The sequence below is a fragment of the Amycolatopsis sp. NPDC006125 genome, from assembly GCF_040614195.1.
GTDB classification, from domain to species: Bacteria; Actinomycetota; Actinomycetes; order Mycobacteriales; family Pseudonocardiaceae; genus Amycolatopsis_E; species Amycolatopsis_E tucumanensis.
The window spans coordinates 1-54,342 of the sequence record NZ_JBEXTZ010000040.1 but is presented as its reverse complement, the minus strand read 5'-3'; the positions used below and the strand labels follow the sequence as shown (position 1 = coordinate 54,342).

Genomic DNA, 54,342 nt, shown 5'->3' with positions numbered 1-54,342 from the left:
CGATGGTCGCCCACACGGTCTTCCCGCCGTCCGGGGAGAGCCGGCTGCCCCAGTCCTGGGCGACCGCATCCACGATGCGCAGGCCGCGCCCGCGCCGGTCCGCCGGGCTGCTGCCGGTCAGCACCGGCATCAGCGTGGAGTCGTCGTCGACTTCGAGGTGGATCCGGCAGGGGGCCTCGTCCCGGCGCAGCCGCAGCCGCCGGGGGCCGCCGCCGTGGTCGTAGGCGTTGGTGACGAGCTCGGTGGCGGCCAGCAGCACCGCCGTCAGGTGGTCTTCGCCCAGGTCCGCCAGTGCCGACGCCGCCCAGCGCCGCACCGCGACCAGCGGGGGCACGTCGCCGGGCGCGAAGTCGAGCACCAGCGCGGCGCGGTCCGGATCGGTCATCTCCACGTGCCGCCAGTCCCCTCTGCGCCCTGTCTGCTCAAGGCGGCTGGTGCTGTCTACCCTGCGGCGGCACGCCGAAAACCCGCAGCGGCGCTACGCCGTCGGGTTCCGGCGTGGCTTGATGCGCGCGTGGGGCAACTCGGGCGCGGGCAGCCAGGACACCGCGCCCTGGTAGCCCTCGACGCGCCCGAACTGGTCGGACCCGGCCTGCCAGGCCTCGCGGTAGGCGGCGATCTCGTCGTGGGTGCGGCCCACGAAGTTCCACCACATCACGATTTCCTCGGTGAAGGGCGTGCCGCCGAGCAGGAGGACCCGCGCCGGGCCGGTGCCGTCGTTGACCAGCTCCAGGGTGGGCGAACCGGGCGCCAGGTAGGCGAGTTCGCCGCCGGCCAGCGTCGTGCCCGCGACGGTCACGCCGCCGATGTCCTGCAGCACGCCGTGCTCGAACGCGGGGTCGACGTCCAGCTCCAGTCGCGCCCCGGGCGCCAGGGTGAGCTCGGCGCCGAGCAGGGGCGTGAAGGCCGGCACCGGCGAGGTGCTGCCGGCCAGGCTGCCCAGGAAGACGCGGATGGTCGCGCCCGGCGCCTCGACCAGCGGAGGCGCGTAGTGCCGGAAGTCGCGCGCGGTGTGCCGGTGCTCGTCCGGCAGCGCGATCCACAGCTGCACGCCGTGCAACGTGGTGGTGTCCGGTGTGGACACCTCGGAGTGCGCGATGCCGTGCCCGCCGGTCATCAGGTTCAGCTCGCCAGGGCGGACGAAGGCGTGCGTGCCGAGGCTGTCCCGGTGCTCGACCTCGCCGGTGAACAGCCAGCTCGCGGTCTGCAGGCCCGTGTGCGGGTGCGGGGCGACGTCCATGCCGCCGGTGGCCGCGACGTCCTCCGGGCCGTAGTGGTCGGCGAAGCACCACGCGCCGATGAGGGATCGCTGCCGCTGCGGCAGGGTGCGGCGCACCCGCATCGCGCGCGGTCCGCCCAGCGGGACGTCCCGGGGCGACAGCACGGTCACGGTGCGCGCGGGCGCGGGCGCGGGCGGGTCGCCGCACACCAGCTCGGCGGGGTCCGCCTCCACGTTGCTCATGGGTTCATCCTGCCACCCGCCCGCGGCGGCGGGCCGGGGCTCAGCGGGTGTCGGCGCGGGGGCGGCCCGCCGACAACGGGAACAGCCCGAGCACGATCATCCCGATTCCCAGTCCGAGGTGCAGCCAGTTGTCGGCGTCGTTGACCGGCACGAAGTTGGCGCCCGAGCCGTGGTCGACGAGCAGGCCGTACAGCCACAGGACCAGGTACACGACGCCGCCGCCGATGAGGAAGGCGCGGGCGCCGCGCGCGCTGCGGGCCAGCGCCAGGCCCGCGATGCCGAACGCGAGGTGCACCAGGTTGTGCAGCACCGACACGGCGAACACGCCGAGCAGCATCGCGCCGGAGTGGTGGCCGGCGAAGGTGAGCTGGTCGTAGTGGGTGGTCAGGCCCGGGATGAACCCGGCGATCCCGACGAGCAGGAACACGACGGCGACGACCGCGGCGAGGGTCTGCGTGACGGTGCGGGCGGTGCCCGCGGCGGTGGGTGTGTGCGACATGGTGCTGCCTCCCGGAGTGGCTTTCCCGCGGGCTTCCCGGCTGAGCGGGGTTCAACCGGGCTCAGCCCGGTCCGACGCGGTGGATCGCCAGGCTGTCCAGGCGGGAGACGCTCGTGTCGGAGGGCGCGGTCACCAGCGGCCCGACGCGCGGAGGCGGGCTCGCCGGGACCGTCTCCCCGCGCAGCGCGGCTTCGGTGAACGCCCGCAGCCGTTCGCCGCAGCGGCGGTAGAAGCGCAACTGGGTGCGGCGGCCGAACAGCCGCCAGCCGAGGAAGGTGATCCGGCCCAGCGACGGCGCGCCCTGCGAGTAGCTCTCGGCGACGAACTCGACCTGGCCGCTGCCGGGGTGCTTGACGACCTGGTAGGTCACCTTGCCCCGCTCGAGGTGGCCGTCCAGGGTCTCGTACGCCCAGCCCCAGACCCGGCGGCCGTCGTCCCGGGTCTCGTCGACGACCTCGGTGACGCGGACCCCGCAGTAGAAGTGGATCGCGTGCCACCGGGCTTCGAGCAGCATGTCGCGGCCGGCCAGCGGCGCGTCCGGGTCGTAGAGCGCGCGCACGATCTCCGGCGGGGAGAACTCGTAGTCGCGCACCAGCCGGCACGCCTGCTCCCACGAACCGTCCGGCTCCGGGGGCCCCGGCCGTTCGGCGGGCAGGGCGTGGCGGTGCGTGTCGATGTTCCAGGCGGGCCCGCGCACCTCGGACACGTCGTAGTTGATCCCCTTGCCCGCCAGGTCCCGCCACGCCTGTCCGGCGTCGAGCCTGCCGAAGACCCACCGGCCGGCGCGGGTCACTCGTGCTCCGCCAGCGAGTCCCCGATGACCCACAGGGTGGGCGGCCACAGACCGACGAACAACGCGCGCCGTTCGGCGTTGCCCCGCTCGTCCTGGTCGACCGTCTTGGCGCGGATCCAGAGGCCGAGGCACAGGCCGATGGTCGCCAGCGAGGCGAGGTGCAGGTGGGCGCCGCGCACGTGTGCCCGGTGCAGCAGCCGAACGACCATGGACGTCTCCGTGTCGGGCGTGGATGTGCGGGTAACTGCTGTGCTGTACCCGGAAATCGCTGTTTCACCCACGGGAGTCCACCGATGCCCTCACCACGCCGGGTTTTCGCCGTGGCCGGGCGCCTGTTCGCGGGCACCGTGCTGGTCACGTGGCGCTACGTCTGGTCGACCACGCCGCTGCACCGCCACGAGGGCCCGGGCGGCGAGGAGGACCGGCCACCGCCGCTGCCGCCCGGCGTGCTCGACGACCGGGTGCAGCTGGACGGCCGGGGACCGCTGTTCCACCGCCGCTTCCGCGTGCGGGTGGCCGGAGCGGAGATGGACCCGGCGCGGCTCGTCGGCCTCGTCGTCGGCGACTTCAAGCACTTCGTGCCCGGCGAGGTGGTCGACGTCCACAACGGACGGAGTGGGGACGAGCTGGTGGTGGAGATGCCCGGCCCGTGGAACGGCCCGGTGCGGATCGCCTACCGGGACCCGGCCACCGTGCGGCTCGTGACGCTGCGCGGGCACCTGGAGGCGGGGCAGGTGCAGTTCCGCGCTCACGCCGACGGGGACCTGCTGGTGTTCGAGATCGAGCTGTGGGCCAGGGCCGCGAGCGCTCTGGTGCACCTGCTCTACGCCCGCCTGCGCTTCGCGAAGGAGGTGCAGCTCAACATGTGGGTGCGGTTCTGCCTCGCCGCGGCCGCAACCACCGGGGGCCGCCTCGTCGACGGCGTGCACATCACCACCCGGCGGCTCGGCTGAGGCGACGGCTCAGTGCGCGCCGAGCTCGGCGGCGACCTCCGCGTTGATCCGCTCGAACTGCTCGCCCATCCGCGCGGCCAGCGCGGTGGCCGCCGACAACGGCCGCACCATCACCATGAAGTCGTCGATCCGGCCGTGCTCGTCGAGGTGCAGGAAGTCGCAGCCGGTGAGCTCCTTGCCGTCGACCGTCGCCTCGAAGACGAGCGCGTGGTCGCGCCCGCCGGCGTCGGCGATCTCCCGCACGTAGCGGAAGTTCTCGAACACCCGCATCACGGCGCGCAGGATCGCGGCGGTCACGGTCTTGCCGTGGTACGGCTTGAAGGCCACCGGACTGGTGAACACGACGTCGTCGGCGAGCAGGGCGGCCATGCGGGTCTCGTCGCGTGCTTCCACGGCTTCCCGGAACGGATGCATGGTCGCCGAGGGTAGCGGTGCCTCCCCGGCGGGACAATCCCGGTGTCGTCAGTCCTCTGTGGACCCGGCCCGCCTGCCGCCACTGATGATGTATAACGACCTATACGGCGCGGCCTTCAGCAGTCGGACTCGTCGGCCAGCTCAAGGGCCTCGGCCAGCCGCGCGGCCAGGAACGCCCGGTCGGCCGGGTTCGCCGCCAGCTCGTGCGCCCGCCGGTACGCCGCGGCGGCCTCCGCGGGGCGGCCGAGCCGCCGCAGCAGGTCGGCCCGCGCGGCGTGGTGCAGGTGGTAGCGGTCGAGCCCGTCGATCCGGTCGAGCAGCGCCAGCCCGGCGGCAGGCCCGTCGGTCATCGCGACGGCCACCGCGTGATTGAGCGCCACCACGGGCGACGGCGTGATCCGCAGCAGCTCCGCGTACAGCGCGGCGATCCGCGGCCAGTCGGTGTCCTCGGCGGACGGCGCCTGCGCGTGCAGCGCCGCGATCGCCGCCTGCAGCTGGTACGGGCCGGGCGCCCCGAGCCGCAGCGCGCGGTCGAGCACGCCGACCCCCTCGGCGATCGCGGCCCGGTCCCAGCGCCCGCGGTCCTGGTCGGCCAGCAGCACCACCTCGCCGGCGGGGGAGTGGCGCGCGGCGGCCCGCGAGTCGTGCAGCAGGAGCAGCGCCACCAGCCCCAGCGCTTCCGGCTCGTCCGGCATCAGGGCCGCGACCAGTTTGGCGAGCCGGATCGCCTCGGCCCGCAACGTGCCGGCCGGTCCCGCCGTGTAGCCCTGCGTGAAGATCAGGTACACCACCGACAGCACCCCGGACAGACGCTCGGGCAGCAGGTGGTCGGCGGGCACCGCGAAGCGGATCCCGGCATCCCGGATCTTCCGCTTCGCCCGCACCAGCCGCTGCGCCATCGTCGCCTCCGGCACCAGGAACATCCGCGCGATCTCCGCCGCCGTCAGCCCGGCCACGGCCTGCAACGTGAGCGCCACCCTGGCCTCCGGCGCGAGCGCCGGGTGGCAGCACGTGAAGATCAGGCTCAGCCGCTCGTCGCCGACCGCGAGCAGGCGGTCTTCGCCCAGCTCGCTCACGGCGGGCCGCCGGTCGTTTGCCCGCTCCTCCTTCTCCCGGCCCGCCCGGTCGCGCCGCAGCCGGTCGACGGCGCGGTTGCGGGCGGCGGTGAGCAGCCACGCGACCGGATCGTCGGGCACCTCGTCCCGCCAGGCACGCAACGCGAGCGCGCACGCGTCCTGCAGCGCGTCCTCGGCCAGCTCGAAGTCGCCGAGCACCCGGACGAGCGCCGCGAGCATCCGCGCGCGGTGCTCCCGGTAGACGTGCCCGACGACGTCAGACGGCACCGGCGGGGCTGTGGTCGACGCCGGGCACGTGCGCGAGCGGCCGGACCTCGATGGTGCCGGTCTCGGCCAGCGGGCACAACGCGGCCAGTTCCAGCGCCTCGTCCAGGTCGCGGCAGTCCAGCACGTAGTACCCGCCCAGGTGCTCGTGGGTCTCCACGAACGGCCCGTCGGTGATCAGCGTCCGCCCGTCCCGCACGGCCACCGTCGTGGCGGTGTGCACGTCCTGCACCGGATCGCCCGCGACCAGCACCTGTCGCCGGCGCAACTCGTCGGCGAAGGCGTTCACCCTGGCCAGAGCCTCCGCGAACCCCGGATCCGACGGTTCCGGCCGTTCGCAGTTGTAGATCATCAGCAGGTAGCGCATCGGTCCTCCCGGTCGTCCTCATTCCCGGATGACGAACGGGATGCCCGCGACTCGACAGCCCGCCGGAAGATTTTCGCCCCGGCGCGCCGGAAATGCACGAGGGCACGGCCGCGTGGTGCGGCCGTGCCCTCGTCGCCCTGGGCGGTCAGCGCGGGGTGTAGGTGAGGCAGTTCGCGGCGTGACCGCCGGAACCGGGCCCCACCCGGACGCCCGAGGCCGTGCACTCGAGCGAGGAGTTGTAGGTGCAGTCCGCGCGCGAGCACGCGCCGACCTGCGCGACGACCCGGTCCAGGCCGCCCTTGGTGTTCAGCGGCACGAAGGTGCCGCAGTCCGCCGAGCCGTTCTCGCCGCTGACGGTGATCGCGTAGGCGTGGCATCCGTCGTGGTTGTACGAGCACCCGGTGACGGTGCACTCGGCCACGGCGGGCATCTCGGTGCTGGTGGTCATTACCGCTCCTCACGACAGGTGGTGGGATATCGTTCGGTGCCTCGAACAATGCCACCGCCCGCAGTGCGCGGCAATTCGGCGGAATTAGGTGAGCCTATCCTCGACGGCCCGCTTTCCGCAGGTGGAGGCGGGTGCCGGAATTGCGGGGCCGGGAGCCCGGAAATGATTCCCGCCCCTTCGGGTGATTGTTCATACCACTCACCCGCGGCCGTTGAGCCCGTCCAGGAACACCTGCTCGAACCGGCCGCCGTCCGCGCCCAGCGCGACCGTCACCGGGTCGCCACGCGGGTCCGGCGCCGTGCGCCCGGACGAAGGCCCGTCCTGGATCACCACCAGGCGGACGCGCGCCACGTCGGTGACCACGCCGTCGTCGCCGAAGGCGAACACCGCGGCGAGCGCGTCCCACCAGAAGAACCACCCGAGCGCGATGCCGTCGCGCATGATCGGGTGCGTCATGATCGCGTGCACGACGCGCGCGCTGACCGTGGTGCCTTCGGCGCCGATCCGGTCCACGTAGGCCTGCGTGATCGGCACGGAGTCGGTGGCGTCCAACGGGGTCAGGGTCACCGGCAGCGCGCGGAACACCTCCCGCGCGGCCGGCGGGTCGAGCCAGATGTTGAGCTCCTGGCTGTTGTCGAAGCCCGGCAGCGCCTCGCCGAACAGGTTCCCGCCGGCGTGCACCGCGCCGCCCATCACGTGCACGTCCCGCACCTGCCGGATCAGCGGGCTGCCCGCGGGCAGGGCCGACGCGAGGTTGGACAGCGGGCCGGTCGCCAGCACGGTCACCTTGGTGGTCGTGGTCGCCAGGGTCTTGCGGATCAGGTGCGCCGCGGTGAGTTTCGCGGGTGGCGGGGTCTGCCCGGCGTCGCCGAGCGCGTCGGTGAGGACGGTTTCCATGTCCCGCACCGTCGCCGCGGGCGCGGGGTGCACGCCAGTGCCGGAGCCGTCGGCCACCGGCACGTCCGGCAGCCCGCACTGCCGCAGAACGCTGTGCGCGTGCTGCCGCGCCCGGCCCGGCGTGCCGAACCCGTTGTTGGTGATCGTGACGGCGCGGAGGTCGATGCGGCGCTCCTGGTGCTGCACGCACAGGTAGGCCAGTGTCGAGGCGTCGTCGACGTCGAGGTCGCTGTCGTAGATCACCGGCACCGGACGCGGGGCCGCGGACGGCGCGGCCGGGGCCGCGAGCCCGGCGATCACGAGGACGAAGGTCAGCAGGACCGTGCGCATGAAAGCCTCCCCAGGCAGGCTGCACCCCGGTCAGGATAGGGGAGCCGCGAGCGGGGCGCCGGGGGCCAGTTTGGGTGTCTACTGTGGACTGAAGGCGGCGGGAATTTCCCAACCACCCGCACCGGAATCCGGTGTGAAAGATTCTCCGATCTTGGTGTCCCGGTGATCCGTTTCGTCACGTAGGCTCCTCCCGTTTGTGTTGGGTGCCTTCACCAAGGAGTTCGCGTGCGCCCTCGTCACTGGGGATCTCTGTTGTGCGTGCTGACGGCTGCCGTCGCCGTGCTGTCCGTGCCCGCCGCGGCGCAGCCCGCTGCCAGGCCGGTCGAGCCGAAGGCGAGCACGGTCGCGCTCGCGACCGTGCCCGAGGTGGCGCCGGGCGCCCGGGAAGTGCCTGCGCGGGAGGAGTTTTCGCTGGCCGGGCTCACCTGGCGGGGCGCGGCGCCGGACACGGTGTCGGTGCGGTGGCGGTCCGCGGCGGGCGGGTGGAGCGACTGGCGCGCGGTCGACCGCCAGGACTCCGGACGGGACGGCGCGCCCGCGCCGTCCACCACCGAGCCGATCTGGACCGGCCCGGCCGACCGGCTGCAGGTGCGCGCCGAACGCGGCGGCGCCCCGGTGACCGCCGAGCTGTCCGCCGTGCTGGTCGACCCCGGAACGTCCCCGGCCGACGCGATGGTCGCGCAGGCGACGGGCGTGCCGTCGATGCCCGCCGTCGTGACCAGGGCGCAGTGGGGCGCCGACGAATCGCTGATGACCTGGACGCCGGAGTACGCGCCCACCGTCAAGGCGGTGACGCTGCACCACACCGACAACAGCAACGATTACACCTGCGACCAGTCGGCCGAGCTCGTGCGCGGGATCTACTACTACCACGCGGTCACCAACGGCTGGGGCGACATCGGCTACAACGCCCTGGTGGACAAGTGCGGCACCGTGTTCGAGGGCCGCGCGGGCGGGCTGAACCTGCCCACGATCGGCGCGCACGCGGGCGGGTTCAACACCTCCACGTTCGGCATCTCGATGCTCGGCACTTACGGCACGGTCGCGCCGACCGAGGCGACGCTGGACGCGGTGGCGCGCATGACCGCGTGGAAGCTGGGCAACGGCTACACCGACCCGTCCGGGTCCACCACGCTGGTCAGCCGGGGCGGCGGCACGTCCAAGTACCCGGCGGGCACCGAGGTGACGCTGCCGACCGTGTTCGGCCACCGGGACGTCGGCGCGACGGAGTGCCCCGGCGACGCGGGGTACGCCCAGCTGCCCGCGCTGCGCACCCGCGCCACGGAACTGGCCGGGGACTGGCGGTCCAGCCCGGTGCACCAGAAGTGGGTCGCGGTCGGCACGGCCGCGGCGGGCCCGGTGTACGCGGTGGAGGCGGACTGGCCGGGCGGCGGCCGGGCGACGACGTTCGGCGCCGGCGGGTCGACGATCGCGTGGCGCTCGGACCTGGGCGCCTACTGGGTGCGCGGCGCCATCCACGGCACGTTCACCGCGCTGGGCGGGCCGTCGCTGTTCGGCTACCCGACGACCGACGAGCGCGGCACGCCTGACGGCGTGGGCCGCTACAACCACTTCAGCGAGAACGCCTCGATCTACTTCACCCCGGACACCGGCGCCCGCGGCATCCACGGGCCGATCCGCGACAAGTGGGCCGCGCGCGGCTGGGAGACCGGGCTCGGATATCCGCGGACGGACCAGAAGGCGACCCCCGACGGGGTGGGCCGCTACAACCACTTCACCGGGAACTCGTCCATCTACTGGACTTCGGGCACCGGCGCGCAGGCGATCCAGGGCGCGATCCGCGACACCTGGTCGGCGCTGGGGTGGGAAACCAGCCCGCTGGCCTACCCGACGACCGACGAGCGCGCCACGCCCGACGGGGTCGGCCGGTACAACCACTTCAACGGCAGCGGCGGCGGCTCGATCTACTGGACGCCGGGCACCGGCGCCCGCGCGATCTACGGCGCCATCCGGGCGCGGTGGAGCGCGCTCGGCTGGGAAGCGGGCCCGCTCGGCTACCCGACGACGAACGAACTGGTCACGCCCGACGGCGTGGGGCGGTACAACCACTTCAACGGCAGCGGCGGCGGTTCCGTTTACTGGTCGCCGGCCACCGGCGCGCACGCGATCTACGGTGTGATCCGCTCGCACTGGGCCTCCCTGGGCTGGGAGACGTCCTGGCTGGGCTACCCGACGAGCGACGAGTACGGCGTCGCGGGCGGCCGCCGCAGCGACTTCCAGGGCGGCTACATCGTGTTCTCGTTCGCCACCGGCAAGGCGACCGCGTACCGCTACTGAACGGCGACCGCCGGGGCCGGTTCCGCGTCGGTGGTGCAGCGGGCCGGTCCGGCGTAGGTCGCCGCGCGCGGCGGGGGGCCGGGCATGTGCAGGCCGTCGGCCGGCTTCCGCGAGATGGTTTCGCGCGGTGGCCACCGGTGACGCGGGTGCTGGTGCGGACCGGGCCGTCAGGACGGAACAGCGGGCTCTCGCAACTCTACGGACGCCCACCGACAGTTTCCGGCTTGAACGGCACCACCTGCCCGAACCGGACGAGTTCGCCGTAGTGCTCGGGCTTCACCGGCTCCAGCACGAGGTCCAGCAGTGCCGTCGCGGCCTGGGCGGGTGAAGGGGCGTCGCGGACGTCCCACCACAGCGCGGATGTCGGGGTGTTGATCATCCCCGGGCACACCGCGGCCAGCAGGATCCCGCGGGCGAGATCGGTGTCCCGGCGTTGTGCGGCGAGGGCACGCACGGCCGCGACCTGCGCGATCTTCGACGGGATGTTCACGAAACCCGGCCACGCGCCGGCGCGGGCGCTGCCGTCCTCGACCGCGTCCCGCCACGCGGCGACTTGCTCGTCCACCTCGTCGAGCGTGGTCAGGCCGTCGAAGCGGCGGTGCAGCACCGGGGCGAGGTGGTGCAGCGTGCCCAGCGAACTGGCGACCACCACCAGGCTGCCGTGGTCGCGCACCAGCGGCGCGAACGCCCGCAGCAACCGGGTGGTGCCGAAGTTGTTCACCTCCGTGTAGGGGCGGATGATCGCGCGCGGGTCGTCGTCGGGGCCCACGCGCATCACGGCGTTGCCGAACACGATGTCGACCCCGCCGTGGCGCTCCCGCACCAGGTCCGCGAAACGAGCGGCGGCGTCCGGTTCACCCACGTCGAAGATCTCGCCGCGGACGCGCGCCCCGCCGGCCGGCACGGCGTCCACGGCCTGCCGGACCCGGTCGGCGTCCCGTCCGGTCAGGTACACGGTGTCCGCTGTGGACAGACGATGGGCGAGGCCTTCGACCAGGGCGAGGCCGAGCCCCTGGGTGGCTCCGGTGACTACCGCGACTCTGCTCATGACCTCGACGTTATGGCCGCCGGGGGCCATCCGGGTAGCGAAAGAAACTCACCAGGGGTATTCCTGTTCGTCATGGACTTCACCGATGCGTCGCTCACCGCGCTGCGGGTCTTCCGCGAGGTGGCCGAGCGGGGGACGCTCACCGCCGCGGCGGCCGCGCTCGGCTACACCCAGTCCGCGGTCTCCCGGCAGATCGCGGCACTCGAACGCGCCGCCGGGGCGCCGCTGCTGGAACGGCGGCACGACGGCGTGCGGCTCACCCCGGCCGGGCGGGTGGTGGTGCGCCGCGCGGCGAGCGTCATCGACCAGATCGACGCCACCGCACGCGAGCTGGCCGGGTTGCCGGACGAGCACGCCGTGGTGCGGCTGGGGTGGTTCGCCAGCGCCGGGGCCGGGCTGGTGCCGCGGGCGCTGGCCGCGTTGCGGGAGACGCACCCGGCGATCAGTGTGGTGTCCCGGGAGGGCAGCACACCGGCGCTGGTGCGGGCGCTGCGCGCCGGGACGCTGGACCTTGCGGTGATCGCGGCCGCGCCGCCGTTCCGCCCGCCGGACAGCGAAACCCCCGCGCTGGTGGTGCGGACGCTCGTCGAGCGCGGCCTGTGCGTCGCCGTGCCCGCGGCGCACCCGCTGGCGCGCGGGGAGTTCGTGGACATCACGGACCTGCACGGGCAGCGGTGGATCGCCGGCACGGGCGACGACCGGGTGATGGGGGTGTGGCCGGGGCTGGACGAGCGCCCCGAAATCGCCCACACAGCGCGGGATTGGCTGGCGAAGCTGCAGCTGGTCTCGGCGGGATGCGGCATCACGACGGCGCCTGCCTCACTCGCCCCGGTGGCCCCCGCGGGCGTGCGCGTGCTGCCCGTGCACGGCGGCCCGGCCGAACAGCGCCGCCTGCAGGTGGCCCGCCTGCCGGGACCGCAGCCGGAGGCTGCCCGGCGGGTGGTGGAGGCGCTGCGCGTGGCGGCGGTGGAGGCGGGGTCTTGAATGTGCGGCTGTCCGTTCCGCAGCGGCTGCCGGGCGCTGCCGGGGGCGGCCGGTGGTTGAGTCGCCGCGGGTGATGGTTGCGCTGGCCGAGCAGGCGGAGCGGTCGTTCCTCCGCTTGGGCCGGTGGCCCCGACGGGCACGGGCGAGATCCGTCCGGTGGCCGATGCCAGCGCCTAAGCTTCCCCCATGAGCGTGCCACCGACCGGTCTCGCCGCGACGCGGGCTTTTTTCGGGCCCCGTGCGGCTACCTGGGAGTTGAAGTTCCCCGACGACGGGCCCCGCTACCGTCGGGCCGTCGCGGATCTGGCTCCGCCGGCCGGTGGGGTGGTCGCCGACATCGCGTGTGGCACCGGGCGCGCCCTGCCGGAGTTGCGGGACGCCGTCGGCCCCGGGGGCACGGTTCTAGGGGTCGATGTGACGCCCGAGATGCTCGCCGAGGCGGCCGCCCGCGGTCGTCACCGCGTGGCGGCGCTGCTCCTCGGCGACGCTCTGCACCTGCCGTTCAGGACCGGCGCTCTGGACGCCGTCTTCGCCGCCGGGCTGGTCTCGCACCTGCCCGACCCGGTCGCCGGCCTGCGCGAACTCGCCCGCGTCTGCGGGCCGGGCGGGCGCCTCGCGTTGTTCCACCCCGTCGGGCGAGCCGCGCTGGCACGGCGGCAGGGCCGGGAGCTGACCCCGGACGACCTCCGCGCCGAGCCGAACATCCGTGCCGCTCTCACCGCGGCGGGCTGGCGCCTGGACGACATCGACGACGGCGAGGACCGCTACCTCGTCCTCGCCACCGTCCACTGACAACGGTCAGCGGGTGACCTCCCGGCCTCGCTCCTCGCGCGCACCACGGCCGCGGAAAGCGCATTCAGTGGCGGGTTTCAGCGGTGCGCTCGCGCGGGCGGCACGCCGTACCGGCGGCGGTAGGCGGCCGCGAACCGGCTGGCGCTGGAGAAGCCCCAGCGTGCCGCGACCTCGCTGACCGTGCATCCCGACGAGGCCAGGTCCGCGTCGGCGCGTTGCAGGCGGATTCCGAGCAGGTACTCGGTCGGGCTGCAGCCCACCCACTGCCGGAAGCCCTCCTGCAGGCGGCGGACGCTGGTGCCCGCGACCTCGGCCATGTCGCCCGCCGTCCAAGGACGGCCCGGGTCGTCGTGCAGCTGATCCAGGACCCGGTTGATCGCCCGCGGGCGCGGGGCCGGGCCGGCACCGGCCTCCGGGCACCCGGCCAGCAGGAAACTCGCCGCCAGCGCGCCGGCCAGCTGGTCGCGCACGACGTCGCCCAGGAGGCCGGGCTCGTGCAGGTTCGCCGCCAGGCTGCCGACCAGCTGACGCCACGCGCGCCCCTGCCCGGCGGCCAGGTCGAGCTGGTCCGGCAGCTCGCCGCGCAGCGTGACGCGGTCGCCGCCGAGCACCCGCTCGGCCTCGCGGTCCAGCCACGCGCTGTCGAACTTCACGCCCAGCACCGTGCAGGTGGCGTCCCAGTGACTGATCAGCGAGGGCGTGTCGGCCCGGAACACCGTCGCCTGCCCGGACACCGACACCACCGGCCCGTGCCTGCCGCGGCTCTCCAGGTGCCCGGTCAGCGGCATGTTGATCTCGTAGGCGCCGGGGTAGTCGCACGCGACCCGCACGTCGGCGCCCCACCCGACGTGCCCAACCAGCACCGGCCCGAGGTCGAGCGTGCGCAGCGTCAGGCGCGGATCGCGGCCGCCGCCGAGCGGCTGCAGCTCGTGCGGGAAATACGCCTCCGCCACCTTCCGGGACGCCTGGTGCCAGTCCCGGGGCGGCGCACTACGCCGTGCGGGCATGCGCAGGAGGTTACCAGAGACACCCGCCGCGAACTGGCCGCGCGATCCGTGCCGGGACCGCGCGAAGCGTGTCGCGCCGCAGGTCAGCGCTGCCTAGCCTCCCGTGTCATCCCGGACAACGACGTGGGAGGACACCGCGATGACGACGACCGAACGGCCCGATCTCGCCTGGCTCGACGAGGTCACCATGACGCAGCTCGAGCGCAACCCGTACGAGGTGTACGAGCGGCTGCGCGCGGAGGCGCCGCTGGCCTTCGTGCCGGTGCTGGGGTCCTACGTCGCCTCGACCGCCGAGGTCTGCCGCGAAGTCGCGACCAGCCCGGACTTCGAGGCCGTCATCACCCCGGCCGGCGGCCGCACCTTCGGGCACCCGGCGATCATCGGCGTCAACGGCGACATCCACGCCGACCTGCGCTCCATGGTCGAGCCCGCCCTCCAGCCCGCCGAGGTGGACCGCTGGATCGACGACCTGGTGCGGCCCATCGCGCGCCGCTACCTGGAGCGGTTCGAAAACGACGGGCACGCCGAACTGGTGGCGCAGTACTGCGAGCCGGTCAGCGTCCGCTCGCTCGGCGACCTGCTCGGCCTGCAGGAGGTCGACTCGGACAAGCTTCGCGAGTGGTTCGCCAAGCTGAACCGCTCCTTCACCAACGCCGCCGTCGACGAGAACGGCGAGTTCGCCAACCCCGAGGGCTTCGCCGAGGGCGACCAGGCCAAGGCCGAGATCCGCGCCGTCGTCGACCCGCTGATCGACAAGTGGATCGAGCACCCCGACGACAGCGCCATTTCGCACTGGCTGCACGACGGCATGCCGCCCGGCCAGACCCGCGACCGCGAGTACATCTACCCGACGATCTACGTGTACCTGCTCGGCGCGATGCAGGAACCCGGCCACGGCATGGCCTCCACCCTGGTCGGCCTGTTCAGCAGGCCCGAGCAGCTGGAAGAGGTCGTCGACGACCCCACGCTGATCCCGCGGGCGATCGCCGAGGGCCTGCGGTGGACCTCGCCGATCTGGTCGGCCACCGCGCGCATCTCCACCAAACCGGTGACCATCGCCGGGGTCGACCTGCCCGCCGGCACGCCGGTGATGCTCTCCTACGGCTCGGCCAACCACGACACCGGCAAGTACGAGGCGCCCTCGCAGTACGACCTGCACCGCCCGCCGCTGCCGCACCTCGCCTTCGGCGCGGGCAACCACGCGTGCGCGGGCATCTACTTCGCCAACCACGTCATGCGGATCGCGCTGGAGGAGCTGTTCGAGGCCATCCCGAACCTGGAGCGCGACACCCGCGAGGGCGTCGAGTTCTGGGGCTGGGGCTTCCGCGGCCCCACCTCGCTGCACGTCACCTGGGAGGTGTGAGGTGACGTTCGCGGTCAGCGTCGGGGGCAGGCGGGTCGACTGCGAGCCCGGCCAGACCCTGCTCGAGGCGTTCCTGCGCGGCGGGGTGTGGATGCCCAACTCGTGCAACCAGGGCACCTGCGGCACCTGCAAGCTCCAAGTGCTCTCCGGCGAGGTCGACCACGGCGCCGCCCCGGAGGACACCCTCAGCGCCGAGGAACGCGCGTCCGGACTGGCGCTCGCCTGCCAGGCCCGTCCGCTCGCCGACACGGAGGTGCGCAGCACCGCCGACGCCGGGCGCGTCACGCACCCGCTGCGCGACCTGACGGCCACCGTGCTGGAGGTCGCCGACATCGCGCGCGACACCCGGCGGGTGCTGCTGGGCCTGGCCGAACCGCTGGCGTTCGAGGCCGGGCAGTACGTCGAGCTGGTCGTGCCCGGCTCCGGCGCGCGGCGGCAGTACTCGCTGGCCAACACCGCCGACGAGGACAAGGTGCTGGAGCTGCACGTCCGGCGCGTGCCCGGTGGGGTCGCCACCGACGGCTGGCTCTTCGACGGGCTCGCCGCCGGCGACCGGGTCGAGGCGACCGGGCCGCTCGGCGACTTCCACCTGCCGCCGCCGGACGAAGACGACGGCGGCCCGATGGTGCTCATCGGCGGCGGCACCGGGCTGGCGCCGCTGGTGGGCATCGCCCGCACCGCGCTGGCCCGGCACCCGTCGCGCGAGGTGCTGCTGTACCACGGGGTGCGCGGCGCGGCGGACCTGTACGACCTCGGCCGGTTCGCCGAGATCGCGGAGGAGCACCCGGGTTTCCGGTTCGTGCCGGTGCTGTCGGACGAGCCGGATCCGGCGTACCGGGGCGGTTTCCCGACCGACGCGTTCGTCGAGGACGTCCCCAGTGGACGCGGCTGGTCCGGCTGGCTGTGCGGCCCGCCGGCGATGGTCGAGGCCGGGGTGAAGGCGTTCAAACGGCGGCGCATGTCGCCGCGGCGGATCCACCGGGAGAAGTTCACGCCGGCCTCGTGAGTACTTCGAGGGTGACGGCCGTGGTGTCGCCCGGGTGCAGGTCCTCGGCTTCCCGGACGGCGCGTTTGACCGGCAGCACGTAGCAGCCGCGCGCCTTGTCCGGGAAGACCGAGGTCGTCCACGTGGTCGCGCCGACCCGGGCGCGCACCCGCACGGACCCGAAGCCCGGGCGGCTGCCCTCGGTGAGGTCGCTGATCTCGTCCGAGGCGTCGGCGGGCAGGCTCACGAACGTCCAGGTGTCGGCGCGCCGCGCGTCCCACACCCAGAGCTCCGCGTCGAAGACGATGTCCACCCGCGGAGCGTCTCACGCGGCACCGACAGTTTCGGAGCGTGCGGGCCGCGGTACCCGTTCCCGGTGATCACGCACCAGTTCACCGGGGCGGCAGGCACCCGGATGCACGCCGAGGTGACCGGGCCGGCGGGCGCGCCGGAGGTGGTGTGCGTGCACGGGCTGGGCTGCTCGCACCGGTACTTCCGTCCGCTGGCGCGCACGCTGGGGGAGCGGCTGCGGGTGAGCGCGCCGGACCTGCCAGGTTTCGGCCGCACGCCGGGGCCGCGCCGGGCGCTGGACGTGCGCGGGTTGTCGACGGCGCTGGCGGAGTGGCTGCGGGAGACCGGGCGGGGCGGCTCGGTGCTGGTCGCGAACTCGGCGGGCTGCCAGATCGTCGTGGACCTGGCCGTGCACGCGCCGGAGCTGCTCGGCCCGGTGGTGCTGATAGGCCCAAGCACCGACCGGACGGCGCCGTCGCTGGTGCGCCAGCTCGGCCGGCTCGTGGCCGACGCTCCGCGGGAACGGCCGTCGCTGCTGGTGGTGCTCGCGTGGGACTACCTGGTGTGCGGACCCCGGCGGCTGCTCGCCACCGCCCGGCACCTGCGGGACGACCCCGTCGAGGTGAAGCTGCCGCACCTGACCACCCCCGCGGTGGTCGTGCGCGGCAGCCGGGACCCGATCGCGTCCCGGGCGTGGGCACAGGAGATGGCGGCGCGGCTGCCCGCCGGCCGGTACGCGGAGGTTCCGGGGCATGCGCACGCGCTGAACCACTCGGCGCCGGCGGAGGTGGCGGGGCTGGTCGAGTCGTTGGTGGGGAGTGCGCCGGGGTGATTCAGTCCTTGGCGGGAAGCGCACCGGCGTAGGACACGCCCCGCGTCACCCACTCGCGGAGCCGCGCCGCGGTCCGGACGACCGCGGCGTCCACCCGGAGCCATCCGCGCATGTCGCGGCCGCGCATCACCATCGGCTGGACGCCCTCGCCGAGGAGGCGCTCACCTTCGTCCGGGTCGACGCGCACCAGCAGGCCGCCTTCCGAACTGGCCGCGACGGCCATGTTGCCGTGGACGAGGAACGCCAGCCCGCCGAACATCCGCTTCTCCCGCACACCGTCCACACCGGACAGCTGTTCCCGGACGCGGTCGGCGAGTTCGTGGTCGTAGGCCATGTGCCAGTATCACCGCCGTTTGGGCTTGCCGCGCTTGGTGGGGCGCCGGGGCTGGTTCCGGCGCGGCGCCGGCTTGCGTTCCTCCGCGGGGCGCTTCGCCTTCGACTGCTTCGGCGCGGGCGGCCGTCCGCGGGTGCTGTTGACCGTGCGGCCGCGGACGATGCCGATGAACAGCTCCATCTCCTCGGTCGTCTCGTCCTCCAGCCAGGACAGCGCGACCCGAGACTGGGGGACGCCGGTGACCGGCCGGTACGTGAGGTCCCGCCGGTGGTGCAACCGGGCGAGCGACTGCGGCACCACCAGCACCCCGACACCGGCCGCGACGAGTTCGATCGCGTCGCCGGTGGTGGCGGGGCGTTCGAGCGCCGGCTTGCCGGGCGGGTGCGCCCAGTCCAGGGTGTCGTCGAGCGGGTGCAGCACCAGCTCGTCGGTGAGGTCGTCGGCGGTGATCTCGTCCGCCGCGGCGATCAGGTGGTCCTTCGGCACGACCACGACCGTCTTCTCGGTGTAGAGGGGGATGGCGTGCAGGCCGTCGCGGTCGGTCGGCAGGCGCAGCAGCACCGCGTCGAGCTCGCGGTCGCGGACCCGTCCGGCCGCCTCCGCGGCGGTGACCTGCACCAGCTCCAGCGGGACGGCGGGGCTGCGCTCCGCCCAGATCCGCACCCACTTGCCGGGTGTCACCCCGGGCACGTACCCGAGCGTGAAGGACTCTGCCACCCGGCCAGGCTACCGGGCGTGACCGGCGCCGTTACCCGGGACAGCCGAACCGGGGGATCCGGCGGAGCGGTTGACGCAACTATCCGGTTGCCATAGTGTGGCAACCAAGAAGTTGCGACACAGGAGGCGTCATGGCGTTCCCGGACCGCATCGAACGCGTCGTCGAGCTCGGTCACCCGCCCGCGAAGGTGTGGGCCGCGCTCACCACCGCCGAGGGGCTTGGCACCTGGTTCGGACAGGAGGCGTCGATCGACTTGCGGCCCGGCGGCGCGGGGGAGCTGAAGTGGGACAACGGTTTCCGTCAGGACCTGCGCGTCGAGCGGGTCGAGGAGCCACGGGTCTTCGGCTTCACCTGGCGGATCTACGGCCTGCCCGACGACGACCCGCGCCGGACCTACGTGGAGTTCACCCTCGAACCGGACGGCGAGGGTACCCGGCTCACCGTCGTGGAGACCGGGTTCGCCCAGCTGCCGGACGACACGCACCGCGAGGCGTTCGACGGCAACACCGGGGGCTGGGCGCGGGAACTGGACGAACTGGCCGGCTACCTCGATGCAGCGTGATGCCGAGGCCGTCGCCGAGCAGGTCTTCGCCGCGCTGGCCGATCCGACGCGGCGGGCGATCCTGGCCGAGCTGGCCGCGCGGGGCCCGGCCACGGCCACCGACCTCGCCGGCCGCCTGCCGATCACCCGGCAGGGCGTCGCCAAGCACCTCGCCCTGCTCGCCGAGGCCGGGCTCGTCACGGCCGAGCCGGGGGAGCGGCGGCGGGTCCGCTACCGCCTCCGGACGGCCCCGATGCAGGTGGCGCAACAGTTCCTGGCCGCGCTGGCCCGCGACTGGGACAACCCGCTGGCGAAACTGCGCGACCAGCTGGACGGCACAGCGTGATCATCCGCAGTGGAAGGTGGAGAACCGATGAGGACACCCCCGATCGTCTCGCGACAGGAGTGGCAGGCCGCGTGGGAGGAGCTCCTGGTCAAGGAGAAGGAGCTGACGCGGGCGAAGGACGCGATGGCCGCCGCGCGGCGTCGCATGCCGTGGACCGAAGTGGACCGGGACTACCGGTTCGACGGCCCGGACGGGCCGGTGGATCTGCTCGGCCTGTTCGACGGCCGTCGTCAGCTGATCGTCTACCGGGCGTTCCTCGAGCCCGGCGTGCACGGCTGGCCCGGCCACGCCTGCGTCGGCTGCTCGATGGTGGCCGACCAGGTCGCGCACCCCGCCCACCTGAACGCCCGCGACACCACGCTGGTGTTCGCCTCGCGCGCGCCGCAGCCCGACATCGCGCGGGTCAAGGCGCGGATGGGCTGGACGATGCCCTGGTACACCATCCTGGACGACTTCGACGCCGACTTCGGGGTGGCCGAGTACCACGGCACCAACGCCTTCATCCGCGAGGGCGACCGCGTGTTCCGCACCTACTTCGTCAACAACCGTGGCGACGAGGCGATGGGGGGCACCTGGAGCTACCTCGACATCACGGCGCTGGGCAGGCAGGAGACGTGGGAGGACTCGCCGGAGGGCTACCCGCAGACGCCGCCCTACGAGTGGTGGCACTGGCACGACGACTACCCGGCGCGTCACCCGTCCGCCTGAGGCGGGCCATCGCCGCGGCGTGGAAGCACGAGGCTCAGCGGTAGCGGAAGCGGGCCAGCTGAGGTGGGACGAACAACAGCAGCAGCGAGTAGTAACCGGCGGCGGGCACGAGCGCGGACAGCACGAACGCCACCGCCAGGGCGACGGCGGCGCCCACCGAGTTGAACACCCAGCGGCCGTCGATCGCCGAGGCGTCGCGGGCCAGCCCGGGGGTGCGCCGGACCACCAGCGTCATCGCCGTGAGGCACAGTGTGTTGACCAGGACCGTGCCGATGTAGAACAGCACCACGAACTCGTCCTCGCCGTAGGCGCCGGTGAGCTCGCTCGGGAACGGCAGCACCGCGACGGTCAGCAGCCACGCGATGTTCAGCCACATCACGGCCGCGTTGACAGCGCGGACCTGCTCGAACAGGTGGTGATGGCTCAGCCACTGACGGGCGATCACCACGAAGCTCAGCAGGAAGCTCACGATCTGCCAGCGGTTGCCGCTGATCGCCTCGGCCGCCGGCTGCCCGTCGACCACCAGCTCGGACACCGAGTCGGCCAGGGGTAGCACCAGCAGCGTCATCGCGATCGCCACGACCGCGTCGGAGAAGAAGACCAGCCGCTCGGCCGGCCGCAGCGCGCTCACGGGCGGTCCGAGTGGTGCGCCGCCTGGCGGGCCACCTGCCGCAGCCAGCGGTGCGCCTCGTCGTGTTCCTTGCGCTCGTCCCACCACATGATCTCCACGATGGGCGGCGGGTCGCCGGGGCACTCCAGGATCCGCAGGTCCGACCGGCCGGCCAGGTAGCGCGTCAGCCGCCGCTGCATGACCGCGATCCGGTCGGTCCCGGCGATGAAGTACGGCGTCGCCTGGTAGCTGTCCACCCGCACCGCCACCCGGGGACGCGCGGACAGCCTCGCCATCAGCGGCCCCAGCGGCGACGTGGCCGGATAACCACCGTCCGGGTGGTGCGGCACCACCCACGGCAGCCGCTCCAGGTCGGACAGCTCCAGCCGGTCGCCGACCGGGTTGTCGGCGGACACCACGCACACCCAGCGGTCCCGGAACAGCTCCAGCGAGTTGATCCCGGGCGCGTGCAGCTCGGGCTTCGCGGCGCAGATCATCGCGTCGATCACCCGCAGCGTCTCCGGGATGTCGGCGGGCAGCCGCTCCCGCACCACCCGCACGTGCATCCGGATGTTCGGCCCCGCGGCGTACATCGCCGCCGACAGCTGCTCCCCGTAGGCGGCGAGCACGTAGTCGGGCATCAGCAGGGTGAACTCGCGCTCCGAGGACTCCGGGTCGAAGCCGGGCGTGGTGGCGAACAACCGTTCCAGGCTGGCGCACAACGGCTCCACCTGCCCGGCCAGCTGCGCCGCCAGCGGGGACAGCACGTAGGAGCCGCGGGACCGGATCAGCAGCTGGTCGTCGAAGTGGCGGCGCAGCCGGGACAGCGCGGCGCTGGCCGTCGGCTGGCTCACGCCCACCCGCTCGGCCGCCCGGGTCACGTTGCGCTCGCGCAGCAGCTCCCGCAGGAACACCAGGAGATTCAGGTCCAGGCTCGCCAGCGACAAGGAGCGTCGTGTCACCTTGCGGACGGCCGAACCCATGGATCCATTAGGAGCCGGGCGCGATCGGGTGTCAAGGATCTTGTCGTGTGGCGGAAAGGAACTTCCGCAGCGCCCCCGCGGTCTCGGCGGGACGCTCCTCGGCGAGGTAGTGGCCGCAGTCCAGCGCCGTCCCGGTGACCCGCGGGGCCCACGGCCGCCACACGGCGAGCACGTCATCGGTCCTCCCCAGCGGTCCGGCCGCGCCCCACAGCACCAGCGTGGGGCAGGTGATCTCCCGCCGGCCCCGGTCGGCTTCGTCGTCGGACCTGTCCACGGTGGCGCCCGCCCGGTAGTCCTGGCACATGGCGTGCACGACCGACGGCCGCCGGTAAGCCGCCCGGTAGGCGCGCAGTGCCGCCTCGGCGAAGATCCCGTCCGCGCCGCGCAGGAAGAACGCGTCCGGGTCGGCGGCGATCAGCCGTTCCGGCAGGTCACCCGGCTGGGCGAGGAAGAACCAGTGCCACGCCGACCTGGCGAACTCCGCGTCCACGCGGGCCAGCACGTCGGCCGTGGGCAGGATGTCCAGCACGGCGAGCGCGGTCACCGCGTCCGGGTGGTCGAGCGCGAGCCGGTAGGCGCAGCGCCCGCCCCGGTCGTGCCCGGCGACGGCGAAGCGGCGGAACCCGAGCCGGCCCATCACCGAGACCAGCTCGCGCGCCATCGCCCGCTTGCCGAACGCCGCCACGTCGCCGCCGGGCGCCACGCTGTCCCCGTAGCCGGGCAGGTCCGCGGCGATGACCGTGTGGTCGCGGGCCAGCTCGGGCGCGACCAGGTGCCACATGGCCGAGGTCTGCGGGTAGCCGTGCAGCAGCAGCACCGGCGGGCCGCTGCCGCCGGTGCGGACCCGGACCCGTCCGCCCGCCGGTGTCGCCACGTCCTGGCAGGTGAACCCGGCGAACACGGTCAGATCCCGTACCAGGCCGCCGCGTTGCCCGCGAGCACCGCCTCCGCCTCGGCCGGGGTCAGCGCGTCGAGAAGCCGCTGCCCGCTGCCGCCGTGGTCGTGCGGGTGGTCGCTGGCGTGCATCAGCATCGAGCCGGCGCCGACCATGTCCAGCACCTCCCGCACCTGCCCGGGGTCCCGCGGCAGCTGCGCGGGCGCGGTGGTCAGCCGGATGTGCCGCCCCACCACCTCCGACGGTTTCGCGCCCAGCCACGGCACCTCGCGCCACACACCCTTCCAGTCCTTGTCGAACCGCCACAGCAGCGCGGGCAGCCAGGAGAACCCGCACTCCAGCAGGGCGACCCGCAGGTCCGGCAGCTCCGCGAACACACCCTCGGCGACCAGGCTGGTCAGCTGGGCCTGCACGAGCAGCTGCGAGTTGCCCACGTAGTCCTCGAGGTAGGTGTGGGTGAACCCGGTGCTGGTGGGCGCGTTCCCGATCCGGCCCCACGCGTGCAGGCCGACCACCAGGCCGCGTTCGGCCGCGGCCCGCAGGATCGGCCGGTGCCGCTTGTTGCCCCACGGCGCGTCCGTGCGCACCGGCAGCAGCACCTGCACGATGCCGGGGTGGTCGCCGATCCGCTCGATCTCGGCGACGGCGGCCGCGGCGTCCAGGGTCGGCACCACCATGCTGGCGCGCAGCCGGTCGTCGCTGCTCAGCCACTCCGTGATCAGCCAGTCGTTGACCGCGCGGGTGAGCGCCGCCTCGTAGTAGGGGTTGCGGTTGCAGTGGAACGACGTCGTGCACACCAGGATCGCGGCCCGCAACCCGTCGAGCAGGGTCGACCGCACCGACTCCGCGTCGTGCGCCGGAGTCAGGCCGGCGGCCCGCGCGGCCGGGGTGGCGCTGGTGGGCGCCGCAGGGGGATAGGCGCCGCCCTGGTGCGGGGACAGCATCAGCCCGCCCTCCAGCACGTAGCCGCGCCAGTACGGTTCCAGGTAGGGCAGCAGGTCGTTCAGCGACGACGGTCCACAGTGGATCTCGGCGTCGATGCGGGTGGTGCCGACCGCGGTGGTCATGGGGCCTCCGGCAGACCGTAGAGCCGGCACGCGTTGGCGCCCATGACGCCTTCGCGCAGCGCGGCGGGGAACAGGCGCGGCGCGTGCCGCGGGGAGTCGAAGTCCCAGTGCGGGTAGTCGGAGGCGAACATGATCCGCTCGTCCATCCCGAGGTGGGCCAGCGCCTTGTCGAGGTCGCGCGGGTCGTCAGGCTCCTCGATGGGCTGGGTGGTGAACCAGAACCGCTCGCGGATGTACTCCGACGGCGGCTTGACCAGGTGCGGCACGTCGCCCCGGAGCTGCTCCCACGCGTCGTCCAGCGCCCACATCAGCGGCGCGGCCCAGGCGATGCCGCCCTCCACGCAGATCACCTTCAGCTCCGGCAGCCGGTCCAGGACGCCCTCGCAGAGCATTCCGGTGACGAACGCGGCCATCAGGTTGCCGTTCCACACGTGCTCTTCGAGGTAGAACGACGGCCACCCGGCGCCGCGGTGCATCTCCAGCCCGCCGGTGTGCGCGGCGACCGGCAGCCCGGCCTCGGCCGCGGCCTCGTAGATCGGCCAGTACCGGCGGCGGCCGAAGCCGAGCTCGCCGCCGGTGGACAGCAGCACCTGCACGAACCGCGGGTCGCCGGCGTGCCGCCGGATCTCCTCGGCCGCGAGGTCCGGCGCCTCGACCGGGATGGTGATCGACCCGCGCAGCCGGGGTTCGGCGTCGAGCAGCGTGTCGATCTGCCACTCGTTGAGCGCCCGGCACAGCGCGGCGGCGTACTCCGGTTCCTCGGCGCCCCAGCTGTGGCTCTGCAGCGGGATCAGGATGCCGTGAGTCACGCCGAACTCGTCGAGCAGCTGGTCCCGGATCATGCCCAGGTCGCTGCCCGGCGGCCCGTCCGCGGGCCAGGAGTCCAGCCGGAAGCCGGCGTTGCGGACCCGCGGGTAGATCTCCGGCGGGCCGGGCACGCGGCTGCCGAACAGGTCCCACCGCGCGCGGTGCTTCTCCGGCAGCCGCTCCCGGATGGCGGCCGCCGGGGCCGCCGGGTGGATGTCCGTGTCGACGATGGTGTAGCCGGTGCGGCCCGGCGCGCTGCCGGGCTGCCCGGCGACGGCGGTGCTGGTCACCGGTCACCTCCCTTGTCGCCAGGGCGTGCTCCGCCGCTGGTGTCCACGACCACGTAGGCGTCTTCCACGTGCACCGGGTACGTCTCGGCGACGTACGGGCCGGGGATGCGCCCGTTCTTGCCGCGCTCCACGGAGACGTCGTAGGTGCGGGCCGGCGGTTCGTCCGGCCCGAGGAACGACTGCCCGGTCTCGAGGTCGTACTCCCAGCCGTGCCAGGGGCAGGCGACGAGCGCGTCGCCGTCCTCCTGCCGGACCTCACCGGGCGCGGTGGAGGTCAGCCACGGCTGGGTGGCCCCGAGGCAGAGCGGGCCGCCCTGGTGCGGGCAGTGGTTGTTCAGTGCGTAGAAGCGGTCGCCGACCCGGAAAACCCCGATCGTCCGCCGGCCGGCCTGGACGATCCGGCGCTCTCCCGGCGGGAAGTCGTCGAGCCGGGACACCACGATCCTCATGCTGTGCCACGGTAGAGATCGCCGCGGGCCGGGCGGAAAGTGAACGTTTCGATGGAGACCATCGGCCGTCCCGATAGTGGCGCATGTGGACCCGCCGTCAGGTTACGCGATTTCGCTTGCGCAGCAGGGGAAACCGCGCTCCGGTGGTGATCCTGGCCGGCAGGGCCGGCGACGACGGCGGGAAACCCGGGACCTTGACGGGGGCGATCGAATCGGGTCAACCTCTTCCCCAGCCGGTCACAGGGCGGTGGCCGGCAGGAGGAACGAGGAGAACCATCGTGTCCACTCCATCGCCGAGTCCATCGTTGCCCCGTCGGGCATTCCTGAGGCGTTCCGCGCTGACCGCGGCGGCCGTGGCCGCCGGACCGGCCGTGTTGTCCGCGTGCGGCGCCGGCCCGGCGGCAGGCGGGGGCGGCAGCGGAACGGTGACCTTCCTGAGCATCCTGCCGCTGGAAACCCTGTCCATGTCCCCGGAGCTGCTCGCGGTCGCCGGTGGCCACTTCGAGCGGCACGGGCTGGACGTCACGCTGCAGGAGGTCAAGGGGTCGCCCCAGGCCACACAGACCCTGATCGCCGGTGTCGGCGTGGTCGCGCGGCTCGGGCAGATCGACCTGATGACCGCGGTCGCCGAATCGAACCAGCCGCTGGTGAACATCGGCACGCTGTGCCGCGGTTCCGCGGTGCGCGTCGTTTACAGCAAGCAGGCCCCGCTGGAAAAACCGCAGGACTTCGTCGGCAAGACGATCGGGGTCAGCTCGGAGGGTGGCACGAGCAGCAAGATCGTGTCGCTGGTGCTGGCCAACTCCGGTCTGGACCCGAAGAGCACGCCGCGCCAGGTCACCGGGCTCACCCCGGGCACGTTCAACCTGGTGCAGCAGGGCCGGATCGCCGGGTACGTGGTCAGCATCGACACCGCGAACATCGTGCAGTCCCAGCACGCGGACGCGGGCGTGTTCGACCCGGGCACCGTGGTGAAGTCCGACTCGCAGATCTACGTGACGACCGCCGACGTGATCGCCAAGCACCCGGACACTTTGCGGGCGTTCATGGCCGGGATCCGCGACGCCGTCGCGGAGTACGTCAACGACCAGGACTTCGCCAGGACGATCGGGACGCTGCGCGGCAAGTACTCCTTCGCCACGCTCGACGACGACGCGATCGCGCGCAAGAGCCTCGGCATGATGCGCGACCTGTGGACGGGCAAGGACCCGTCACGGCCCCTGCTGGTCACCGACCCGGCCGCGTGGACCGCCGGCTACGACGAGCTGACCAGGGCGGGCCAGGCCAAGCCCGGCGGCGACGCCGCGAAGTGGTTCGACAACAGCTTCCTGCCGGCCACCACCACCTGATCGCGAGGAGACGCATGTCCGCGCACCACGCCGAGACCCTCACCGCGGCCCCGCGGCAGGCCGCACCGCCGAAGCTGGAACTCGCCGGTGTCGGCAAGGAGTTCCGGTCCAAACGCGCCACCACCCGCGCCCTGCACGACATCACGCTGACCATCAGCGACGGCGAGTTCGTGTCCGTGATCGGCCGGTCCGGCTGCGGCAAGACGACCCTCCTGCGCACGCTCGCCGGGCTGCAGAGCCCGTCCGAGGGGCGGATCCTCGTCGAGGGCCGGTCGCTGTGGAACGGGTCCAGAGTGGACTCCTCCGTGGTGTCCGAGCTCGGCGTGGTCTTCCAGGACGCCAACCTCTTCCCGTGGTACTCGGTCGCCGACAACATCGCGCTGCCGCTGAAGCTGCGCGGCGCCGGCAAGCGCGAACGCCGGGAACGGGCCTACGAGCTGGCGAAGCTGGTGGGGCTGGCCGGGTTCGAGAAGTCCTACCCGCGCGAGCTGTCCGGCGGGATGCGGCAGCGCGTGGCGATCGCGCGGGCGCTGTCCACCCGGCCGAAGCTGCTGCTGATGGACGAGCCGTTCGGCGCGCTGGACGCGCTGACGCGGGAGCGGATGAACGCCGAGTTGCAACGGATCGCGCTCGCCACCAAGGCGACCGTCGTGTTCGTCACCCACGACATCACCGAGGCGGTGTTCCTCGGCGACCGGGTGGTGCAGCTGAGCCCGCGGCCGGGCCGCATCAGCGAGATCCGCGCGGTGGACTTCCCCAAGCCGCGGGATTTCGACGTCCAGACCGAGCCGGAGTTCGGCAGGGTCGTGCGCGAACTGCGGCACGCCCTCGACAGGCAGGAGTGACCCGGTGAACAGGGAACGGTTCGGCAGGTGGCTGCCGTGGGTGAGCACGCCCCTCATCCTGGTCGTGTTCTTCCTGCTGTGGGACGTGTTCGTGCGCGTCAACGGCATGTCGGAGCTGGTGCTGCCGCGGCCGGGCACCGTGTTCGCGAGCCTCGGCGAGCTGGTCACCACCGGCGACACCTGGTACCACGCGCGGGTCACCGCGATCGAGACGATCAGCGGGTTCGCGATCGCGCTCGTCGCCGGCGTCGCGGCCGGCGTGGTGCTGGGCAAGGTCCGGTGGATGGAGCGCAGCCTGCGGCCGCTGATCGTGGCCTCGCAGGTGGTGCCGAAGGTGGCGCTGATCCCGCTGTTCGTGATCTGGTTCGGCTTCGGCATCACCTCGAAGGTGATCATGGCCGCGATGCTGGCGTTCTTCCCGATCATGCTCAACGTGCAGCTGGGCGTCCGCTCGGTCGAGGCGGGGCAGCGGGACGTGATGCGCAGCCTCAACGCGAACCGGTGGCAGACGTTCAACCACCTGGAGTTCAAGAGCACGCTGCCGTACGTGTTCGCCGGCATGGAGGTCGGGATCGTGCTGGCCATCATCGGCACGATCGTGGGGGAGTACCTGGGCGGCAGCGAGGGGCTGGGCTACCTGGTGGTGCGCACCCTCAACGCGCTCGACGCGCCCGCGTTGTTCGCGGTGATCATCCTGTTGTCGGTGCTCGGGTTGCTGCTCTACTTCGTGGTCAACGGCCTGAAGCGGTTCTTCATCCCGTGGCACGAGTCGGTCTACAGCATGCAGGAGACCAATGCCTGAGCCGGTGTTCGAGGCGGACGCCGAGGTCGTGGCCCGCCGGGTGGAGTCCGACGGGGTGGTGTCGCTGGAGCTGGGGGGTGTGAATCTGCCCGCGTGGGAACCGGGCGCGCACATCGACGTCGTGCTGCCCGGCGGCCTGGTGCGGCAGTACTCGCTGTGCGGTGAGGACGGCCGCTGGCGCATCGCGGTGCTGCGCGAGCCGGACGGCCGCGGCGGGTCGGCGTGGATCCACGACCACGCACACCCGGGCACGAGCCTGCGGATCCGCGGGCCACGCAACAACTTCCCGCTGCTGCCCGCGCCGCGGTACCTGTTCGTCGCCGGCGGGGTCGGCATCACGCCGATCCTGCCGATGGTGGCCGCGGCGGAGGCGGCGGGCGCCGAGTGGACCCTGCACTACGGGGGCCGCAGCCGGACCTCGATGGCGTTCGTCAAGGACCTGGAGTCCTACGGCTCGCGCGTCGTGGTGACGCCCGAGGACGAGGCGGGGATGCTCGACCTGGACGCGATCCTCGCCCCGCCACGGGAGTCCACAGTGGTCTACTGCTGCGGTCCGGCCGGGCTGATCGACGCGGTCGAGACCCGGTGCCAGGCCTGGCCGCCCGGTTCGCTGCACGTCGAACGGTTCACCGCGGTCGAGCACGGCGGCGAGGCCCGCGAGTTCGAGGTCGAGCTGCGCGCGAGCGGGATGGCGGTCACCGTGCCCGCGGAGCTGTCGATCCTGGAAGCGGTGGAGAACGCCGGAGTGCGGGTGATCTCCTCGTGCACCGAGGGGATCTGCGGGTCCTGCGAGACGACCGTGCTGGACGGCGAGATCGACCACCGCGACTCGGTCCTCGACGACGACGAGCGCGCGGCCGGTGACGTGATGATGATCTGCGTGTCACGGGCGAAGGGCGCCCGCCTGGTCCTCGACCTCTGAGTCGTCGGGCACCCATTCCAGCAGGTCGCCCGGCTGGCAGCCGAGCACCCGGCACATCGCCTCCAGCGTGGAGAAGCGCACCGCCTTCGCCCGGCCGTTCTTCAGCACGGCGACGTTGGCCGGGGTGATCCCGACGCGCTCGGCGAACTCGCCGACGCTCATCTTGCGCTTGGCGAGCTGGACGTCGATGCGCACGACGATCGGCACTCAGATCACCGCTTCCATGTCGGTGCGCAGCGTGGTGGCCTGGCGCAGCAGGGCACGCATCACGACCATCAGCAGGCCCACCACGGCGACCCCGACCACCAGCAGGAACAGCACGAGCGGGAGGCCGGGGTCGTCGGCGTTGACGCCGACGTAGAGGAACACCGCGACGAGCACGGCCCACCCGGCGGCGATCGCCCCGACGATCACGTTCACCCAGCGCATCGAGGCTTCGCTGAAGATGCGGTCCTTGCGGACCATGGTGAGCAGCTGCCACATCGCGACGATCACCACCTGGACGCACAGCACCCAGAACACGGTGATCGCGGTGGCCGGCCACCTGAGGTAGGCCATTTCGGGGTCTTCCCGTGCCATGTGGGCGAACTGCCCCGGCAGGGACATCACCTGGAACAGCACCAGGATCCCGAACAACGCGACGAGGAAGATCCGGAGGAGGGGGACGACCCAGCGTTCGGCGAGCATGCGCCGAGTATCGCGCGGTATCTATCGAAAATCAATGTATTCCTGTCGTTTCGCGTCTGCCACGCATGATTGGCACCCACTGTTGACTCACATTGTGGGTCTGTGCTCATAATGTGGCGACAGTGCAACGAGGCACGAGCGACAGGACAACCGCATGTCAGACACCGCAATACTGATCAACACCGGGGTCACGGTCGCGGCCATCGTGGTGTTGATCGTCCGCTTCCGGCTCAACCCGGTGATCGCGCTGGTGCTCGGCTCCTGCTACCTGGGGCTGTCCACCGGTCTCGGCGTGAGCAAGACGGTCGAGGAGATCACCGCCGGCTTCGGCGACGTGATGGCCGAGATCGGCCTGCTCATCGCGTTCGGCGTGCTCATCGGCGCGATCCTGCGTGATCTGCGGGCCATCGAACGCCTGGTGGACAAGCTGCTCAAGGTGTTCGGCGAACGCCGGATCCCCTACGCGATGGCGCTCACCATCGCCACCGTGCTGCAGTCGATCTTCCTGGACGTGCTGCTGGTGATCTCCGGGCCGCTGGCCAGGGGGATCGGCAAGCGGCTCGGGCCACGCGGCGTCGCGCGGATGGCGACGGCGCTGGCGATCGCGCTGGAGTGCGGCATCGTGTTCACCGTGCCCGGCGTCGGCGCGCTGGCACTGGCCGGGCTGCTGCACGTGCCGCTGGGCAAGTACCTGCTCTTCGGGCTCGTCGTGGTCATCCCGACGGTGACCATCGCGATCGCGATCATGTCGGTGCTGTTCGCCCGCGGCTGGTGGGACCCGGCCAAGGACGAGATGGCCGACGAGATCGTCGCCCCGGAAGCGCGGCCGCAGGGCGGTCCGGGCACCGTGGCCGCGGCCGACCTGCGCAAGCCGCCCGCCCTGCCGGTGGTGTTCAGCCCGCTGCTGGGCGCGCTGGTGCTGATCGCGACGGGCGCGGTGGCCGAGATGCTGGAGTGGTCCAACCCGGTGGTGGCGTTCCTGTCCAGCCCGGTGGTCGCGCTGCTGCTCGGCCTGGTCGGCACCTGCCTGATCGGCCGGCGGTACATGGGGCAGCCCGCGGTGGAATCGGCGCTCGGTTCGGGCCTGCGGGACAGCGGGCAGATCCTGCTGCTCAACGGCGTCGGCGGGTGTCTCGCCGCGGTGCTGGCCGCGGCCGGGCTCGGCGACATCCTCGGCAAGTACTTCTCCGCCAACACCTGGGCGCCGCTGCTGCTGGTGTGGCTGATGGCCGCGGTGCTGCACATCGCGGTCGGGTCGGTGACGATCTCCGCGATCACCTCGGCGGGCCTGCTCGCCCCGATCGCGCCGTCACTGGGCCTGGACCCGGTGCTGATCGCGCTGTCCGCGGGCGCCGGATCGCTGTTCATGGTCCACCTGACCAGCAACACCTTCTGGCTGCTGCAGTCGCTGCTCGGCCAGACCACGCGCGGCGCGCTGAAGACCGTCTCGGTGGGCGTCTCGGTCGCCTCCGTGGTGGCGCTCGGCCCGATCCTCGCGCTCAACCTCGTCCTCTGAGAACGGGAAGGAACAGATGGACACCGAACACGCACACCTGCCGCTGCGCGGCGTCCGCGTGCTGGAGCTCGGCAACTACATCGCCGGGCCCACCGCCGCGCGGCTGCTCGCCGACCTGGGCGCCGAGGTGATCAAGGTCGAGCGCCCCGGCCGCGGAGACGAGCTGCGCAACTGGCGGCTCTACGCGGGCACGGTGTCCATGCTGTTCCACACCGTCAACCGCAACAAGAAGTCCATCGCGGTCGACCTGCGCACCGGCGAGGGGCGGGACATCGTGCTCGACCTCGTCCGGCGCTGCGACGTGGTGATCGAGAACTTCCGGCCCGGCACGCTGGAGAAGTGGGGGCTGGGGCCGGCGGAGCTGGAACGCGCCAACCCGGACGTGGTGCTCGCGCGGATCTCGGCGTTCGGGCAGACCGGACCGCTGGCCGACCGGCCCGGGTTCGCCGCGGTGGCCGAGGCGATGGGCGGGATGCGCAACCTGGTGGGTGAGGCCGACCGGCCGCCGTCCCGGGTCGGCGTGTCCATCGGGGACTCGATCGCCGGGCTGTACGCCGCGTTCGGTGTGATGGTCGAGCTGTACGAGCGGGCCGTGGTGCCCCGGCGGCGGCCGCTGCGGGAACGGGTGGTCGACGTGGCGTTGCACGAGGCCGTGTTCTCGATGATGGAGTCGCTGGTGCCGGACCACCTCGCCTACGGGGTCGAGCGGCGGCGCGTGGGCGGGCGGATGGAGGGCATCGCGCCCAGCAACGCCTACGAGTGCGGCGACGGCGCGAGCGTGGTGATCGCGGGCAACGGCGACTCGATCTTCCGCCGGTACATGCTCGCGATCGGCCGCCCGGACCTGGCCGACGACCCGGGGCTGGCGGACAACGCGGGCCGCTGGGCGCGACGTGACGAACTGGACGAGGCGATCGGCGAGTGGACGCGTGGCCTGGACCGCGACGAGGTGCTGAAGATTCTCGACGAGGCCGGGGTGCCGGCCGGGCCGATCTACACGGCGGCCGACATCTGCGCCGACGAGCAGTACCGGGCGCGGGCGATGATCCAGCCGCTGCCGGTCGATCCCGGCGCCGGCGAGGAGGTGCCGATCGGGTTCCCCGGGGTGGTCCCGGTGATCGGCACCGAGTCGCTGCCCCTGCGCACCCCCGGGCCGCGGCTCGGCGAGCACACCGACGAAATCCTGAACCTGCTCGGCCGGAAGGACGCCGGAAATGACTGACCTGCGGGACGTGACGTTGCGGGACGGCCTGCAGCTCACCGGGAAACCATTGCCCACGGCGCGCAAGGTCGCGGTGGTCCGGGAACTCCTGGCCGCCGGGGTGCCGAGCGTCGAGATCGGCTCGATGGCGCGGCCGGACCTGGTGCCGCCGCTGGCCGACACGCTCGACGTGATCCGCGCGCTGGACCCGGACGAGCTGGCGCGCTGCTGGGTGTGGGTCGCCACGCCCCGGCACGTCGAGCGCGCGGCGGAGGCCGGGGCGGTCAACTTCCAGTACTGCTTGTCCGCCTCGCACGCGCACAACCGCGCCAACATCGGGCGCTCCACAGAGGACAGTCTGGCGGCGATGCCGCGGGCGGTGGCTGCGGCGTCGGGTGGCCGTGTCCAGCTGTGCATCGCCACCTCGTTCACCTGCCCCTTCGAGGGAGTGGTGCCGGAGGAGCGGGTGCTGGCGATCGCGCGTGACCCGCGCGCCGAGGGCGCCGGGGACATCGTGCTGTGCGACACCCTCGGGCAGGCCGTGCCGGCGCAGGTGACCAGCCTGGTCGCGCGGGTGGCCGCCGAGACGCCGCCGCGCCGCATCGTCTACCACGGGCACGACACGTGGGGCCTGGGGGTGGCGAACACCCTGGCCGCCATCGCGGCCGGAGCGTCCGAAGTGGATGGTGCGCTCGGCGGGCTCGGCGGGTGCCCGTTCGCCCCCGGCGCCAGCGGCAACGCGTCCACCGAGGACCTGCTGTTCGCGCTGCGGCCGTCGTGGCTCACGCCGTCGTCCTTCGCGCGGATCGTGCGGTTGTCCGGTGCGCTGCTGGACGAGCTCGGCGAACCCAACCGGTCGCGCGCGGCGCAGGGCGCCCGCACCAGCGCGACGGCCTTCCCGTGGGCGCTCGGCGAAGAGGTGAGCTGCCGGTGAGGTTCTTCGTCACCACGCCGCTGCCGGAACCCGGGATGACGCTGCTGCGCGAGGCCGGCACGGTGGTGGTGCCGGAACGGTCACCGGACCTGGCCGAGGTGTGCGCGTCGGGGGAGTACGACGTAGTCGTCGCGCAGCTGACCGACGTGTTCGACGCCGACGTGCTGGCGGGGGCCCGGTTGCGCGGCATCTCCAACTACGCCGTGGGGTACGACAACATCGACGTGGCCGCCGCGACCCGCCGCGGGATCCGGGTATGCAACACGCCCAGCGTGCTCACCGACGCGACCGCCGACGTGGCCATGCTGCTGATCCTGGCGACCGCGCGGCGGTGCGTGGAGGCCGATGCGTTCGTGCGCGCCGGGCGGTTCACCGGGTGGGAGCCGTCGCTGCTGCTGGGCGGGGACGTCAGCGGCGCGTCGCTGGGGCTGGCCGGGTTCGGCCGCATCGCGCGCGCGGTGGCGCGGCGGGCGCTCGCGTTCGGGATGACGGTGCGCTGCACCAGCCGACGGCCCGTCGACGAGCCTGGTGTCGAGCGGGTGGACTGGGACGAACTGGTCGAGCGATCGGATTTCCTGTCGCTGCACGTGCCGCTGACCGAGGAGACCCGGCACCTGGTGGACGCTTCCGTGCTGCGGCGGATGAAGCGCTCGGCGATCCTGATCAACACCGCACGCGGCCCGATCGTGGACGAGCGTGCGCTGGTGGACGCGTTGCGGAGCGGGGAGATCGCGGGCACCGGGCTGGACGTCTACGAGGACGAGCCCCGGCTGGCGCCCGGCCTGGCCGACCTGCCGAACACGACGCTGCTGCCGCACGTGGGCAGCGCGACGCGCTCGGTGCGGGCGAAGATGGCGGAGTCATGCGCCCGGAACGCGATCGCACTCGCCGCGGGGGACGCGGTGCGGGTCGTGAACCCGGAGGCCGCCGCGTGAGGGTGGTGGTCGCGCCGGACAGTTTCAAGGGCACCTACAGCGCGGGAGAAGTGGCGTCGGCGATCGCGGCCGGCCTCGTGTCGGCCGGTGCCGAGGCGGTACCACTGCCGGTGGCCGACGGCGGCGAGGGCACCGTGGACGTCCTCAGTGGACCGCTGGGTCTGTCCGCGCGTGCCGCCGCGTCCCGCAACCCCTGGGGCGCCGAGTGTCCCGGCTCGATCGCGCTCAGCCGCGACGGCGCCGCCTTCGTGGAGCTGGCGTCGGTGTGCGGAATCACGACCCCGCACGACGGGGTGCGGGACCCCGTCACCGCGTCGACCTACGGCGTCGGGATGCTGATGATCGCCGCGGCCCGTGCCGGTGCGCGGGAGGTCGTCGTCGCGGCGGGCGGGTCGGCCACCAGCGACGGCGGCGCGGGCGCGCTGCGGGCCATTCGCGCGGCCGGCGGGCTTCCGGTGCCGGTCACGGTGCTGACCGACGTGACCACGCCCTACCGCGACGCCGCGCGGGTGTTCGGCCCGCAGAAGGGCGCGGACCCCGCGCAGGTCGAGGTGCTGACATCCCGGTTGCGCGCGGTGGCGTCGGCCCTGCCGCGGGACCCGTGGGACGTGCCGGGAACGGGCGCCGCCGGTGGTTTCGCGGGCGCGATGTGGGCGTTCGGCGCGTCACTCGTGCCGGGCGCCGGATACGTGCTCGACGCGCTGAACTTCGACGCGCAGGTGGCGTCCGCGCAGGCGGTCGTGGTGGGGGAGGGGCGGCTGGACGGGCAGAGCACGCAGGGCAAGATCGTGTCCGCGGTGCTCGCCCGCAGCCCCGGCGTGAACCGCTTCGCGGTGGTCGGCTCCCTGGGCCCCGGCGCCGAAACGATCCGCGACGAGTTCACCGGCGTGCTGGTGGCGAGCACCCCGGAGAAGATGCGCGCCGCGGGGCGGGTGATCGCCGGGCGGCTCAGGCCGGGTAGCGGCCGCCCAGGGCGCGCGTGATCCGCTCGGCGTGCTCGACCAGCACGTCGACCCACTCGAGGCACTTCTCGTACGGCATGCGCATCGTCGGGCCGCTCACCATCACCGCGCCCACCAGGTCCGCCGCCGAGTCGAACACCGGGGCCGCCAGGCCCGAGGCGCCGTCGACGCGCTCGCCGACCGTGATGGCGTACCCGTCGGCCGCGGTCTGCTTGATCAGGCGCCGCAGCTCGTCCCGGTCGGTCACCGTGCTCTCGGTCAGCTGCGGCAGGTCCTCCCGCAGCACCTCGTCGGCCAGGCCGGGCGACCAGGCGAGCAGCACGCGCCCGGACGAGCCGACCGTGATCGGCGCGATCTTGCCGACCGACATCTCCCGCCGCAGCGCGTGCCGCGTCTCGGCGACCGCGATGCACACCCGGTGGCGCCCCTCGGCGCGGAAGAAGCACGCCGTCTCACCGGTGGCGTCCCGCAGGTCCTTCAGCACCGGGTTCACCACCGACAGCACGTCGAGGTCCTTGCCCGCCGCCGCGCCCCAGTACGCCATCCGCACCCCGAGCCGGAACCCGTCCCCGGCGCGGTCGAGGAAACCGTGCGCCACCAGGTTCGTCACCAGCCGCTGGACCGTCGACTGCGGCAGCCCCGTCTTGTGCTGCAGCTCCCGCAGCGTGAGCGACGGCTGGTGCAGCGTGAACGCGTCCAGGATGTCGACGATCTTGCCCAGCACGAGCAGCGGACGCTGACCGCCCTCACCGTCCGCCCTGCGCTCGTCCGCGGTGCTCATACCGAAAAGGTACGGCACGGGCCTCAGATCGGCGCGCAATCCGGCTTGTCGGTCCAGTTCGCGCCGCACAGGTACAGCGTGATGGGTGCGGTGTAGCCGTAGCGCGCGCCTAGCGCGTTGTACTCGGTGACGTCCACCCGCCCGGCCACGTAGTGGTCGGTTGCGGTGCCGACGGCGGTGTCGCTGTACGTCGGCGTGCCCGGGCCGGAGCTGTCGTCGGCGATGCCCCAGAAGCGGCCCATGTAGTAGGCCGCGCAGATGTTCACGTCGAGCAGGTACGCGCCGGCGGCGCCGCACTGCGTGGTCCCGGTGCCCGGGTCGACGGGCTGGCCGTGCCCCATTCCGCTGATCTCGTAGTACTCGACCTTGCCGCCGTAGACCCGGTGCCGCTGGCCGGCGACGGTGTCGGTCACGTCCGGCGTCTGGTCGGTGCCCGCCACGTTGGTCCACTGTTCGACCAGCTCGGTGGCGTTGCGCGGGGCGACGGTCGTGTCCGCGGTGCCGTGCCAGATCGAGACCAGCGGGTGGGCGCCGGTGTGGTCGGCGGCGGCGCGCACCTTGTCGCCCCACTGGGCGGGGGTCAGGTCGGTGCCCGGGTTCATGCAGCTGAAGGCGGTGACGGTGGAGGTCGCGCAGCCGTAGGGCAGCCCGGCGACGATCCCGCCGCCTGCGAACACGTCCGGGTAGGCGGCGAGCATGACCGCGCTCATCGCGCCACCCGCGGACAGCCCGGTGACGTACGCCGACGACGAGCCGAGGTCGGCTTTGGTGCGGTCGACCATCTGCTTGACCGACAGCGCCTCACCCGAGCCGCGGCGGGTGTCGGCGGGTTCGAACCAGTTGAAGCAGCTGTTGGCGTTGTTGGCGGAGCTCTGCTGCGGGAACACCACCGCGACGCGCCACTGGTCGGCCAGCTTCATCCAGCCGGTGCCGGAGGCGTAGCCGGTGGCGTTCTGGGTGCAGCCGTGCAGCGCCACCACGACCGGGCGGCCGGCGGGCAGGCCGTCCGGGGCGTAGCGGAACATGCGCAGGTTGCCCGGGTTGGAGCCGAAGCCGGTCACCTCCTGCAGGCTCGCGGCCTGCGCCGGTGGGGAGAAGCCCATCAGGGCCAGTACGATCGCGAGCAGGACGGCACGTCGGAACATCGGGACACCTCCACGTCGAGGCCGGAACCGGTGCCGCTGATGGTAAGAACCGGTCAGCGCGCTGACCGCGTTGCCGGGCAACACAATCGCGAGGACGATCATGGTGGCGGTCACCATCGCGAATACCGCGGTTTCGGTGGCGCGACCGGGCCGTTCGTGCTCTGATACCGGATCATGGACCAGCGGTGGCGGGTGCCCGGCTACAGCGAGGTGGAGGTGCTCGGCGCCGGCGGTTTCGGCCAGGTCGTCCTGGCCAAGCACGAGGCCTCCGGGCAGCTCGTCGCGATCAAGTACCTGCACTCCGAATTCCTGAGCGACCCGGGGATCCTCGACGGGTTCCGCCGTGAGGCCCACCTGTTGCACGGCGTGCGCAGCCCGCACGTGGCGCGGCTGCACGAGTTCGTCGAACGCCCCGAGGGCGCGGCGCTGGTCATGGAGGCGGTGCCCGGGGTGTCGCTGCGGGTGCTGCTCAACGCCGAGAAGCTCCTGGCGCCGGAGTCGGCGCTGGCGATCCTGAAGGGCTCGCTGCTCGGGCTCGCGGCCGCGCACGCCGTCGGCGTCGTGCACCGCGACTACAAGCCGGGCAACGTGCTGGTGTCGCAGGCCGGGGAGTCCAAGCTCGTCGACTTCGGCCTGGCCACGCTGGACGGGCAGGCCGGGCTCGCCGCCGGGTCGCCCTCCTACATGGCGCCGGAGCAGTGGGCGGGCCTGCCGGGAATGCCCGCCACCGACGTCTACGCCGCCACCTGCGTGTTCTTCCAGTGCATCACCGGACACAAGCCGTTCGAGGCCGACACGCCGGAGCGGCTGCGGGCCCTGCACCAGTCCGCGCCGGTGCCGCTCGCCACCGTGCCCGAGCCGCTGCGGGCGCTCATGGCGCGCGGCATGGCCAAGGACCCCGGGCACCGCCCGGTGACCGCGGACGCGTTCGTCGCCGAGCTCGAAGCCACCGCGCGGGCCGCCTACGGCCCGGACTGGGAGGAACGCGGCTGGAAGCGGCTCGCGGCGCCGATCGCGGCCCTGACGGCGTTGACCCCGTTGGCGTTGCTGGTCACCGCCGGGTCGGCCGCGGCACCGGCCGCGGTCGCCAGTGCGCCCGCCGGGGCGGGGATCGCGGCCGCGACGATCGGCAAGGCCGTGGTGGGTGTGCTGGTGACCGCGGTGCTCGCCGTCGGTGGATTCCTGGTCTACCAGCAGTTCGGCGACCCGCCACCGCCGGTTCTGAGCGTCGCCATCGAGACCACGGCCGGCGCCGACACCGCGCTGCCGATCACCTACGACCTGCAGTACCCGCGGGTGACCGGGCACGCCGACCCGGCCGTCGAGGAGCGGATCAACGCGGCGCTGCGGGCGCCGGTCGACGAGCGCCTGCGGTCGGTGCGGGAACAGCTGTCCGATCCGGACATCGCCGCCGACGTCCGGGGCCGGGGCGAGACCGTGGGCGTGCGCACCACCGCGGTCGTCACCCTGCGCACCGACCGGCTGGTGTCCGTGCGCTTCGACCACGCGCTCGACTCGGACTTCCTGTCCCACGCCAGCTGGCGGTTCCCGGAGGGCGTCACCGTCGATCTCACCACCGGGCGGGTCCTCGGGCCGCGGGACGTCTTCCGCGACGACGTGCTGACCGCGCGGGGCATGGCCACGCTGACCGAACGGCTCACCGCGCATTCGGAGCACGGGTTCTGCCGCCGGGTCAGCGTCAGCGGGGCCGGGGCGCCCGCGTCGATCGACACCGCGGACACTCCTGGCGGCGGCGACCACGTGCCCGCCGCCGACGTGGTGTTCACGAATTCCGGTGTGGACTTCCTGGTGCGGTACTACGACCTCGGGTGCGACACCGCCTCCGGGCAGGAGACGATCACGATCGCGTACGCGGAGATCACCGATCTGCTCCGGCCGGAGCTGCCGGCGATGCTCGGCCGGGGCGCCAGTGTTCCGCCGTCGTCCGCGCCGTCCACCCCGCCGGCCGACGACGGCGCCTACACCAACGCGCGGTTCGGTTTCACGGCGCTGGTGCCCGAGGGCTACCAGCGGCAGCCCTACAGCCCGCCGGGTGGCGACGGCATGGAGTTCACCGACCCGGTCCTCGGCGCGACGATGACGGTGTGGGGGGCCAACAACCCCGGCGGCCGCTCCACCGCGGACGTCTTGGCGGCAACGGCGGGCGACATCCGCGCCGAGGGCGGGCAGGTGACGGTCCAGCGTGTCGAAGGCGAGCTGTACACGATCTCCGGCTACCGCGGCGACGGCCGCATCTTCTACGAGCGCGGTTTCGTCGGACCCGGCTCGACGGCCACCCTGCGGTGGGTCTACCCGCGGGGGAACAAGGACGCGCTCGACGGGCCGGTGAGCCGCACGGTGAAGACCTTCCGGGCAGGCGACCTCAGCCGGCCGCACTGATCACCCTTGATCTTCTGGACAACCCGTCACGAAATCAGCACCATGGGTGCTTGATCGACGACTGGGGGTTGCCGTGGAAGTGACGCTGACCGTGGCGGCGGACCGCGCCGGGGACGAGGCGCGGTCCCTGCGGGAGTGGCTGCTGGGCCAGGAGGAGCTGCGCGGTCGCGTCCGTCTCGTGGACTCCCCGCCGGAGCCAGGGCGGCTCGGTTCCGTCATGGAGACCCTGGCCGTAGCCCTCGGGCCGGGTGGCGTCGCGACCGCCACGGCGACCGTGCTGATCGCCTGGCTCCGCCGCCGCACGTCGGACGTGACGATCACCGTCAGAAAGCCGGACAGCGATTTCGAGCTCACCGCCACCAACGTGAAGGGCGTCGACGCCGGCGAACTCGCCGAACTCACCCGGCGGGTGTCGGCCGAGCTGGACGGCGGGGACGAGACCGCGGCATGAACCTGGGCTCGGCCGGAACCCGGGTCCTGCTCGTCGGCACCGGCACGCACGCCGAGGGGTCCCGGCTCCCGCCGGTCCCCGCCGTCGGAGCCACGCTCACCGCGCTGGAAAGCGCTTTCCGCGACCGCTGCGGAGTGCGGCCGGAGAGCCTGCCGGACCCGGTCCTGAATCCGGACCCCATCGAGTTCGGCAACGCCCTCACCAGGGCGGCGGCCGAGGCCGAGGACGTGTTCGTCCTCTACTACGTCGGCCACGGCCTGGTCAGCCCGGGCAACAAACTGCACCTGGCCACCCGCGAAACCGACGACCTGAGCACCGGCCTGGCGTTCAAGGCCCTGCCGTACTCCGCGGTCGAGGACGCCCTCACGCTGTGCCGGGCCCGCACGATCGTCGTCGTCCTCGATTGCTGCTTCGCCGGCCGCGCGCACGGCTCGTTCGGCACGTCGGCGAGTGACGCGTTCGAACTGGCTTCGCTGGGCGGCGCCTACGTGCTGGCCTCCGCCGCGTCCGACGAGCAGGCGCTGGCGCCGGAGGGCGAGCGGCACACCGCGTTCAGCGGCGCGCTGCTGACCTTGCTGGAGGAGGGCGATCCCGCCGGGCTGCCGGACCTGACCGTGGAAGCCGCCTACCGGCACCTCCGGCGCGTCTTGCCGTCGCGGAACGTCCCGGCGCCGGTCCGCCACCTGAGCGGCCAGGCCGGGGACCTCGTCCTGGCCCCGAACCCCGCCGCCGCGCCGCCGCGGCTCTCGGTCCCGCGCACCAACCGGCAGCCGCAGGCCGACCAGCCCTGTCCGTACCGCGGACTGGACCCGTTCACCGCCGACGACGCCCGGTTCTTCTTCGGGCGTGAACAGCTCACCCGGGAACTGCTCGACGACCTGGCCGCGTGGTCCGCCGAACCCGGCCCGGTCGCCGTGGTCGGCCTGTCCGGCGCGGGGAAGTCCTCGCTGCTGCGCGCCGGCCTGCTGCCCGCCGTCGAGCGCGGCGAACTGCGCGTGCCCGGCTCGCGCACCTGGCCGCACATGCTGCTCACCCCGGGCGAGGACCCGCTGAGCAACCTCGCCGCCCGGTTGGCCGCACCGGCCGGCCTGACCCCCGGGGCGATCCGCGCCGACCTCGCCGACGATCCGGCCCGGCTGGCCGATGTCCTGCGCCGCGCGCTGCGGCGGCAGGCCGGCGGACGCGACGTGCCCGGCGGGCGGCTGCTGCTCGTGGTCGACCAGTTCGAGGAACTGTTCACGACCTGCGCAGACGAGGACCAGCGGCGGGCGTTCGTCCGCGCGCTCACCGCGGCCGCCGAGGAGACGGCGCTGGTGGTGCTCGGCCTGCGGGCGGACTTCTACGCCCACTGCCTGGCCTACCCGGAGCTGGCGGGGGTGCTCAAGGACCGCCAGCTGCCGGTCCCGGCGATGACCTCCGCCCAGCTGCGTGACGCCATCGAAAAACCCGCCAAGGCGGCGGGCCTCGAGCTCGAACCCGGCCTGACCGACCTGCTGCTGCGCGATGTGCGGGCCGGGGGCGACTTCGGCGCGGGCACCTTGCCGCTGCTGTCGTACGCCCTGCTCCTGACCTGGCGTTCGCGGCACGGCCGGACGCTCACGCTCACCGGCTACCAGGCCACGGGCGGGGTGTGGGACGCCATCACCCGCCAGGCCGAGACCATCTACGACGGACTCGACGCCGACGGTCAGCGCGCCGCCCGGCTGATGCTGCTGCGGATGGTGAGCGTCGGCGAGGGCACCGAGGACACCCGGCGGCGGGTCCAGCTGTCCGAACTGGACTCCGGGACCGGAGCCGTGCGCGACCGGTTCGCGGCGGCACGGCTGGTCACCGTCGACGGCGACACCGCCCAGATCTCGCACGAGGCCCTGCTGCGCGCCTGGCGGCGCCTGCGGGAGTGGATCGACACCGACCGCGCCGGTCTCGTCATCCGCCAGCGGCTCGCCGAATCCGCCCGGCTGTGGGACCGGGACGGCCGGGACGCGAGCGCGCTCCACCGCGGCAACCAGTTGCAGCTGGCGCGGGATTGGGCAGCCGACCACCCGGAACAGCTGGACGAGCTGAGCCGGCGGTTCCTCGACGTGAGCGTGCGAGCCGACCGGCGACGGCGGCAGGTTCGCGCCGTGGTGAGCGGCGCGCTGGTCGTCCTCCTCGTCGCCGCGCTGGTCGCGGCCCTGCTCGCGGTGCAGGGCCGCAACGAAGCCAGGGCCCAGCAGCGGACCGCGACGGCGCGCGCCCTGATCGACCGGGCGGAGAGCGCCCGCGACACCGCGCCGCAGCTCGCGCTCATGCTCGGCATCGCCGCCGACCGGCTCGACAGCACCGCCGACAGCACCGCGAGCCTGGTCACCGGTCTGCTGGACCCCTACGCGGGCACCTTGGAGGCGCACACCGCCCCGGTGTCGGCCGTGGTGTTCAGCGGCGACGGGGGCCGGCTCGCGACCAGCGGCATGGACAACCGGATCTTCCTGTGGGACACCGCCGATCCGGCCCGCCCGCTCGGCGAGATCACCGACACCACACCCTCGAACGGGTTCCTGTTCGGCCCGGACGGCCGCACGTTGTTCGTCGGCGAGATCACCGGCCGCGTCAGCGTGTGGGACGTCGCGGCCGCGCCGGTGCGGGTGGGGGAGGTCCCGGCGGGCGCCGGTTACATCACCGCGGCCGCGCTCGACCCCGGCGGCACGGTGTTCGCCACCGGCAGCGTCGACGGCGCGGTGCGGCTGTGGGACGTCGCCGATCGCACCCGGCCGCGCCTGCTGACCACGCTCACCGGCTACCCGGACCAGATCGGCGCGATGGCGTTCAGCCCGGACGGCGGCGTGCTGGCGGCGGGCGGCTACAACCCGGAGCAGCCGAAGGCCGCGGGCGTGGTCCTGTGGGACGTGCGGAACCCGGCCGCGCCGCGGGAGGCGGGCCGCCTCGCCGACCAGGACGGCGGGACCGGGGCGATGGCGTTCAGCCCCGACGGCCGGGTGCTGGCCGTCGGCGCCGCCGCGACGATCGGGCTGTGGGACGTCGCCGATCCCGCCCGGCCCGGCCGGCTCGGCGACCTGACCGGCCAGGTCAGCCCGGTGCGGACCATCCGGTTCGAGGGGCCGCGGCGGGTCGCCGCGGCGGGTTACGACCACTCCTGGACCGCCTGGGACATCACCGATCCGGCCAAACCCGGCCCGTCGCGGAGCAGGCTCAGCGGCGGGCAGTCCAACTGGACCAACGCGGTCACCCTCAGCCCCGACGGCGAGATCCTCGCGGCGGCGAGCGCGGAGAACACCGTGCTGCTGTGGCGCCAGGACGCCGACGCCGGGATCGGCGCGCTCGACCACTACCTCAGCGTCCAGCAGGGCGCGGTGCGGGCGGTGCGGTTCAGCCCGGACGGCAGGCTCGCCGCGGTCGGCAGCGGGGACGGAACCGTGGGCCTGTGGGACGTGACCGACCGCGACCGGCCACGTGGGATCCGCCGCCTGTCCGGGCACGCGAACTGGGTCGACTCGGTCGCGTTCGCACCCGACAGCCGCACGGTCGCCAGCGGGGGAGAAGACGGCCTCGTGATCCTCTGGGACGTCAGCGATCCGGCGAACCCGCGGGAACGGGCCCGCGTCACCGAAGCGATGGCGCCGGCGTCCACAGTGGAGTTCGACCCGGGCGGGCGACTGCTCGCGGTCGGGACCGGGAACGGTTCGGTCAGCCTGTACGACGTCGCCGACCCCGATCACCCGGTCCGGGTCGCCGTCGTGCCGGCGCACCGGGCGCTGGTGTCGGCCGTGGCCTTCGGCGACCAGGGACGCGTCCTGGCCACCGGCAGCTACGACGGGACCGGCTCGCTCTGGGACGTGTCGGATCCGGCCGTGCCCCGCGAGCTGTCGAAGTTCACCGCGCACACCGGCCGGTGGTACGCGCTGGCGTTCGACCCCGCGGGCCGGACCCTCGCGACCGCGAGCGAGGACACCACCGTCATCCTGTGGGACGTCCGCGATCCGGCCGCGCCGCGGGTGCTGGGGTCCCCGCTGGCGCGGCACACCGGCCGGGTCCGGTCGATCGCGTTCAGCCCGGACGGCCGGATGCTCGCCACCGGCAGCGAGGACCAGAGCACCCGGGTCTGGGACGTCACCGACCCGACCCGGGCGGTGTCGATGGTCCGGCTCAGCAGCCAGCAGGCGATGATCATCGCGGTGGCGTTCAGCCCGGACGGGCGGACCCTGGCCACCGGCGACGCCGAGAACCGGGCATACCTGTGGGACACCGGGGAGGTCGTGGACATCCGCGAGCACGCGGTGGAGCAGGCGTGCCGGCGCGCCGGGCGAGGCCTCAACCCGGACGAGTGGCGGCAGCAGGTGCCGGACCTGCCGTACCAGCAGACCTGCCCATGACCGCGTGCAAGCAGCGTTCGCCCTGCCGCCGCAGGGCTTGCGCGAGTTCCGGCGGGCCGTCGGCGAGCGTGAACGCCGCGTCGACGGAGGTGACCATCCACACCAGCGCGTGCTGGGTGTCCGCTCCGACGTGCAGCAGGCAGCTGGTGTCGTCGACCGGTTCGAGCGTGCCGGTTCCCGGCCAGATCCGGCCGGCCACGGCGGTCGCGGATTCGTGCAGCAGGACCGTCGCCCGGTACGGCCACATCCGTGACGACAACTGCCGCTCCAGGTACACGGCCACGTCGCCGCACGGCGGTTCCCGCGGCGTGAACCGGGCGCCGCCGGGGGACTTCGGCGTGAGGCGGTCCACGCGGAAGGTCCGCCAGTCGCCGCGGGCGGCGTCCCAGGCGACGAGGTACCACCGCCGTCCCCAGCTGACCAGCGAGTGCGGCTCGACCTCGCGGTGGGACGCGGCGCCGGTGTGGTCGGCGTAGTCGAACCGGAGCCGCTCGTGACGCCGGCACGCCTCGGCGATCGCCACCAGCGTCGCGGCGGGCACCTGCGGCCCGGGGGCGAGCCCGGCCCGCACCGTCACCTGCTGCAAGGTGCGCACCCGGTGCCGCAGCCGCGACGGCAGCACCTGCTCCAGCTTCGCGAGCGCCCGCACCGCGGTTTCCCCGATGCCCGCGACCGAGCCGCCGGCCGCCGTGCCGAGGCTGACCGCCACCGCCACGGCCTCCTCGTCGTCGAGGAGCAGCGGCGGCAGCGCGGCGCCCGCGCCGAGCCGGTACCCGGCGGAGCCCCGCGTCGCGTGGACCGGATAACCGAGGTCGCGCAAGCGGTCCACGTCCCGGCGCACGGTGCGCGTGCTCACCCCGAGGCGCGCGGCGAGTTCCGCGCCCGCCCAGTCGCGCCGGGTCTGCAGCAGGGACAGCAACTCGAGCAGCCGCGCCGAAGTCTTCAACACCCGGCCAGTGTGGCGGGCGGTTAGGACCGGATCCGGCCTAAGCCGTTCCTACCGTCGCCGCCATGACCGAGATCCAACCCTTCCGCATCGACATCCCGCAGGACCAGCTGGACGACCTGCACGCCAGGCTGGACGCCACCCGGTGGCCGGACGAGCTGCCCGGCGTCGGCTGGAGCCGCGGCGTGCCGGTCGGCTACCTGCGCGAGCTGGCCGGGTACTGGCGCACCTCCTTCGACTGGCGCAAGCAGGAAGCGGAGATCAACAGCCACCCCCAGTTCACCACCACGATCGACGGGCAGAACCTGCACTTCCTGCACGTCCGGGCGGCCGATCCGGACGCGCTGCCGCTGGTGCTGCTGCACGGCTGGCCGGGCGGCGTGACCGACTTCCTCGACGTGCTCGAACCGCTGTCGCGGGAGTTCCACCTCGTCGTCCCGTCGCTGCCCGGGTACGGCTTTTCCACGCCGTTGAACGGGCCGGGCATGCGCCCGTCGAAGATGGCCGGCCTGGTCGTGGACCTGATGACCCGCCTCGGGTACGGGCGGTTCGGCGTGCAGGGTTACGACCTCGGGGCGTGGGTGGCGCCGTCGATCGGCAGGCGGGCGCCGGACCGCGTCGCCGGGATCCACCTCAACGCGCTGCTGACGTTCCCGGCGGGCGAGGAGGGCGAGTTCGACGGCTTGGCCGATGCCGAGCAGGCCCGGTGGGCGGCGATGCAGGACTTCAACGACGGCTACTTGCAGTGCAATTCGAAGCGCCCGCAGACGGTGACCTACGGCCTGTACGACTCGCCCGTGGGGCAGCTCGCGTGGATCGTGGAGAAGTTCAAGGAGCTGACCGACCCGCCCGAGGGCCTGCCGGAGGACAGCATCGGTCGGGACCGCATCCTCACCGACGTGTCGCTGTACTGGCTCACCGGCACGGCCGGCTCGGCCGCGCAGGTCTACTACGAGGAGATCACCGCGGGGGAGTGGGAGCCGGTGGCGCGGGGCACGGTGCCGACGGCGGTGCTGGTGTCCCGGCACGACAAAACGATCCGCTCGTGGGCCGAAAGGGACCACAACGTGGTGCGGTGGACCGAGACCGCGCGGGGCGGGCATTTCCTGTCGATGGAGGAGCCGGAGCTGCTGGTGGACGATGTGCGGGAGTTCTTCGGGGAGCTGGCTTGAGCTAGCCGGTTCGGGCCAGGACCGCGGGTGTGCGCAGGATGGTGGATCGCCTGGGTGCGCGGGCGTTTCCCCCGAGCCGACCTATCCGGCGCCGGCGCGGGCCAGGATCGCCTGTGCGCGCAGAATGACCGGCCGGTCCACCATCTGACCTTTGTGGACACTCACGGATCCGTCACCCGCGGAGGCCAGCACCCCCTCCGCCCACTCGACCTCGGCGGCGGTGGGGGTGCAGGCCTCGTGCACGGGGCCGACCTGCCGGGGGTGGATGCACAGCTTCGCGGTGAATCCCAGCTCGATCGCGTGCGCCAGGTCCGCGCGCAGCACCGCCGGGTCGTCCAGCTCGGTGGTGACGCCGTCGATCGGGGCGGCTCGGGCGGCCGCGGCGGCGGCGATCACCACCGCGGAGCGGGCGTGCTGCAGGGCGGTGTGGGAGTGGTGGTCGACGCCGAGCTGGGCCGCCAGGTCGATGCTGCCGAACGCGGGCCGCACCACGCCCTCCGCGGCGCAGACCTCCACTGCCCGCGCCACGCCGAGCGCGGTTTCGATCAGCGGGATCACCGGTGTGCCGATCGAGGCCAGCACGGCTGGGTCTTCGGCCTTGGGCACCATGACGGCGGTGGCGTCGGTGACGGCGGCCAGGTCGTCGTCGAACCAGGGGGTGCCGGGGCCGTTGATCCGCACCACCACCTCACCACCGTTCGCCAGCCACGCGCGGACGTGTTCCCGTGCCTGAACCTTCTGGTCGGGGCCGACGGCGTCCTCCAGGTCCAGCACCACCACATCACAACCGGAGGCGGCGGCCTTGGCGAACCGGTCGGGGCGGTGGCCGGGCACGAACAGGAAACTCCGCGCACCAGCGATCATGCGACACCTCGCAGCTGGCCGGTGGCGGTCTGCCGCCCGTACAGGTCGCGCACCGCGGTGGTCACCCCGTCCGGTTCCTTGCTGGCGCTGGTGATCAGCCCCTGGTGGTCGAACAACGGGGACACCAGCCGGTAGGTGAAGTCCACCTCACCGCCGATACCAAGAGCGCGGGCGGCTTCGGCCATCGCCAGCGCCTGCAGCGGCCCGTGCGTCAGCAAACCGGGGTAGCCCTCGACATCGCGGGCGTAGTCGCGGTCGTAATGAATCCGGTGCGCGTTGTAGGTCAAGGCGGAGAACCGGAACAACAGTGTTGGTGTCACCTCGATCGCCCACTCTCCGGGCCCGGCCGGCACCACCTCCCCAGCCGAGACCGCGGGCAGACTCCCGGCGGCCGGGCGGTAGACGATGTCCTGGCGCTCCTCCACCACTACCCGCCCGCCTTGCGAGATCAGGTGCTCCACGGTCACGAAGGTCAAGGGCCCGGACCGGCCCTGCTTGTCGGCCACCGACGCCACCCGGGTGCGCCGGGTCGCCGGTTGCCCGCACCGCAACACCCCACGGGTGCGGACCCGGCCGCCGGCCCACATCCGCCGCCGCCCCGGCCCCGGCGGCGCCGGCACACAATTGCGCACCGGATGCCCATCCGGCCCCAGATCCGCTTGCGCCGGGCGTTCCAGCAGGTAGAACCAGTGCCACAACAACGGCAGCCCCTCGCGGGCCAGGTCGGGCACCGGCACGTCCAGCAACGCCCCCAGCGCCCGCGCGGGCTCCGGCGACAACACCTCGGTGCGCTCCACGACCTCGGTCACGGCGTCAGATCCGGTTCCGGTTGATCAACTGGCGGGCGATCACGCCACGCTGGATCTCGTTGGTGCCCTCACCCACGATCATCAACGGCGCGTCCCGGAAATACCGCTCCACATCGAACTCCGTCGAATACCCATACCCGCCGTGGATCCGCACCGCGTTCAACGCCACCTCCATCGCCGTCTCCGACGCGAACAGCTTCGCCATCCCCGCCTCCATGTCACACCGCTGCCCCGAGTCATACCGACGAGCAGCCATCAACACCAGCTGCCGCGCCGCCTCCAGCTTCGTCGCCATGTCCGCCAGATAGTTCCCGATCGACTGATGCTGCCAGATCGGCTTACCGAAGGTCTCCCGCTCCTGGGCATACCGCAGCGAATCCTCCAGTGCGGCCCGCGCCACGCCCAGGGCCCGGGACGCCACCTGGATCCGCCCGACCTCCAGCCCGCGCATCATCTGCGCGAACCCCTGCCCCTCGACACCACCCAGCACCGCACCGGCCGGGACGCGGAGGTCGTCGAAGGACAGCTCGCAGCTCTCCACACCCTTGTAGCCCAGCTTCGGCAGATCGCGGGAGACGTGGAACCCGGCGCCCTTTTCCACCAGCAGCACGCTGATCCCCCGGTGCGGCGGGTCAGCCGCCGGGTCGGTTTTGCACAGCAGCGCGACCAGGTCCGAGCGGCGCGCGTTGGTGATCCAGGTCTTGGACCCGTTCACCACGTACTCCGGCCCGTCGCGGCGCGCGGTCGTGCGCAGGGCCTGCAGGTCGGATCCGCCGCCGGGCTCGGTGAGCGCCATCGTGGCCCGCAGCTCGCCGGTCGCCATCCGCGGCAGGTAGCGGTCCTGCTGCTCCCGCGTGCCGTAGTCGACCAGCAGCTTGGCGACCACCGTGTGCCCGCCCATCGCCCCGGCCAGGCTCATCCAGCCACGGGACAGTTCCTCGGTGACCGCGGCGTAGCACTGCGCCGACACCGACGCCTCACCCCACGGCGCCGGGATCGCCAGCCCGAAGATGCCCATCTGCTTCATCGCCTCGATGAGCTTCTCCGGATAGGCGTTCGCGTGCTCCAGCTCCCGCGCCACCGGCCGCACCTCGCGGTCGACCCACTCGCCGACCGCCGCGACGATCGCCGTCTCGTCCTCGGTCAGGCCGTCCATCCGGTGTCCTTCCTGCCTTGCGTGGTTCTCACTGTCGCTCACCCGCCGATCACGCGTCGAGCGCGCAGCTCCTCGACCCGCGCGGACGGCAGCAGTTCGGCGAGCACCTCGGCGGTGTGGCTGCCGAGCTCCGGCGCGGGCGACGGCCCCGCCTGCCGGCCGTCGAACACCAGCGGCGAGCCAGGTGCGAGGTAGCCGCCAATGCCGGGCTGCGTGAGTGGCGCGAAAAGCGGGTGCCGCACCAGCGTCGGATCACGCGCCAGCTCGGCGGACGTGCGGTAGCGCGACCACAGCACCGACGTCGGCCGCAGCACGCGCGCCACCTCGTCGCACGTGCGCGCCTCGATCCACGCCCCGATCAAGCCGGCGAGCACCTCCCGGTGCCGTAACGGTCGGCGGCTTTCGTGAAGTCGGCGGCGAGCGTGTCCTCCAGCGCGGCGACGACGGCCTCGGTGCCGGTCGCGGTGACGAGGTCGCGCCAGTGCCGCGGCGTCAGGACCAGCACCATCAGCCGGGCGCCGTGGGCGGTGCGGAAGTCGCGGCCGAAGTCCCCGTACACCTGGTTGCCGATGCGGCCGCGCGGATCGTCGCGGAGCTGCGCCTCGGCGAGGTAGCCGAGGTTGCCCGCGGTTGCCAGCGCGACGTCCTCCAGCGCGACGGTCAGGCAGGCGCCCTCGCCGGTGCGTCGCCGCTGCCGTTCCGCAGCCAGCAACCCGACGGCGAGGTACAGTCCGGTGGCCACGTCCCACGCGGGCAGCACGTGGTTGACCGGACCGGTCCGGTCCTCGGGCCCGGTCAGGCCGGCGAACCCGCACGCCGCGTTCACGGTGTAGTCGACGGCGGTGCCGCCGTCGCGGGTGCCGTGCAGCTGGACGTGGATCAGGTCAGGGCGGCGGAGCCGGAGGTCGGCGGGGGACAGGCCGGGCCGGGGCCGCGCGTTGGTCAGCACGATGCCGCCGTCCGGCCCGCTCGCCGCCACCAGGTCGGCGGCCAGCTCTGCGCCTTCGGGTGAGCGCAGGTCGATCGTCACCGACCGCTTGCCCTGGTTGAGCCCCGCCCAGTAGAGGCTTGCCCCGTTCGGCGCGAGCGGCCAGCGCTGCCGGTCTGCCGCGCCACCGAGCGGATCGACGCGGATGACGTCGGCGCCGAGCTGCGCGAGCGTCATCCCGCCCAGCGGCGAGGCGACGTGACTGGACAGCTCGATCACCCGCAGCCCGGCCAGCGGCGCCGTCACCGGGCGTCCAGGTCGAGGCGGTCGCTGGTCAGTGCGCGCACGTCCGTGAGTGCCGGGTTCTCGACCGGGACCGGGCCGCCCGTCTGCCGGGCATCGGCCACACAGGTCGCGATCACGGCGACTCCCCTCGGGCGGTCCGACAAGCACTCGCAAAGACTCTATTCTATAGAATCGGCCTGATGTCAGCCGCCGGTTACCGACCTCACACTTTTTCTATGGGATATAGGATGGCCGCGGATGTCCGGCCTGGAGGCGCGTCATGGGTGCACCGCACGGCCGCGGGAGCAGCCTGCGGCGCACGTCGTTCGAGAACAAGCAGCAGCTCAGCGAAAAGGTCGCCGCCTACATCCGCGAGGGCATCATGGTCGGCCAGTTCCGCGCCGGCGAGTACATCCGCACCGAGCGGCTGGCCGAGGAGCTCGGCGTCAGCCCCACCCCGGTGCGGGAAGCGCTTATGCTGCTGGGCAGCGAGGGGTCGGTGCGGTGGGAGCCGCGGCGCGGCTACCGGGTCGTGCCGCTGACCACGCGGGACGTCGGCGACCTGTTTCGAGTGCAGGCCTTCATCGCGGGCGAGCTCGCGGCGCGCGCCGCCACCGAGCTGGGGGACGAGGACCTGGACCTGCTGGAGGAGACCCAGGCCAAGCTGGAGCAGGCCGAGCGGGACGGCGACTTCGACCTCGTGGAGACGCTGAACTACCGGATCCACCGCACGATCAACAAGGCGTCGGACTCGGCGCGGCTGGCCGTCCTGCTCGGCGTCACGGTGAACTACGTGCCGCTGGGGTACTACGCGTCGATCGAGGGGTGGTCGTCGGCCTCGGCCCACGACCACAGCTCGATCTTCCAGGCCTTGCGGGCCCGTGACCCGGAGGGGGCCCGCAAGGCGATGTCGGCGCACATCGAGCACGTGGGCGGGCAGCTCGTGGAGCACCTGCGCCGGCGCGAAGTGCTCAGCTGACCGTCTTCGTCGCGACCGCGACCAGGTACTCCCAGTCCGCGGCGAACGTGCCGTCGTCGGCGAGGTTGTTCTCCTCGGCGAGGGCGATGAGGTCGGCGCGGAAGGCCTCCCGCCCGTCCGGGGACAGGCGTTGCGCGGCCATGTGCGTCGGGCCGTAGTGGGTGAGGAAGAAGTCGGCGAAGTGCGCCGGGTTCGCGAACTTCTCCTGCACCGTCGCGGTGGTGCACGTCAGGCCGGTGACCCGGTCGCCGAACAGTTCCCGCACGGTCTCCTCGGTGCCCCAGCGGGTGGGCGGCAGGGCGCCCGCCGGTGGCGGCGCGTGCCGTCCGACGGTCGCGAGCAGCTTGCCGATGAACCCGGCCGGCGTCCAGCTGGCCATCGCGATCGTCCCGCCGGGGCGGCAGACGCGGAGCAGTTCGTCGGCGGCGCGCTGGTGGTCGGCGGTGAACATGACGCCGATGGCGGAGAGCACGACGTCCCACTCGCCGTCGGCGCAGGGCAGGTTCTCGGCGTCCGCCTCGCGGAACCGCACGTCCAGCCCTTCCGCCTCGGCCCGCCTGCGGGCGACGTCGAGCAGCGCGGGCACGTAGTCGATGCCGGTGACGCGGCAGAACCGGCGGGCCGCGGCGAGCGCGACGTGCCCGGTCCCGGTGGCGACGTCGAGCACCTTGTCGCCGGGCCGCAGGTCCGCCGCGGCGCACAGGGTCTCCGCGAGCGGGACGGTCAGCCACGCGACGCGCCCGTAGTCGCCGCTGCTCCAGGTCTTGTGCTGCCTGGCCTTGATCTCGTCGAAGGTGGTGGTGGTCATCGTGATCCTTTCTCCGGTTGTGACAGGGGCAGTGCGAGCGTGGTGACGCCCTCGGCGTGGAGCCCGCCGTAGGGCGCGATTTCGGTGAAGCCGTACGAGCGGTACAGGTACTCCGCGCCTGGCATGGCGTCCGGTTTGGTCTGCAGCCACAGCGCGGTGAACCCGAGGTCGGTGGCGGCCGCGACGGCCGCGGCGATCAGGTCCCGGCCCAGGCCGTGCCCGCGCGCCCGCGGGTTCACGTACATCCGCTTCAGTTCGCCGGTGCGGCCGGCGAGCCGGTGGACCGCGACCATCCCGGCCGGCTGGGAACCGAGCCGCGCCAGCACGAGCGCGCCGGCGGGCGGCCGGTAGAAGCCGGGCAGGTCGTCGAACTCGGCGACGGCCGCCGGCTGCGCGGCGGTCAGGTCAAGCCCGACGTGCGTGCCCATCCAGTCCAGGTATTCGCGCAGCAGCGACCGGGCGTCGCGCCAGTCGCGGTCCGCTTGCGCGTGGGTGAGGGTCGCGGTCACGGCTCCGCCCCGCCCGCGGGGATGCGCTGGTGCGTGCGGAAGACGTCGTGCGGGTCCCACGCGGCCTTGACCCGGGCCAGCCGGGCGGCGCTCGACCCGAAGGCGCGGCGCATCCGGGCGCCGCCCTCGTCGCCGAGGAAGTTCGGGTACGTCGCGCCCGCCGACCAGGGCAGCAGGTCGTCGCGGAAGGCGTGGGCCAGCGCGCGGCACCGGTCGTCGTCGGCGGGGTCCTCCCACATCAGCAGCGGGTGCACGATGAACCGCGCGTCGCGCCCGGCCAGCGGCGAGTGGTCCGGCCCGGTGCGCGCCACCGCGCCGCCCCACGCCACGATGAACAGCTGCGACGGCCCGGCGGGCAGCTCGGCGGCGCGCCGCACGAGCGCGTCGATCGCCGGATCGGGCAGGTCGGTGACGTTCTCGGCGGTCCAGTAGTTGCGGTAGCCGGGCGGATCGTCCAGCGAGCACTGGAAATCCGCGTACGGAGTGGGGCCGAAGAAGTCGGCGTCGGGACCCAGTGTCCGGATTGGACCGAGCGCCCGTGCGCCCGCCTCGGCCGCGCCCGCCCACATCCCGGCGATCGCCACCGCGGGCCGTCCCCGCAACGGAGTGTCGTCCGCTCCGGTGACGAACGCGCACGCCAGCGACAGCGCGTCCGGGGCTGTCCGCATCACTTCGCGGAAGGCCCGCAGCACCTCACGCCCCCGGCCGGCGTCGAACAACGTCACCCCGGCGTACACCTCGGGGCCGACCGGGTGCAGCGCGAGTTCCAGCGCCGTGACGACGCCGAAACCCCCGCCGCCACCGCGCAGCGCCCACAGCAGGCCCGGGTTCTCCTCCGGGGTGGCGCGGACGATCCGGCCGTCCCAGGTGACCAGTTCGGCGGCCAGGAGGTTGTCGCAGGCCAGCCCGTGCTTGCGTTCGAGCCAGCCGGAGCCGCCGCCGAGCGTCAGCCCGGCGACGCCGGTGGTGGACACGCGCCCGCCGGTGGTCGCCAGGCCGTGCACCTGGGTCTCCCGGTCCAGGTCCGCCCAGATCGCGCCGCCGCCGACGCGGGCGACGCGGCGGTCCGGGTCGACCTCGATGTCGGCGAGGTTGCGCAGGTCGAGCACCAGACCGTCCTCGCACAGCGAGAGCCCGGCGACGGAGTGCCCGCCGGCGCGCACCGCGACCGGGAGGTCGTGCTCGCGGGCGAAGGCCAGCGCGGCGACCACGTCCTCGGCGGCGACGCATTCGGCCACCAGCCGCGGCCGCCGCCGCACCATCGTGTTGAACAGGCGGCAGCTGTCCTCGAAGTAGGGGTCGCCGGGTTCGTGCACGCCACCGTCGAGGCGGAAGCGGAACTCCGCGATGCCGGCGGAACGGGTCGTCGTCATGGCCCCAGCATCGGCGCGGCGGTGCCCGCGCGGCTTCGCCCGGACCGGCCATGCCGGCGAATGGCCGGAACGGGCCAGTGCTCAGAGCAGTCCGGCGCGGGTCGCGGCCGCCACCGCCGCCGCGCGGGAGGGCACGCCGAGTTTCGTGCGGATGTTGGCGATGTGCCGGTGCACGGTGTGGGCGCTGAGGAACAGCCGCCGCGCGATCGCGGCGTCGTTCAGGCCCTGCGCGACCAGGCGCAGGATGTCGGTCTCGCGCGGGCTGAGGTCCCAACACCCTGCTCTACACGGGCGCATAGCGCCAATCTTTTAACAAACCCCGAGCTGGGTGGTCATCCCGTCGCCTGACACGCAACGATCAC

Annotated in this window: 59 protein-coding genes (1 of these 59 only partly in view); 24 read left to right on the top strand and 35 right to left on the bottom strand. The window is 73.1% G+C overall.

Annotated features, from left to right (window positions below):
• From ABZ193_RS21395 to ABZ193_RS21375, 5 genes are all read right to left on the bottom strand, one after another.
• Nucleotides 1-385 carry the 5' portion of an ATP-binding protein gene (locus tag ABZ193_RS21395; RefSeq protein WP_354711211.1) on the bottom strand. The gene continues 53 nt to the left of window position 1, outside the view, so only the first 385 of its 438 coding nucleotides appear in the window; the start codon lies at nt 383-385; its stop codon lies off the left edge, out of view.
• Between the two features lie 93 nt (nt 386-478).
• A complete protein-coding gene (locus ABZ193_RS21390) occupies nt 479-1,462 on the bottom strand; it encodes a pirin family protein (RefSeq protein WP_354711209.1) in 984 nt (327 codons plus the stop codon).
• 40 nt (nt 1,463-1,502) lie between these two features.
• Nucleotides 1,503-1,961, bottom strand: a complete 459-nt coding sequence (locus ABZ193_RS21385) for a DUF4383 domain-containing protein (protein ID WP_020419869.1) — start codon at nt 1,959-1,961, stop codon at nt 1,503-1,505.
• Nucleotides 1,962-2,022: 61 nt separating this feature from the next.
• Nucleotides 2,023-2,754, bottom strand: a complete 732-nt coding sequence (locus ABZ193_RS21380; RefSeq protein WP_354711208.1) for a DUF1990 family protein — start codon at nt 2,752-2,754, stop codon at nt 2,023-2,025.
• Nucleotides 2,751-2,963: a hypothetical protein gene (locus tag ABZ193_RS21375; RefSeq protein ID WP_020419867.1), complete on the bottom strand. Its 213-nt coding sequence runs from the start codon at nt 2,961-2,963 to the stop codon at nt 2,751-2,753. Before ABZ193_RS21375 ends, ABZ193_RS21380 begins: the two co-directional genes overlap by 4 nt.
• An 84-nt stretch (nt 2,964-3,047) precedes the next feature.
• Here ABZ193_RS21375 and ABZ193_RS21370 point away from each other — a divergent pair, with 84 nt between their 5' ends.
• Nucleotides 3,048-3,707, top strand: coding sequence for a DUF1990 domain-containing protein (locus ABZ193_RS21370; RefSeq protein WP_354711206.1), 660 nt, complete (start codon nt 3,048-3,050; stop codon nt 3,705-3,707).
• 9 nt (nt 3,708-3,716) lie between these two features.
• Here ABZ193_RS21370 and ABZ193_RS21365 read toward each other — a convergent pair whose 3' ends face one another.
• The 5 genes from ABZ193_RS21365 to ABZ193_RS21345 all read right to left on the bottom strand — a co-directional run bounded on the left by ABZ193_RS21365 (nt 3,717) and on the right by ABZ193_RS21345 (nt 7,503).
• A complete protein-coding gene (locus ABZ193_RS21365; RefSeq protein ID WP_020419865.1) occupies nt 3,717-4,121 on the bottom strand; it encodes a nuclear transport factor 2 family protein in 405 nt (134 codons plus the stop codon).
• 116 nt (nt 4,122-4,237) lie between these two features.
• The gene (locus ABZ193_RS21360; protein WP_354711204.1) at nt 4,238-5,464 is read right to left on the bottom strand and encodes a sigma-70 family RNA polymerase sigma factor; all 1,227 of its coding nucleotides are present in this window, start codon (nt 5,462-5,464) and stop codon (nt 4,238-4,240) included.
• A complete protein-coding gene (locus tag ABZ193_RS21355) occupies nt 5,454-5,828 on the bottom strand; it encodes a YciI family protein (RefSeq protein WP_020419863.1) in 375 nt (124 codons plus the stop codon). The genes ABZ193_RS21360 and ABZ193_RS21355 overlap by 11 nt, the downstream gene beginning before the upstream one ends.
• 145 nt (nt 5,829-5,973) lie before the next feature.
• Entirely contained in the window at nt 5,974-6,276 is a 303-nt protein-coding gene (locus tag ABZ193_RS21350) for a DUF1540 domain-containing protein (protein WP_020419862.1), read from the bottom strand.
• A 198-nt stretch (nt 6,277-6,474) separates the two neighbouring features.
• Nucleotides 6,475-7,503: a nucleoside hydrolase gene (locus ABZ193_RS21345; RefSeq protein WP_354711202.1), complete on the bottom strand. Its 1,029-nt coding sequence runs from the start codon at nt 7,501-7,503 to the stop codon at nt 6,475-6,477.
• Between the two features lie 258 nt (nt 7,504-7,761).
• Between ABZ193_RS21345 and ABZ193_RS21340 the strand changes: the two genes are divergently transcribed.
• A complete protein-coding gene (locus tag ABZ193_RS21340; RefSeq protein ID WP_354711200.1) occupies nt 7,762-9,801 on the top strand; it encodes an N-acetylmuramoyl-L-alanine amidase in 2,040 nt (679 codons plus the stop codon).
• A 196-nt stretch (nt 9,802-9,997) separates the two neighbouring features.
• Here ABZ193_RS21340 and ABZ193_RS21335 read toward each other — a convergent pair whose 3' ends face one another.
• Nucleotides 9,998-10,849, bottom strand: coding sequence for an SDR family NAD(P)-dependent oxidoreductase (locus ABZ193_RS21335; RefSeq protein ID WP_354711198.1), 852 nt, complete (start codon nt 10,847-10,849; stop codon nt 9,998-10,000).
• Nucleotides 10,850-10,921: 72 nt separating this feature from the next.
• On the opposite strand from ABZ193_RS21335, the gene ABZ193_RS21330 reads away from it, so the two are divergent.
• Both ABZ193_RS21330 and ABZ193_RS21325 read left to right on the top strand, forming a co-directional pair.
• Nucleotides 10,922-11,833, top strand: coding sequence for a LysR substrate-binding domain-containing protein (locus ABZ193_RS21330; RefSeq protein ID WP_354711196.1), 912 nt, complete (start codon nt 10,922-10,924; stop codon nt 11,831-11,833).
• A 186-nt stretch (nt 11,834-12,019) separates the two neighbouring features.
• On the top strand, nt 12,020-12,625 hold the full coding sequence (locus ABZ193_RS21325; protein WP_354711195.1) for a methyltransferase domain-containing protein: 606 nt from the start codon (nt 12,020-12,022) through the stop codon (nt 12,623-12,625).
• Between the two features lie 77 nt (nt 12,626-12,702).
• Here ABZ193_RS21325 and ABZ193_RS21320 read toward each other — a convergent pair whose 3' ends face one another.
• Nucleotides 12,703-13,632, bottom strand: coding sequence for an AraC family transcriptional regulator (locus ABZ193_RS21320; RefSeq protein WP_237334670.1), 930 nt, complete (start codon nt 13,630-13,632; stop codon nt 12,703-12,705).
• Nucleotides 13,633-13,771: 139 nt separating this feature from the next.
• On the opposite strand from ABZ193_RS21320, the gene ABZ193_RS21315 reads away from it, so the two are divergent.
• Together ABZ193_RS21315 and ABZ193_RS21310 are read left to right on the top strand one after the other, a co-directional pair.
• Nucleotides 13,772-14,995, top strand: coding sequence for a cytochrome P450 (locus ABZ193_RS21315; protein ID WP_020419855.1), 1,224 nt, complete (start codon nt 13,772-13,774; stop codon nt 14,993-14,995).
• Between the two features lies 1 nt (nt 14,996).
• Nucleotides 14,997-16,001, top strand: a complete 1,005-nt coding sequence (locus ABZ193_RS21310) for a 2Fe-2S iron-sulfur cluster-binding protein (RefSeq protein WP_354711194.1) — start codon at nt 14,997-14,999, stop codon at nt 15,999-16,001.
• On the opposite strand, the gene ABZ193_RS21305 is transcribed toward ABZ193_RS21310, so the two are convergent.
• Entirely contained in the window at nt 15,985-16,293 is a 309-nt protein-coding gene (locus ABZ193_RS21305; protein WP_020419853.1) for a DUF1905 domain-containing protein, read from the bottom strand. The two genes, ABZ193_RS21310 and ABZ193_RS21305, sit on opposite strands and share 17 nt — an antisense overlap.
• 63 nt (nt 16,294-16,356) lie before the next feature.
• On the opposite strand from ABZ193_RS21305, the gene ABZ193_RS21300 reads away from it, so the two are divergent.
• Entirely contained in the window at nt 16,357-17,103 is a 747-nt protein-coding gene (locus ABZ193_RS21300) for an alpha/beta hydrolase (protein ID WP_354711193.1), read from the top strand.
• A gap of 1 nt (nt 17,104) precedes the next feature.
• Here ABZ193_RS21300 and ABZ193_RS21295 read toward each other — a convergent pair whose 3' ends face one another.
• Nucleotides 17,105-17,437 (bottom strand): TfoX/Sxy family protein, encoded by a 333-nt coding sequence (locus ABZ193_RS21295; protein ID WP_354711192.1) that lies wholly within the window; start codon nt 17,435-17,437, stop codon nt 17,105-17,107.
• Between the two features lie 9 nt (nt 17,438-17,446).
• Nucleotides 17,447-18,154: a LysR substrate-binding domain-containing protein gene (locus ABZ193_RS21290; protein WP_354711191.1), complete on the bottom strand. Its 708-nt coding sequence runs from the start codon at nt 18,152-18,154 to the stop codon at nt 17,447-17,449.
• A 131-nt stretch (nt 18,155-18,285) separates the two neighbouring features.
• Between ABZ193_RS21290 and ABZ193_RS21285 the strand changes: the two genes are divergently transcribed.
• The 3 genes from ABZ193_RS21285 to ABZ193_RS21275 are packed head-to-tail and all read left to right on the top strand — an operon-like array spanning nt 18,286 to nt 19,750.
• A complete protein-coding gene (locus ABZ193_RS21285; protein ID WP_020419849.1) occupies nt 18,286-18,717 on the top strand; it encodes an SRPBCC domain-containing protein in 432 nt (143 codons plus the stop codon).
• Nucleotides 18,707-19,042, top strand: coding sequence for a metalloregulator ArsR/SmtB family transcription factor (locus tag ABZ193_RS21280; protein ID WP_237334676.1), 336 nt, complete (start codon nt 18,707-18,709; stop codon nt 19,040-19,042). The genes ABZ193_RS21285 and ABZ193_RS21280 overlap by 11 nt, the downstream gene beginning before the upstream one ends.
• A 27-nt stretch (nt 19,043-19,069) precedes the next feature.
• Nucleotides 19,070-19,750 (top strand): DUF899 domain-containing protein, encoded by a 681-nt coding sequence (locus ABZ193_RS21275; protein ID WP_354711190.1) that lies wholly within the window; start codon nt 19,070-19,072, stop codon nt 19,748-19,750.
• Between the two features lie 34 nt (nt 19,751-19,784).
• Here the strand turns inward: ABZ193_RS21275 and ABZ193_RS21270 are convergent, their stop codons facing one another.
• Genes ABZ193_RS21270 through ABZ193_RS21245 form a run of 6 tightly spaced genes read right to left on the bottom strand, consistent with a single transcriptional unit; the run spans nt 19,785 to nt 24,851 of the window.
• Complete coding sequence (locus tag ABZ193_RS21270) at nt 19,785-20,381, bottom strand: TMEM175 family protein (protein ID WP_020419846.1); 597 nt, start codon at nt 20,379-20,381, stop codon at nt 19,785-19,787.
• A complete protein-coding gene (locus ABZ193_RS21265) occupies nt 20,378-21,322 on the bottom strand; it encodes a LysR family transcriptional regulator (RefSeq protein ID WP_027936136.1) in 945 nt (314 codons plus the stop codon). Before ABZ193_RS21265 ends, ABZ193_RS21270 begins: the two co-directional genes overlap by 4 nt.
• 52 nt (nt 21,323-21,374) lie before the next feature.
• Nucleotides 21,375-22,244: an alpha/beta hydrolase gene (locus ABZ193_RS21260; RefSeq protein ID WP_354711188.1), complete on the bottom strand. Its 870-nt coding sequence runs from the start codon at nt 22,242-22,244 to the stop codon at nt 21,375-21,377.
• Nucleotides 22,245-22,246: 2 nt separating this feature from the next.
• Nucleotides 22,247-23,305 carry an amidohydrolase family protein gene (locus ABZ193_RS21255; protein ID WP_354711187.1) on the bottom strand — a complete coding sequence of 353 codons (1,059 nt, stop codon included), beginning with the start codon at nt 23,303-23,305 and terminating at the stop codon, nt 22,247-22,249.
• The gene (locus ABZ193_RS21250) at nt 23,302-24,402 is read right to left on the bottom strand and encodes an amidohydrolase family protein (RefSeq protein ID WP_354711186.1); all 1,101 of its coding nucleotides are present in this window, start codon (nt 24,400-24,402) and stop codon (nt 23,302-23,304) included. Before ABZ193_RS21250 ends, ABZ193_RS21255 begins: the two co-directional genes overlap by 4 nt.
• The gene (locus tag ABZ193_RS21245) at nt 24,399-24,851 is read right to left on the bottom strand and encodes a Rieske 2Fe-2S domain-containing protein (RefSeq protein WP_354711184.1); all 453 of its coding nucleotides are present in this window, start codon (nt 24,849-24,851) and stop codon (nt 24,399-24,401) included. Before ABZ193_RS21245 ends, ABZ193_RS21250 begins: the two co-directional genes overlap by 4 nt.
• A gap of 425 nt (nt 24,852-25,276) precedes the next feature.
• Between ABZ193_RS21245 and ABZ193_RS21240 the strand changes: the two genes are divergently transcribed.
• Genes ABZ193_RS21240 through ABZ193_RS21225 form a run of 4 tightly spaced genes read left to right on the top strand, consistent with a single transcriptional unit; the run spans nt 25,277 to nt 28,769 of the window.
• Nucleotides 25,277-26,200 (top strand): ABC transporter substrate-binding protein, encoded by a 924-nt coding sequence (locus ABZ193_RS21240; RefSeq protein ID WP_354711183.1) that lies wholly within the window; start codon nt 25,277-25,279, stop codon nt 26,198-26,200.
• Nucleotides 26,201-26,214: 14 nt separating this feature from the next.
• The gene (locus ABZ193_RS21235; protein WP_237334684.1) at nt 26,215-27,045 is read left to right on the top strand and encodes an ABC transporter ATP-binding protein; all 831 of its coding nucleotides are present in this window, start codon (nt 26,215-26,217) and stop codon (nt 27,043-27,045) included.
• A gap of 4 nt (nt 27,046-27,049) precedes the next feature.
• A complete protein-coding gene (locus ABZ193_RS21230) occupies nt 27,050-27,847 on the top strand; it encodes an ABC transporter permease (protein ID WP_020419838.1) in 798 nt (265 codons plus the stop codon).
• Nucleotides 27,840-28,769 carry a PDR/VanB family oxidoreductase gene (locus ABZ193_RS21225; RefSeq protein ID WP_354711182.1) on the top strand — a complete coding sequence of 310 codons (930 nt, stop codon included), beginning with the start codon at nt 27,840-27,842 and terminating at the stop codon, nt 28,767-28,769. Before ABZ193_RS21230 ends, ABZ193_RS21225 begins: the two co-directional genes overlap by 8 nt.
• On the opposite strand, the gene ABZ193_RS21220 is transcribed toward ABZ193_RS21225, so the two are convergent.
• Complete coding sequence (locus ABZ193_RS21220; RefSeq protein WP_354711180.1) at nt 28,731-28,976, bottom strand: helix-turn-helix transcriptional regulator; 246 nt, start codon at nt 28,974-28,976, stop codon at nt 28,731-28,733. The genes ABZ193_RS21225 and ABZ193_RS21220 overlap by 39 nt on opposite strands.
• Nucleotides 28,977-29,456 carry a DUF2975 domain-containing protein gene (locus tag ABZ193_RS21215; RefSeq protein ID WP_020419835.1) on the bottom strand — a complete coding sequence of 160 codons (480 nt, stop codon included), beginning with the start codon at nt 29,454-29,456 and terminating at the stop codon, nt 28,977-28,979. It abuts the gene before it with no gap.
• A 154-nt stretch (nt 29,457-29,610) separates the two neighbouring features.
• Between ABZ193_RS21215 and ABZ193_RS21210 the strand changes: the two genes are divergently transcribed.
• The 5 genes from ABZ193_RS21210 to ABZ193_RS21190 are packed head-to-tail and all read left to right on the top strand — an operon-like array spanning nt 29,611 to nt 35,025.
• Nucleotides 29,611-30,972, top strand: coding sequence for an SLC13 family permease (locus tag ABZ193_RS21210; RefSeq protein WP_354711179.1), 1,362 nt, complete (start codon nt 29,611-29,613; stop codon nt 30,970-30,972).
• A gap of 16 nt (nt 30,973-30,988) precedes the next feature.
• On the top strand, nt 30,989-32,194 hold the full coding sequence (locus tag ABZ193_RS21205; RefSeq protein ID WP_354711178.1) for a CoA transferase: 1,206 nt from the start codon (nt 30,989-30,991) through the stop codon (nt 32,192-32,194).
• Nucleotides 32,187-33,107: a hydroxymethylglutaryl-CoA lyase gene (locus ABZ193_RS21200; RefSeq protein WP_354711177.1), complete on the top strand. Its 921-nt coding sequence runs from the start codon at nt 32,187-32,189 to the stop codon at nt 33,105-33,107. Before ABZ193_RS21205 ends, ABZ193_RS21200 begins: the two co-directional genes overlap by 8 nt.
• A complete protein-coding gene (locus ABZ193_RS21195; RefSeq protein WP_354711176.1) occupies nt 33,104-34,042 on the top strand; it encodes a D-glycerate dehydrogenase in 939 nt (312 codons plus the stop codon). Before ABZ193_RS21200 ends, ABZ193_RS21195 begins: the two co-directional genes overlap by 4 nt.
• On the top strand, nt 34,039-35,025 hold the full coding sequence (locus ABZ193_RS21190) for a glycerate kinase (protein WP_354711174.1): 987 nt from the start codon (nt 34,039-34,041) through the stop codon (nt 35,023-35,025). The genes ABZ193_RS21195 and ABZ193_RS21190 overlap by 4 nt, the downstream gene beginning before the upstream one ends.
• On the opposite strand, the gene ABZ193_RS21185 is transcribed toward ABZ193_RS21190, so the two are convergent.
• Nucleotides 34,991-35,785, bottom strand: coding sequence for an IclR family transcriptional regulator (locus ABZ193_RS21185; RefSeq protein ID WP_020419829.1), 795 nt, complete (start codon nt 35,783-35,785; stop codon nt 34,991-34,993). The two genes, ABZ193_RS21190 and ABZ193_RS21185, sit on opposite strands and share 35 nt — an antisense overlap.
• Before the next feature lie 23 nt (nt 35,786-35,808).
• On the bottom strand, nt 35,809-36,930 hold the full coding sequence (locus ABZ193_RS21180) for a PHB depolymerase family esterase (RefSeq protein ID WP_039791697.1): 1,122 nt from the start codon (nt 36,928-36,930) through the stop codon (nt 35,809-35,811).
• 174 nt (nt 36,931-37,104) lie between these two features.
• Between ABZ193_RS21180 and ABZ193_RS21175 the strand changes: the two genes are divergently transcribed.
• The 3 genes from ABZ193_RS21175 to ABZ193_RS21165 all read left to right on the top strand — a co-directional run bounded on the left by ABZ193_RS21175 (nt 37,105) and on the right by ABZ193_RS21165 (nt 44,151).
• Nucleotides 37,105-39,330: a protein kinase gene (locus ABZ193_RS21175; protein ID WP_354711173.1), complete on the top strand. Its 2,226-nt coding sequence runs from the start codon at nt 37,105-37,107 to the stop codon at nt 39,328-39,330.
• Between the two features lie 79 nt (nt 39,331-39,409).
• Nucleotides 39,410-39,781, top strand: a complete 372-nt coding sequence (locus tag ABZ193_RS21170; protein ID WP_354711172.1) for a hypothetical protein — start codon at nt 39,410-39,412, stop codon at nt 39,779-39,781.
• Complete coding sequence (locus ABZ193_RS21165; protein ID WP_354711170.1) at nt 39,778-44,151, top strand: AAA family ATPase; 4,374 nt, start codon at nt 39,778-39,780, stop codon at nt 44,149-44,151. Before ABZ193_RS21170 ends, ABZ193_RS21165 begins: the two co-directional genes overlap by 4 nt.
• Here ABZ193_RS21165 and ABZ193_RS21160 read toward each other — a convergent pair.
• Nucleotides 44,090-45,100, bottom strand: coding sequence for a YafY family protein (locus ABZ193_RS21160; protein ID WP_354711168.1), 1,011 nt, complete (start codon nt 45,098-45,100; stop codon nt 44,090-44,092). The genes ABZ193_RS21165 and ABZ193_RS21160 overlap by 62 nt on opposite strands.
• A gap of 62 nt (nt 45,101-45,162) precedes the next feature.
• On the opposite strand from ABZ193_RS21160, the gene ABZ193_RS21155 reads away from it, so the two are divergent.
• The gene (locus ABZ193_RS21155) at nt 45,163-46,269 is read left to right on the top strand and encodes an epoxide hydrolase family protein (protein WP_354711167.1); all 1,107 of its coding nucleotides are present in this window, start codon (nt 45,163-45,165) and stop codon (nt 46,267-46,269) included.
• A gap of 81 nt (nt 46,270-46,350) precedes the next feature.
• Here the strand turns inward: ABZ193_RS21155 and ABZ193_RS21150 are convergent, their stop codons facing one another.
• From ABZ193_RS21150 to ABZ193_RS21130, 5 genes are read right to left on the bottom strand one after another with little or no spacing between them, the layout of a single operon-like run.
• Nucleotides 46,351-47,133, bottom strand: coding sequence for a CoA ester lyase (locus ABZ193_RS21150; RefSeq protein ID WP_237334696.1), 783 nt, complete (start codon nt 47,131-47,133; stop codon nt 46,351-46,353).
• Complete coding sequence (locus ABZ193_RS21145; protein WP_237334697.1) at nt 47,130-47,942, bottom strand: MaoC family dehydratase N-terminal domain-containing protein; 813 nt, start codon at nt 47,940-47,942, stop codon at nt 47,130-47,132. The genes ABZ193_RS21150 and ABZ193_RS21145 overlap by 4 nt, the downstream gene beginning before the upstream one ends.
• A gap of 4 nt (nt 47,943-47,946) precedes the next feature.
• Nucleotides 47,947-49,098: an acyl-CoA dehydrogenase family protein gene (locus ABZ193_RS21140; RefSeq protein ID WP_237334698.1), complete on the bottom strand. Its 1,152-nt coding sequence runs from the start codon at nt 49,096-49,098 to the stop codon at nt 47,947-47,949.
• A 38-nt stretch (nt 49,099-49,136) separates the two neighbouring features.
• Entirely contained in the window at nt 49,137-49,460 is a 324-nt protein-coding gene (locus tag ABZ193_RS21135) for a CoA transferase (RefSeq protein ID WP_354711165.1), read from the bottom strand.
• Nucleotides 49,457-50,332 (bottom strand): CoA transferase, encoded by an 876-nt coding sequence (locus ABZ193_RS21130; RefSeq protein ID WP_354711164.1) that lies wholly within the window; start codon nt 50,330-50,332, stop codon nt 49,457-49,459. Before ABZ193_RS21130 ends, ABZ193_RS21135 begins: the two co-directional genes overlap by 4 nt.
• A gap of 259 nt (nt 50,333-50,591) precedes the next feature.
• Here ABZ193_RS21130 and ABZ193_RS21125 point away from each other — a divergent pair, with 259 nt between their 5' ends.
• Nucleotides 50,592-51,290: a GntR family transcriptional regulator gene (locus ABZ193_RS21125; protein WP_354711163.1), complete on the top strand. Its 699-nt coding sequence runs from the start codon at nt 50,592-50,594 to the stop codon at nt 51,288-51,290.
• Here the strand turns inward: ABZ193_RS21125 and ABZ193_RS21120 are convergent.
• From ABZ193_RS21120 to ABZ193_RS21105, 4 genes are all read right to left on the bottom strand, one after another.
• The gene (locus tag ABZ193_RS21120; protein ID WP_354711161.1) at nt 51,283-52,098 is read right to left on the bottom strand and encodes a methyltransferase domain-containing protein; all 816 of its coding nucleotides are present in this window, start codon (nt 52,096-52,098) and stop codon (nt 51,283-51,285) included. The two genes, ABZ193_RS21125 and ABZ193_RS21120, sit on opposite strands and share 8 nt — an antisense overlap.
• Nucleotides 52,095-52,607 (bottom strand): GNAT family N-acetyltransferase, encoded by a 513-nt coding sequence (locus tag ABZ193_RS21115; protein ID WP_354711160.1) that lies wholly within the window; start codon nt 52,605-52,607, stop codon nt 52,095-52,097. Before ABZ193_RS21115 ends, ABZ193_RS21120 begins: the two co-directional genes overlap by 4 nt.
• On the bottom strand, nt 52,604-53,980 hold the full coding sequence (locus ABZ193_RS21110) for an FAD-binding oxidoreductase (protein WP_354711158.1): 1,377 nt from the start codon (nt 53,978-53,980) through the stop codon (nt 52,604-52,606). Before ABZ193_RS21110 ends, ABZ193_RS21115 begins: the two co-directional genes overlap by 4 nt.
• A gap of 81 nt (nt 53,981-54,061) precedes the next feature.
• Nucleotides 54,062-54,277: a helix-turn-helix transcriptional regulator gene (locus ABZ193_RS21105; RefSeq protein ID WP_354711157.1), complete on the bottom strand. Its 216-nt coding sequence runs from the start codon at nt 54,275-54,277 to the stop codon at nt 54,062-54,064.
• Between the last annotated feature and the right edge of the window lie 65 nt (nt 54,278-54,342).

Bases quoted from the DNA above. Each gene is read 5' to 3' on its own strand.
- ABZ193_RS21390 (WP_354711209.1), bottom strand. From the start codon at position 1,462: ATGAGCAACGTGGAGGCGGACCCCGCCGAGCTGGTGTGCGGCGACCCG.
- ABZ193_RS21385 (WP_020419869.1), bottom strand. From the start codon at position 1,961: ATGTCGCACACACCCACCGCCGCGGGCACCGCCCGCACCGTCACGCAG.
- ABZ193_RS21375 (WP_020419867.1), bottom strand. From the start codon at position 2,963: ATGGTCGTTCGGCTGCTGCACCGGGCACACGTGCGCGGCGCCCACCTG.
- ABZ193_RS21370 (WP_354711206.1), top strand. From the start codon at position 3,048: ATGCCCTCACCACGCCGGGTTTTCGCCGTGGCCGGGCGCCTGTTCGCG.
- ABZ193_RS21365 (WP_020419865.1), bottom strand. From the start codon at position 4,121: ATGCATCCGTTCCGGGAAGCCGTGGAAGCACGCGACGAGACCCGCATG.
- ABZ193_RS21355 (WP_020419863.1), bottom strand. From the start codon at position 5,828: ATGCGCTACCTGCTGATGATCTACAACTGCGAACGGCCGGAACCGTCG.
- ABZ193_RS21350 (WP_020419862.1), bottom strand. From the start codon at position 6,276: ATGACCACCAGCACCGAGATGCCCGCCGTGGCCGAGTGCACCGTCACC.
- ABZ193_RS21345 (WP_354711202.1), bottom strand. From the start codon at position 7,503: ATGCGCACGGTCCTGCTGACCTTCGTCCTCGTGATCGCCGGGCTCGCG.
- ABZ193_RS21335 (WP_354711198.1), bottom strand. From the start codon at position 10,849: ATGAGCAGAGTCGCGGTAGTCACCGGAGCCACCCAGGGGCTCGGCCTC.
- ABZ193_RS21330 (WP_354711196.1), top strand. From the start codon at position 10,922: ATGGACTTCACCGATGCGTCGCTCACCGCGCTGCGGGTCTTCCGCGAG.
- ABZ193_RS21325 (WP_354711195.1), top strand. From the start codon at position 12,020: ATGAGCGTGCCACCGACCGGTCTCGCCGCGACGCGGGCTTTTTTCGGG.
- ABZ193_RS21320 (WP_237334670.1), bottom strand. From the start codon at position 13,632: ATGCCCGCACGGCGTAGTGCGCCGCCCCGGGACTGGCACCAGGCGTCC.
- ABZ193_RS21315 (WP_020419855.1), top strand. From the start codon at position 13,772: ATGACGACGACCGAACGGCCCGATCTCGCCTGGCTCGACGAGGTCACC.
- ABZ193_RS21295 (WP_354711192.1), bottom strand. From the start codon at position 17,437: ATGGCCTACGACCACGAACTCGCCGACCGCGTCCGGGAACAGCTGTCC.
- ABZ193_RS21285 (WP_020419849.1), top strand. From the start codon at position 18,286: ATGGCGTTCCCGGACCGCATCGAACGCGTCGTCGAGCTCGGTCACCCG.
- ABZ193_RS21280 (WP_237334676.1), top strand. From the start codon at position 18,707: ATGCAGCGTGATGCCGAGGCCGTCGCCGAGCAGGTCTTCGCCGCGCTG.
- ABZ193_RS21275 (WP_354711190.1), top strand. From the start codon at position 19,070: ATGAGGACACCCCCGATCGTCTCGCGACAGGAGTGGCAGGCCGCGTGG.
- ABZ193_RS21255 (WP_354711187.1), bottom strand. From the start codon at position 23,305: ATGACCACCGCGGTCGGCACCACCCGCATCGACGCCGAGATCCACTGT.
- ABZ193_RS21245 (WP_354711184.1), bottom strand. From the start codon at position 24,851: ATGAGGATCGTGGTGTCCCGGCTCGACGACTTCCCGCCGGGAGAGCGC.
- ABZ193_RS21235 (WP_237334684.1), top strand. From the start codon at position 26,215: ATGTCCGCGCACCACGCCGAGACCCTCACCGCGGCCCCGCGGCAGGCC.
- ABZ193_RS21225 (WP_354711182.1), top strand. From the start codon at position 27,840: ATGCCTGAGCCGGTGTTCGAGGCGGACGCCGAGGTCGTGGCCCGCCGG.
- ABZ193_RS21215 (WP_020419835.1), bottom strand. From the start codon at position 29,456: ATGCTCGCCGAACGCTGGGTCGTCCCCCTCCTCCGGATCTTCCTCGTC.
- ABZ193_RS21210 (WP_354711179.1), top strand. From the start codon at position 29,611: ATGTCAGACACCGCAATACTGATCAACACCGGGGTCACGGTCGCGGCC.
- ABZ193_RS21205 (WP_354711178.1), top strand. From the start codon at position 30,989: ATGGACACCGAACACGCACACCTGCCGCTGCGCGGCGTCCGCGTGCTG.
- ABZ193_RS21200 (WP_354711177.1), top strand. From the start codon at position 32,187: ATGACTGACCTGCGGGACGTGACGTTGCGGGACGGCCTGCAGCTCACC.
- ABZ193_RS21185 (WP_020419829.1), bottom strand. From the start codon at position 35,785: ATGAGCACCGCGGACGAGCGCAGGGCGGACGGTGAGGGCGGTCAGCGT.
- ABZ193_RS21180 (WP_039791697.1), bottom strand. From the start codon at position 36,930: ATGTTCCGACGTGCCGTCCTGCTCGCGATCGTACTGGCCCTGATGGGC.
- ABZ193_RS21175 (WP_354711173.1), top strand. From the start codon at position 37,105: ATGGACCAGCGGTGGCGGGTGCCCGGCTACAGCGAGGTGGAGGTGCTC.
- ABZ193_RS21165 (WP_354711170.1), top strand. From the start codon at position 39,778: ATGAACCTGGGCTCGGCCGGAACCCGGGTCCTGCTCGTCGGCACCGGC.
- ABZ193_RS21155 (WP_354711167.1), top strand. From the start codon at position 45,163: ATGACCGAGATCCAACCCTTCCGCATCGACATCCCGCAGGACCAGCTG.
- ABZ193_RS21150 (WP_237334696.1), bottom strand. From the start codon at position 47,133: ATGATCGCTGGTGCGCGGAGTTTCCTGTTCGTGCCCGGCCACCGCCCC.
- ABZ193_RS21140 (WP_237334698.1), bottom strand. From the start codon at position 49,098: ATGGACGGCCTGACCGAGGACGAGACGGCGATCGTCGCGGCGGTCGGC.
- ABZ193_RS21125 (WP_354711163.1), top strand. From the start codon at position 50,592: ATGGGTGCACCGCACGGCCGCGGGAGCAGCCTGCGGCGCACGTCGTTC.
- ABZ193_RS21120 (WP_354711161.1), bottom strand. From the start codon at position 52,098: ATGACCACCACCACCTTCGACGAGATCAAGGCCAGGCAGCACAAGACC.
- ABZ193_RS21110 (WP_354711158.1), bottom strand. From the start codon at position 53,980: ATGACGACGACCCGTTCCGCCGGCATCGCGGAGTTCCGCTTCCGCCTC.
- ABZ193_RS21105 (WP_354711157.1), bottom strand. From the start codon at position 54,277: ATGCGCCCGTGTAGAGCAGGGTGTTGGGACCTCAGCCCGCGCGAGACC.